This window comes from Vibrio hibernica (assembly GCF_015223435.1).
Lineage (GTDB): Bacteria > Pseudomonadota > Gammaproteobacteria > Enterobacterales > Vibrionaceae > Vibrio > Vibrio hibernica.
The window spans coordinates 1-42,426 of record NZ_VHKO01000023.1; the positions used below are offsets into that span (position 1 = coordinate 1).

General features: G+C 40.8%; 32 protein-coding genes and 2 pseudogenes. 15 read left to right on the plus strand and 19 right to left on the minus strand.

All coding sequences use genetic code 11. From position 1 onward, the window contains the following. A partial coding sequence (locus tag FH976_RS09750; protein ID WP_194090671.1) for a ChaN family lipoprotein occupies positions 1 to 305 on the minus strand: 305 nt, incomplete at its 3' end. 170 nt (positions 306 to 475) lie between these two features. Here FH976_RS09750 and FH976_RS09755 point away from each other — a divergent pair. Then, positions 476 to 730 carry a hypothetical protein gene (locus FH976_RS09755; protein WP_194090672.1) on the plus strand — a complete coding sequence of 85 codons (255 nt, stop codon included), beginning with the start codon at positions 476 to 478 and terminating at the stop codon, positions 728 to 730. Positions 731 to 1,372: 642 nt separating this feature from the next. Continuing rightward, on the plus strand, positions 1,373 to 1,942 hold the full coding sequence (locus FH976_RS09760) for an HNH endonuclease family protein (RefSeq protein ID WP_228767397.1): 570 nt from the start codon (positions 1,373 to 1,375) through the stop codon (positions 1,940 to 1,942). Between the two features lie 370 nt (positions 1,943 to 2,312). Here the strand turns inward: FH976_RS09760 and FH976_RS09765 are convergent, their stop codons facing one another. The 6 genes from FH976_RS09765 to FH976_RS09790 all read right to left on the minus strand — a co-directional run bounded on the left by FH976_RS09765 (position 2,313) and on the right by FH976_RS09790 (position 13,992). Continuing rightward, positions 2,313 to 5,588, minus strand: a complete 3,276-nt coding sequence (locus FH976_RS09765; protein WP_194090674.1) for a type I restriction endonuclease subunit R — start codon at positions 5,586 to 5,588, stop codon at positions 2,313 to 2,315. Positions 5,589 to 5,629: 41 nt separating this feature from the next. Next, complete coding sequence (gene rhuM / locus FH976_RS09770) at positions 5,630 to 6,631, minus strand: RhuM family protein (protein ID WP_194090675.1); 1,002 nt, start codon at positions 6,629 to 6,631, stop codon at positions 5,630 to 5,632. Positions 6,632 to 6,707: 76 nt separating this feature from the next. Next, on the minus strand, positions 6,708 to 8,123 hold the full coding sequence (locus FH976_RS09775) for a tetratricopeptide repeat protein (protein ID WP_194090676.1): 1,416 nt from the start codon (positions 8,121 to 8,123) through the stop codon (positions 6,708 to 6,710). After that, entirely contained in the window at positions 8,113 to 10,854 is a 2,742-nt protein-coding gene (locus FH976_RS09780; protein ID WP_089110806.1) for an NERD domain-containing protein/DEAD/DEAH box helicase, read from the minus strand. Before FH976_RS09780 ends, FH976_RS09775 begins: the two co-directional genes overlap by 11 nt. Positions 10,855 to 11,033: 179 nt before the next feature. Next, the gene (locus FH976_RS09785; RefSeq protein WP_194090677.1) at positions 11,034 to 12,299 is read right to left on the minus strand and encodes a restriction endonuclease subunit S; all 1,266 of its coding nucleotides are present in this window, start codon (positions 12,297 to 12,299) and stop codon (positions 11,034 to 11,036) included. Next, on the minus strand, positions 12,289 to 13,992 hold the full coding sequence (locus FH976_RS09790; protein WP_194090678.1) for a type I restriction-modification system subunit M: 1,704 nt from the start codon (positions 13,990 to 13,992) through the stop codon (positions 12,289 to 12,291). Before FH976_RS09790 ends, FH976_RS09785 begins: the two co-directional genes overlap by 11 nt. 109 nt (positions 13,993 to 14,101) lie before the next feature. Here FH976_RS09790 and FH976_RS09795 point away from each other — a divergent pair. The 4 genes and pseudogenes from FH976_RS09795 to FH976_RS09810 form a co-directional block, all read left to right on the plus strand. Next, a pseudogene (locus tag FH976_RS09795) lies at positions 14,102 to 14,443 on the plus strand (integrase); the annotation flags it as partial. Positions 14,444 to 14,512: 69 nt separating this feature from the next. After that, positions 14,513 to 16,047, plus strand: a protein-coding gene (locus FH976_RS09800) for an IS3 family transposase (protein ID WP_407701640.1) whose coding sequence is annotated in 2 segments (ribosomal slippage) — positions 14,513 to 14,966 and positions 14,966 to 16,047 — 1,536 coding nt in all. Because the reading frame shifts where the segments join, the coding sequence is not laid out codon by codon here. Between the two features lie 37 nt (positions 16,048 to 16,084). Beyond that, positions 16,085 to 16,342 (plus strand): annotated as a pseudogene (locus tag FH976_RS09805) (tyrosine-type recombinase/integrase); the annotation flags it as partial. Positions 16,343 to 16,382: 40 nt separating this feature from the next. Beyond that, positions 16,383 to 17,963: an SIR2 family protein gene (locus FH976_RS09810; protein WP_194090680.1), complete on the plus strand. Its 1,581-nt coding sequence runs from the start codon at positions 16,383 to 16,385 to the stop codon at positions 17,961 to 17,963. A 931-nt stretch (positions 17,964 to 18,894) separates the two neighbouring features. On the opposite strand, the gene FH976_RS09815 is transcribed toward FH976_RS09810, so the two are convergent. The 5 genes from FH976_RS09815 to FH976_RS09830 are packed head-to-tail and all read right to left on the minus strand — an operon-like array spanning position 18,895 to position 23,998. Continuing rightward, positions 18,895 to 19,302: a TetR family transcriptional regulator gene (locus tag FH976_RS09815; RefSeq protein ID WP_194090681.1), complete on the minus strand. Its 408-nt coding sequence runs from the start codon at positions 19,300 to 19,302 to the stop codon at positions 18,895 to 18,897. Next, entirely contained in the window at positions 19,295 to 21,211 is a 1,917-nt protein-coding gene (locus tag FH976_RS15895; RefSeq protein WP_228767398.1) for a site-specific integrase, read from the minus strand. The genes FH976_RS09815 and FH976_RS15895 overlap by 8 nt, the downstream gene beginning before the upstream one ends. After that, entirely contained in the window at positions 21,208 to 22,119 is a 912-nt protein-coding gene (locus FH976_RS15900) for a hypothetical protein (protein ID WP_228767399.1), read from the minus strand. Before FH976_RS15900 ends, FH976_RS15895 begins: the two co-directional genes overlap by 4 nt. A 59-nt stretch (positions 22,120 to 22,178) precedes the next feature. Next, positions 22,179 to 22,859, minus strand: coding sequence for a hypothetical protein (locus FH976_RS15905; RefSeq protein WP_228767400.1), 681 nt, complete (start codon positions 22,857 to 22,859; stop codon positions 22,179 to 22,181). An 8-nt stretch (positions 22,860 to 22,867) separates the two neighbouring features. Continuing rightward, a complete protein-coding gene (locus FH976_RS09830; RefSeq protein WP_194090682.1) occupies positions 22,868 to 23,998 on the minus strand; it encodes a tyrosine-type recombinase/integrase in 1,131 nt (376 codons plus the stop codon). A gap of 93 nt (positions 23,999 to 24,091) precedes the next feature. Here FH976_RS09830 and FH976_RS09835 point away from each other — a divergent pair, with 93 nt between their 5' ends. Beyond that, positions 24,092 to 24,571, plus strand: coding sequence for an endonuclease (locus tag FH976_RS09835; protein ID WP_324187422.1), 480 nt, complete (start codon positions 24,092 to 24,094; stop codon positions 24,569 to 24,571). An 8-nt stretch (positions 24,572 to 24,579) separates the two neighbouring features. Here the strand turns inward: FH976_RS09835 and rlmA are convergent, their stop codons facing one another. The 3 genes from rlmA to gap all read right to left on the minus strand — a co-directional run bounded on the left by rlmA (position 24,580) and on the right by gap (position 27,743). Further along, positions 24,580 to 25,410 carry a 23S rRNA (guanine(745)-N(1))-methyltransferase gene (rlmA, locus tag FH976_RS09840; RefSeq protein WP_194090683.1) on the minus strand — a complete coding sequence of 277 codons (831 nt, stop codon included), beginning with the start codon at positions 25,408 to 25,410 and terminating at the stop codon, positions 24,580 to 24,582. Between the two features lie 265 nt (positions 25,411 to 25,675). Beyond that, the gene (locus FH976_RS09845; protein WP_194090684.1) at positions 25,676 to 26,560 is read right to left on the minus strand and encodes a D-hexose-6-phosphate mutarotase; all 885 of its coding nucleotides are present in this window, start codon (positions 26,558 to 26,560) and stop codon (positions 25,676 to 25,678) included. Between the two features lie 187 nt (positions 26,561 to 26,747). Next, positions 26,748 to 27,743, minus strand: a complete 996-nt coding sequence (gene gap / locus FH976_RS09850; protein ID WP_194090685.1) for a type I glyceraldehyde-3-phosphate dehydrogenase — start codon at positions 27,741 to 27,743, stop codon at positions 26,748 to 26,750. 411 nt (positions 27,744 to 28,154) lie between these two features. On the opposite strand from gap, the gene msrB reads away from it, so the two are divergent. Together msrB and FH976_RS09860 are read left to right on the plus strand one after the other, a co-directional pair. Continuing rightward, entirely contained in the window at positions 28,155 to 28,538 is a 384-nt protein-coding gene (gene msrB, locus FH976_RS09855) for a peptide-methionine (R)-S-oxide reductase MsrB (RefSeq protein WP_194090686.1), read from the plus strand. Between the two features lie 10 nt (positions 28,539 to 28,548). Further along, complete coding sequence (locus tag FH976_RS09860; protein WP_194090687.1) at positions 28,549 to 28,830, plus strand: YeaC family protein; 282 nt, start codon at positions 28,549 to 28,551, stop codon at positions 28,828 to 28,830. Between the two features lie 110 nt (positions 28,831 to 28,940). Here the strand turns inward: FH976_RS09860 and ansA are convergent, their stop codons facing one another. The 3 genes from ansA to murQ all read right to left on the minus strand — a co-directional run bounded on the left by ansA (position 28,941) and on the right by murQ (position 32,777). Beyond that, the gene (gene ansA / locus FH976_RS09865) at positions 28,941 to 29,954 is read right to left on the minus strand and encodes an asparaginase (protein ID WP_194090688.1); all 1,014 of its coding nucleotides are present in this window, start codon (positions 29,952 to 29,954) and stop codon (positions 28,941 to 28,943) included. A gap of 394 nt (positions 29,955 to 30,348) precedes the next feature. Then, on the minus strand, positions 30,349 to 31,812 hold the full coding sequence (gene murP / locus FH976_RS09870) for a PTS N-acetylmuramic acid transporter subunit IIBC (protein ID WP_194090689.1): 1,464 nt from the start codon (positions 31,810 to 31,812) through the stop codon (positions 30,349 to 30,351). A gap of 59 nt (positions 31,813 to 31,871) precedes the next feature. Continuing rightward, complete coding sequence (gene murQ / locus FH976_RS09875; RefSeq protein WP_194090690.1) at positions 31,872 to 32,777, minus strand: N-acetylmuramic acid 6-phosphate etherase; 906 nt, start codon at positions 32,775 to 32,777, stop codon at positions 31,872 to 31,874. A 171-nt stretch (positions 32,778 to 32,948) separates the two neighbouring features. On the opposite strand from murQ, the gene FH976_RS09880 reads away from it, so the two are divergent. Continuing rightward, complete coding sequence (locus FH976_RS09880) at positions 32,949 to 33,806, plus strand: MurR/RpiR family transcriptional regulator (RefSeq protein ID WP_194090691.1); 858 nt, start codon at positions 32,949 to 32,951, stop codon at positions 33,804 to 33,806. 81 nt (positions 33,807 to 33,887) lie between these two features. On the opposite strand, the gene sppA is transcribed toward FH976_RS09880, so the two are convergent. Then, entirely contained in the window at positions 33,888 to 35,750 is a 1,863-nt protein-coding gene (gene sppA / locus FH976_RS09885; protein WP_194090692.1) for a signal peptide peptidase SppA, read from the minus strand. A 305-nt stretch (positions 35,751 to 36,055) separates the two neighbouring features. Here sppA and FH976_RS09890 point away from each other — a divergent pair, with 305 nt between their 5' ends. The 5 genes from FH976_RS09890 (at position 36,056) to FH976_RS09910 (ending at position 42,397) form a co-directional block, all read left to right on the plus strand. Further along, complete coding sequence (locus tag FH976_RS09890; RefSeq protein ID WP_194090693.1) at positions 36,056 to 38,059, plus strand: NADPH-dependent 2,4-dienoyl-CoA reductase; 2,004 nt, start codon at positions 36,056 to 36,058, stop codon at positions 38,057 to 38,059. A gap of 146 nt (positions 38,060 to 38,205) precedes the next feature. Then, positions 38,206 to 38,754: an NAD(P)H nitroreductase gene (locus FH976_RS09895; RefSeq protein WP_194090694.1), complete on the plus strand. Its 549-nt coding sequence runs from the start codon at positions 38,206 to 38,208 to the stop codon at positions 38,752 to 38,754. A gap of 93 nt (positions 38,755 to 38,847) precedes the next feature. Next, on the plus strand, positions 38,848 to 40,803 hold the full coding sequence (locus tag FH976_RS09900; protein ID WP_194090695.1) for a DNA topoisomerase III: 1,956 nt from the start codon (positions 38,848 to 38,850) through the stop codon (positions 40,801 to 40,803). Between the two features lie 146 nt (positions 40,804 to 40,949). Then, on the plus strand, positions 40,950 to 41,939 hold the full coding sequence (locus tag FH976_RS09905) for a glycosyl transferase family protein (RefSeq protein ID WP_194090696.1): 990 nt from the start codon (positions 40,950 to 40,952) through the stop codon (positions 41,937 to 41,939). 161 nt (positions 41,940 to 42,100) lie between these two features. Next, entirely contained in the window at positions 42,101 to 42,397 is a 297-nt protein-coding gene (locus FH976_RS09910; RefSeq protein ID WP_194090697.1) for a hypothetical protein, read from the plus strand. Positions 42,398 to 42,426: the final 29 nt, after the last annotated feature.

Below are 42,426 nucleotides of genomic sequence, written 5' to 3' on the forward strand. Positions count from 1 at the left end.
ACATCATGAGGCTGCTTTATTAAAGCTTGCAATAATTGAGTTTGAAATCGATGTATTCCTGAGTGAGTGTGCCATTCGCCGACTAAAATAACATCTGCCTTTTGAGCCTGATCTGCAAAAAAATCGACACTAATTGCTTGCCCAGTTTTTGAGTATAACTGGAAGTCATAAAAGCTGTTTATTTGAGAGGTTTCAGCCACAGATGATTGATTGCCTGATGAAGGTTGAGGAGCAGCAGAGCAACCGACCAGTAAGCTCAAACTTAATAACCGTAACATGTATTTAGCTGATTTTATTTTACCCACGATGGTATTTCCTTGCGCAGTGGCAGATGTCTAAATCGAGGCCAGAGCTTATCTAATATCTTAATCAATAGCAACGAATGATAATTATTATCAATTGATGCTTTTGATTTTATAAGTATTAGTAAAGCATTAAAAAGTCATTACAATAGGAGGGAAATAAGGATCTAAATATGAAATTATTGCTTTCCGTTGTCGCGCTCACATTTCCAGCGATGGCTTTTGCTTCTCCTAACACAAGTATTGATTCATTTTCTAAAGCTAAGCGCTTATTGATGAGTGAAGTTTATAATCAGAGCTCTGTTCGTCGTACGGTTTATTGTGATATCCCTTTTAATGCTAAAAAGCAAACTCAACTGCCATCAAGTTTTGATTATTCTTTGTATGTAAAGCGATCTCAGCGGATTGAGTTTGAACACGTCTTATAAATACCTTGTTACATGTAACTACAGGTAATGCTTTGTTTTATAAAAATTTATTTACTGTTACACTTTGGGCGCTTTTATTTAAAAAAGTACTCTAAGTTTTTTGCATTATTTTGTATTAGATTTAGTTGGTTACGGTAAATTAACTACGTAATACTTCTATTTTCAACCGAGGCTCCTTTAATGAGTGCAAAGACATACCTATCCTTTCTTTTGATCTCTTTCATAGTTCCCAACTTAAGCTTTTCTAAACGATTCAAAAAATTATAAAAAAACACCTGCTGGATTTACATTAGAAAAGCATAAGAATAGAACCAAGAAGCTGGAATTTGAACACGTTGTTTCACTCATGCGTTCGTGCCGGCATTTCCTGAGTGGAGAGATGGTCATGTTAGACGAAGATAGCGATTACATTAACACTCACTATGAAGCTCTTGCCTCAATTTTACTTATGGCTCCTAATATGTCTCCAGATGGTTGCTATATTAGTAAAGGCGTGTGACTACCCTATGATATGAAAGTAAAGGCTTTTATGGCAGGGTAGAGTTTTATCCACAATATCGTAGGTATTTAATGAATCGTGCATTCCAGTTTTTGATTGTCGCTCTATTTATAAACCCCATTCCAGTACACGCGCTTGTCAAAATGTCCGTCGGTGGCCTTTGTCATGACGAGAACAGCAGCTACTATAGTCGTACTCAGAAATTTACGCCGTATGACACGTTAGAATCATGTTTAAATGCAGGCGGTAAACTACCGGCTGGTCACAGCAGCTCTAATTCTCTTGGTTCTGACTACTCACGCAACCAGTTTGGGCATGGTTGGATGGATCTCGATCAGAATGGACTAGATACGAGGCAAGAGGTGCTTATCGCTCAGAATACCGGTAATCTGACCTATAATGAGCACGGGCGTGTTGTCAGTGGTCGATGGATTTCGATGTATAGCGGTAAAATATATTACAACGCCTCTGAACTTGATATTGACCACATTGTACCTCTGAGTTGGGCGTGGAAACACGGCGCAGACCAGTGGACGGAAGCTACCCGTAAGCATTTTGCAAATGATCCTCGTAATTTGGTAGCGGTAGGTGCATCACTCAACCGTTCAAAAGGAGATAAGGGGCTAGATGAGTGGTTACCACCAGCCAACCAGAAACAATACAAGCTGAGATTCCAGCGGATCGTTAAGATTTACGGACTGCATGAGGAATGAATGTTGGGCATTGACTCGCGTGGAAAGTGGGGTCAATGCAATACGTCACCCTAAGTCCATTACGTACTTTTCCGCCTGATTTATCATATCAAGAAACTTATTCTTATAACGCACATGTTTTCTCGGTCCATAAGATGAAACTGATTGCCATTGAGATAGAATTGCTTGGTGAACATACACAGGAAGTCGACATCAAAAGTAACTTTTGGACAAAAATCATTTAGGGCCGATGCTCGAAATAGCCCTCTATTCATTACTTAATATATTCTGACCGAACCGATTCCCCCACTAAAGTGGAAATAAAATGATAAATAAATATGCAAAAGGCAAAGTTTTCACCCCTTGCCTTTATATTTTTTGCTACAAAAATTCAAGCCGCATACCAACCATCAGCCAACACTTCTGCTTGCTCTAAAATAAGCTTAATCGCTTCATCTGTATCATCTGGCGGGTATTTCCATTTACGTAATAATCGGCGAACTAGGTTACGCATACGAGCACGAACGCTTTCACGTTTCTGCCAATCTACCGTCGCTGATTTACGTAACTGTTGAGTCAATTCAATGGCGAGTTGACGCAAATTTTCATTCCCTAACTCACGAACGGATGACTCGTTTTCTACCAAGGCGCGATAAAAAGCGATTTCATCAACCGACAAATTCAGCTTATTCAACATATCCGCATCTTCTTGCATATCTTTCGCCCACTGGATCAGCTCTTCGATCACTTGAGCGGTTTCAATGCTACGGTTATGATATTTACGTAAGGATTCCATAATGCGCTCAGAGTACTTTTTCTCCTGAACCACATCATTTTTCATCCGCGCTTTCACTTCATCACGTAGCAATTTTTCTAGCAATTCTACCGCAAGATTTTTCTCTTTCATGTTCTTAACATCTTCTAAGAACTCTTCTGAAAGCAAGCCAATATTCGGCTTATCTAACCCAACCATGGTAAAAATATCATCGACACCATCAGCAATCACAGCGTTATCTAAAATCTGTTTTAAAGCAGAATTACGCTCTTCGTCAGTACGCTTTTTATCGACCGTTGAATGCTTCATAAAGGCCGCTTTAATGGCAGAATAAAAGGCAATCTCATTCTTGTAGCCTTGGATTTCATCCATGGTATTACATAAAGAATACGCCTTACTTAAAGCGGCCATCACATCTAAGAAACGGCGCTTACCATCACGTGCTTCATTATCAGAACTTTGTGGCATCGAAGTAGATAAACCAGATATATGGTTCACCGCACCCGGCAATAAACGCAGAGCTTGAGTTTCAAAATCAGGGCGATAGTCAAATACCTTGCCATCAACCGGAGTTGCGAACATGCCACGAACGATGTCGATTTTTTCCATCAACACCGCAAAGGCTTCGGCCGTATCGACTGTAGGCTGACCTTTACCTTGGCTGCTGGTGTAGGTTTTCAGGGCATTTTTTAGCTCATTGGCGATACCAATATAATCCACCACTAAACCACCGGGCTTGTCTTTAAACACTCGATTCACACGCGCAATCGCCTGCATGAGGTTATGCCCTTTCATGGGTTTATCGATATACATGGTATGACAACACGGCGCATCAAAACCGGTCAGCCACATGTCACGGACTATCACCAATTTGAGTTCATCGTCAGTGTCTTTGTAGCGTTTCTCAAAGAGCTTCTTGGTCTTTTTGTCGTGAATATGTGGCTGCATTTTTTCTTTATCAGAAGCGCTGCCCGTCATCACGATTTTAATCACACCTTTATCGGTATCATCGTGATGCCATTCCGGTTTGATCGCCACAATCGCATTGTATAAATCAACACAAATCTCACGGCTCATTGCCACCACCATGGCTTTGCCCGGGAAGGTTTCAGTACGTGTTGTGAAATGTTCAACCAAGTCTTTAGCAATCTGTTGAAGGCGAGGCTCAGCGCCCACCAATTTCTCTAACGCTGCCCATTGTGATTTGATTTTCTCACGGCTTTCGGTTTCTTCGTCTTCGCCAATTTCTTCTTCAACTTCATCGTTCAAGACTTCGATTTTGTCTTGATTGATATCGAGTTTCGCAAGGCGAGATTCATAATAAATCGGCACTGTTGCACCATCATCCACCGCATCTTGAATATCATAAACCGAGACATATTCACCAAAGACACCACGAGTATCTTTATCGTCCATGGCAATTGGCGTACCGGTAAAGCCAATAAAAGACGCATTCGGCAAGGCATCGCGCATGTATTTAGAATAACCGAACACATATTTATGCGACTTCACTTCACCCTTTTCATCTTTGACTTCAACCAGTTTGGATTTATTTCCGTATTGGCTGCGGTGCGCTTCATCAGACACCACCACAATATTGGCGCGAGTCGATAACACCGGATGCGCCGTTTCTTCGGCAATCAAGGCAAATTTTTGAATCGTAGTGAAGATAATGCCACCGGATTGGCGGTTAAGTAATAACTCACGCAGGGCATCACGGTCATCGGCTTGTTGCGGGATTTGTTTTAGTGTCTCTTGCGCCATGCCGAAGGTGTTATACAACTGACCATCGAGATCATTTCGGTCTGTCACAACCACAATGGTTGGGTTATTCATGCTTGGCTGTTGTAGAAGCTTACTGGCATAACACACCATTGAGATACTTTTGCCACTGCCTTGGGTATGCCAAACCACCCCGGCTTTACCACTGCCGGGTTTGATTTTATCTAAGCCTTTGGTTGAAGCAGTTTTATATGGGATCACGTTATCCGCCACCATGCGATCATCTAACAAGGCTTCATCTGCTTGCTTGGCTTTAACCGTGGCTTCAACTGCCGCTCGTACTGCATGGAATTGGTGATAACCGGCGATTTTCTTAATGATTTTGTCGTTATCGTTTTCAAACAATACAAAGTATCGAATGTAATCGAGCAATAAATCCGGCTTAAAGAAACCGCGAACCATAGTTTCTAGTTGGAATTCTAATAACGGTTTGTCATCTTCGTTAGTGACCGTTTTCCATGGTAAGAAACGTTCTTTATTGGCCGTTAATGAACCAACTCGCGCCGTCCAACCATCACTGACAATTAATGCTTCATTGAAAACAAATAAGTCTGAAATTTCATCTTTATAGGTTTGCAGTTGATTATAGGCATTCCAAATATCCGCATGTTCATCGGCTGGGTTTTTCAGCTCAATAACAGAAATCGGCAGACCATTGATAAACGCCACCACATCAGGGCGTCGATTGCCTTTTATGCCTGCAATCGTGAATTGATTCACCACCAAAAATTCATTGTTATCGGGATTGGTAAAATCCATCAACTGGACATGAGTATGTTTGGTTTTGGTTTCACCTGCTTCATAGACCGTATATTCCACCGGTATGCCTTCGATAAGGTATTTATGAAAGCTGCGGTTACTTTTGATTAATACAGGCGTATCAGGCGTTGAAATCGTATTCACCACCTCAACAAGGCATTCTTCCGGTAAATTGGGGTTTAAGATAGCGAGTTGTTTTTGCAGACGTTGCTTTAACACCACTTGATGGTAGTCGTCACGCTCAGGCGAGATACCATCTGGGGCGATATCATAACCATTCAGATAGGTATAATTTTGTTCTTTAAACCAATCGAGGCAAAGCTGTTCTAGTTGGTCTTCCGTGATCTTCATAATTAAAATCAACCTTTATCTTGTAGGGTCATAATATGCTCTCAATCTTTCAGTAGAATAAAGTGCTCAACCAAACGTATCATTAATTCTTTTTGTTCCGGCAAGCTTTCTGCCACCAATAAAGCCAACGCCACTAAGGTATTGTCATTAACCAATTCATTCACCGACTTGGCTAATAAATGCTGGTTTTGCTGTAAATACCATAAGAACAAGAATGAGCCGGTTCGCTTATTCCCATCAGCTAGTGGATGGTTTTTAATCACAAAATACAATAAATGAGCGGCGCGACTGGCGACATTAGGGTAAAACCACTCACCACCGAAGCCTTGTTCAATCGTGCTTAAACTCGAAGCTAAACCATTACCACGTAATTGACCAAACAACTCGGTCGCTTCGCCTTTATCCATCAGGTTTTGTTTTAACTCAGCAATGGCAGCAAGTACCGATTCAAGCTCCAAAGGCAACATTGCATCTTGTTTTTGAGTTACGTCAACCAAGCTTTGTTCATCATAGCCTTGTAATAAAGACCACGAACGTGCGTATTGTGCAATTACATTGACCACCGCAGAGCCATCTGCATTGACTAATGCTTGGTTGGTTAGCGTTTTCGATAGCAGGTTTAACGCTTGGTTAAATTCAATTCCGCGTTCAACAAGACGCTGTTGGTTTAAAGTGTAACCTTCGATCAGATGTTGCTTTAATGTTTTGGTCGCCCAAATACGAAATAATGTGGCACGTTTAGAACTTACTCGATAACCGACCGAAATTATGGCATCAAGGTTATAGTGTTTAAGCTTACGCTTAACTTGTCGTTTCCCTTCTAATCGAACTATCGAGAAATCCTCGATAGTTGAGTTTTCGACCAATTCATCTTCTGCGTAAATATTTTTTAAGTGCAGGCTAATGTTATCTATTGAGGTGTCAAATAACTCTGACATTTGCGCTTGGGTCAGCCAAAGTGTGTCATTAGATCGTTTAATCTCCAGCTGTAACTGCCCATCTTGGGTGATGAAAATCTCATTCTGTGGTTGAACGTCATTCATATTATCAGACCCCAATTTCTATTCAGTCGCCACTGGCTCTAACTCGATTTCGCCGGAAAGCAATTTATTATTAATTTTAGGCTTCATGCTTTAATTTTATTGCCTTCCAACTGTATTTGGATTTAGTTTTGTCCCATGACATTACTCTTGTTACTGTCACAAGAGTATCGTTCTGCATATCTGCGACCAGATTTCTCGGTATGTAGGTATCCTCTACAAACCCAAAGCCTTTAGGGGTGATATTTACTCTCCCTTTGACTTCAGAAATATCTGAAGATGTCTTAGGTCCACAACTAAGTGACGACACTACATCCTTTTGACCATTCTCTTCACGAAGAGTCAATTCTACATAATCACCAACTTTCGGATTCTCTTTGCTTTTATGAAGCCCGAGACGAACAGAAGTCGAGTATGTTCTAGTAACATAAGCATGGAAGCCTTTTCCAGAACGGTGGATGTTTTCAATGATAGCGATAACTTTCTTCGTCGGTCCGTAAATGTAATCTTGAGCATCTCTAGATATAGAATTTAAAAAAGGATTAAGTTGCTTCTCATCAACACTAGAGTCATACCAAGGTTGCAAAGATAGTTGTTCTAGCTCAGGTTTTATCTTCCAGCCATGGGCTTGGTATGCCGAAAGAGCAGTTTTCAGGCACATGGAGGCTTCAACATGCCGTTGATTACCGAGCAACAAAGGAATAATCCCCTGAAAAAGCTTCAGGCTAAAAGTAACGTCATGCGCAGACACGATGCCTTTAGCAAAAAATTTCATTGCCAAGTCACGATTTTGTTTTTGATAAGTCGCGGCCAGAGCCCCCCAAGCCCATGCTTCCTTTTGCTTCTTTCGCAGAATTGGCAAAATAAGTGAACGCGCTTGCTCATACTGACCTGAAACTATGAGACATTTTGCCTGATCATAATCCAACCAAATCATATGTTTGACATCAGATGCTTGTTGGCGCGTTAGGTGGATGAATTCCATCACTTGATTCAAATCTAACTGCCAAGGTTCCCGAGCTCTAAGCCATGCACTAGCAACTTGTCGTGCCGTTGAAAGCATTAAGCTTGGTGCTTCACCCTTTTCAGCTTGAAATGGTTTTTTAGCGTCATCATCGAACAAGGCAGCTTTCTGGCGAAGAACAAGATGAATCAGTGTCGGAAACCACTCAAGGTTCTTTTTAAACTGAACCAGCAACATTTTGTGTTCTAAGCCACCTGCTGGGATCTCAAAATTAACTATTGTTTGCAGTAGGCTTTCTATTTTATCAAACTCAAAATCGCTAGGACGATAGTTGTTTGAAGACGCTCCACGCTTGGCGATCTTCTCTTGCTGTTGCTTGATAAATTCATAGCAGACCCAAAACAAGGCTCCTTTCAAATATGAATCTTGTGGGGATTGTTCTAATGCGGAAAAACCGTAATTCCAAGCCTCTTGGAGTTGGCCTGATTTACGTAGGTTACCGACGATCCGGAAAGGTTGTTCAGTTGACATAATTTAAACCCTCCCTAAATTGGTTTAGAACTATTTCACTGTCCACATGTTCAACTTTGATCGACGATACCAGTCCTTTACCGCTAACATTTAAGTCCAGTTTAATGTGTCCATTAACACCAACGAAAGTCAAAAAAGCTTTGTACTGTGTTTTTTCCTCAACCAAAACAGTGCTCCACCCTTTGCTACTCAGATATTGGATTAATTCGTTTGCAGCAGATTCAATGGATTCGTTTTGATAGTTTGGCTGTGTAGATAACATTGACACTACAGTTTGATAATCAATAGACTCCGGCTTTAACCTCACCGATTGAATGGTGGTTTCATCTTTTTTGTTGTAGCTGAATTGAACGGTAGCGGATGAACCGTCATTTTTCTCAAGCTCATAAACTTGTTGATAGGGGCGACCTTGAATTACATCGCTAATACGCCATTCACTACCTTTAAGTAGTCGACTAATAGTCAGGTAGATCTTTGGGAACAAAGTATTAGAAACATCAAAGCCTACAGGCAATTTATCGCTAGCTGATTGCTCAGGGTCAAAATAGAAGCGAGGCTTGACTACAATTGGACTAATTTTTTTCGGAGTTAGCTGCCAACTTGCATTCGAAATTGGGTTTAAAGTCGGGTAATGCAGTAACCCTATGTTTGCTGTTGAGCAGCAAGTAACTGTATACAGCCAACGAAAATAACTATCTGATGAATGGTTAGCATTATCATGACAACATGAGGCATCAGCGTATACCTGTTCCCACCCTATATAGCCTTGAGCGCGATGCACAGTGAGGGCATATGCAAACCGTAGTCTAGCAGCATTGAAGTAGGGGCTGTTCATGATCGAGTATGCTAGCAGCTTTTGGTACTCCTCCTGTTTCAAGCGATATTCTTGATCTGTGGAGTGATTTTTAGCTTCATCTAGTATTCGTTTCTGATTCTTAAGCTTTGCAGTAGCTTCTTCGCGAGCAAAAATATTAAGGGCGACAAGCTGGTCAGGTGTCAGGTCTGGAGTTTCAGCAGAAAGGTATTCAGGAATGTAACGAACCCTGACATTTCCAGCTCCTTCAAAATGAATAGTTGCTGTTGCAAAATGTAATACAGTCCCTGCTTTTCTTCCTTTTAGTAGGATGGTTTTCGTTTCTATTTCCGGATCAACATTGACAACCTGCCCAAAAGTACCAGAGTTTATCCATGTGGTATCAGTAAAATCATCATTGATACCAGCAGCCCTATTGTGGACATCAACAACATCCCCAACAACTAGAATTGACATATCTTCAGTCATCAAGAACTTTCTGCGAATACCTCTGTTTACCTTAAAGGCATCAACGTTTTTGGCACATAAGAATACAGTCCGTTTTGGCCACGCCACGAGAGCACGACCAATTTCATCAGTATGCTTACCTACAACCACCTCTGCAACATTTTGCCCACTAACATCCGGCAAGCGACTAAATGTGTTATTTGACAGTGCAGAAATGAGTGGTAGTTGGAATCGTGAAAGCTCATCAGAGCTTACTTGTTCATTCAACTCACAAGTTGAAAACATGATGTTCTTGTCTTTAAAAACTTCGCCAATGAGCAAGCTTCGTTGAATACTTCCTCGTGTTAATTGGAATGGGTCACCAACCAATAGCATCTTCGGCAAGGCTGCGTTGTTTTCAATCAATGCTGTCAACATATCTTGTAGTAGGTAACCCGTACCGTACCGTGTTGTTTCTGTTTCAAACTTATCATCACCCAACAAGTGTGCATCTAGAAATATGAGTACTTCCCGAGTTGCATCCGGTATTGTCAAAGAAACATCGTAGCAAGCTTTATCTTTCTCAAGCCTACTTGGTCGGCTTGCGTATAACCAAGAATAAATAGATTGCACATCAGAAAAACCTAGTGCTTTGTATTTATTCGCGATACGAGCATTAGGGCTAAGGAATAGTGGGCTTTTTCCTTGTTCAGAAAGTAAATCTTTAATTATCTTGAGTACTGTCTTCTTACCACTATTTTTCGCTCCAATAATTGACAATACCGTATTTTGAGTGCTAGTAAGCCAAGAGGTAGCGCTATCGATAGCTCGTTGCTGGGTTGGAGTTAATCGTACACGCTTCTCAGTATCTGTTGCACTCTGGGGGATAGCATTAATGATAGGTGTGTTACCATCAGGATTAAACGATGGTATATCTAAACTCGTTATAATTTTCTCTATTTCAGAGCCAGATAAGTCAATTGCGGTGCTAGTGATAGCATCAATGGTTCTTACTACATGGCTCATATCCGAGACATGAAACCAGCGGCTTATACCTGTTGGAATCTGCTTATCATCAAAACGAATATCCTGATGGAACAGGCACAGACCAGCGATATGCCCAAGCTGCGGCTCTGATTGAAATACCACGCTCTCTTGCAGGTAGTTCAGTAGAGTAAACTTGTTGTTGCGAATTTGCTGATAGGGGTTAGTGCTGCCACCACCTTTCACTATCACACCGTTCGCATACCAACTGCCATTTTCACTGAATGAAACATCACCACCGTAATCTTTAAAATCGATAACGACAACAGCATGGGATTTTATGATAAGGGCATCCACCGGACGCCCAGCTACATACACATTACCAATTAGATGCAACGGTTCTTCTCTATCTTCCCATACTGCCTGCAAGAGATCATAGAGCTTATTGAACACTTTGTTCTCATGTGTGAATTCAAAGGGAGTAGCTCTGTAAGCATGAAAACTCATAGTGCAACCTCTAACTTTTCAGTAGTGGGATACTCACTTTTTTTCCCTTGAATACAATTCACCACGTATACTTGTACTTTTAACCAACCAAAATTGTTATTTTCTAATATTGCTCGTATATTCATTGTTATTTTTCCTAAGCAAACTCGACAATGATTCTATGTTTTAATTTTTTCTAGTTAATTTCCGTGTTCCCCTAACTCAATTTCGCCCGAAAGCAATTTAGGGAGGAGGGTGTCGCGTAGCGTGGCTAACTGGTTGCTCTGGAGTCGCAAGTTAAGACCTTGATTGATTAATGGCAATAGAACTTCATCCAGTTTTTCTCTTAATGCTTTTGGAGGGATAACACACAAAGACTCACTTAAATGGCCTCGTTTTATGTGTCCCATAGTTACCGCTTTATCTTTAGCTATTTGCTGAAATTTCGCTAAATGATGCTTTGTCCAGTATAGGTATAACGGTAGGTTATATTCCTCACTAGTAACCTTGAAAAGGTGTTGATTTAACGCAGCATTACCACCAGTCCATAGATCAATCATCAAAGTCCCCGACCATGAGAAGATCATGTCACCATCATATACTCTGCAAGATTCTTTAATATCTGTACGAGCCTTCTCCTTTCCGTCACAGTAACCTTGACGTAATTGAGCAATTTTTAGAACGGGTAGAAAATCATCCCCCTCAGACTCTGGTCGAAATTTTTGCAATGCTAACCCATTTTGAAAATGCGCAACTTTGTCTAGAGGTTTCACCTCCCACCCCTCCGGAATCAAACCCAACTCAGACTCAACGAGCTTTTCTGGAAAAAGCGAGGCAGTGGCTTCATCCATACCTTCGGGTTGTTCACCACGCATTTTGGCTTTGACGGGATCAAAATCAACAAACCATGATTTGAAGATAGCTTGTGCCATTTCTTCTAAGGTCTGGTTGGTTTGAGTGTTTAGCGCCATTTTTGAGGCAATATCAGACAATGATTTCGCAACCATATCCTCATTACTAATTCGAGGAATATTCAAGGCTTTTAATACAGGAATTCGAACATTACTAACTGTGGAACCTGTTCCCTCATTCCAAGCTATCTGCTGCTGGACGTAAGTAGATTGCAAAGCCCAAAATAGATATTGTCCATTTACATCAGATTTTGGACGTAATAATACCTGTCTCTGTCCTAAGCAGCACTTTAAGCCTTCCGGTATCATGCATACTTCACCCATCGGGGCTTCACGCGTAAATACGATATCACCTGCTTTTGGGGCTGCTCGTTTTATTCGTTTTAGATAATCTTCTTCGTTAGTAAAACTAGGAGCGGAAAGATCTAGAACACCATTTTTGATATTCTGATTTCGTAAGACAATAATCCCTTCATCAGTCCATTTCGGTGTTGAATGAGGACAGTCAACTACAAGTTCGCACAATGAATCTAAAGTCGCGGTTTCAAAGTTCATAACCTAACCCCGTTAGATTATTCTTAATCTCAGCTTCAAGCTTGGCTGATTCGGCAAACTGCTCACTTAATTTCGTCGTTAAGGTTGCCATCTTTTCAGCAAATGGAATTCCGTCATCGACTTCATCCGCCGCGCCTACATAACGGCCCGGTGTGAGTACAAAGTCGTGCTTGGTGATTTCTTCTAACTTGGCCGATTTACAGAAACCGGCTTGGTCTTCATAGGTCACGCCATTGACCGCTTCACCGGTTTTCCAAGCGTGGAATAAATCCGCCACTTTTTGAATGTCGTCCATGGTGAAATCACGCAATACGCGGTCTTTCATATAGCCAAGGTTACGCGCATCAATAAACAGCACCTCGCCTTTACGCTCACGCAGTTTGCGGCCTGCTTTGTCATTACGGGCGGCTTTGTTTTTGGTTAAAAACCAGATACAAGCTGGGATTTGGGTGTTGGTGAACAGTTGCCCCGGAAGCGCAACCATACATTCAATCAAATCTTCTTCTATAAGCTTTTGACGAATAGCACCTTCGTTATTGGTGGTTGAACTCATTGAACCATTGGCAAGTAATAGAGCTTGAGAGCCATCTGGTGCAAGGTGATGAAGCATGTGTTGCATCCAAGCAAAGTTGGCATTGCCTGCCGGTGGCATACCGTATTTAAAGCGCTGATCGTTTTCATCAACGCCGGTATTCCACTCTTTCATGTTAAACGGTGGGTTTGCCATGATGAAATCAGCACGTAAATCTGGATGCTGAACATTGGTGTAAGTGCTGGCTGGCTCTTTGCCGAAGTCATAATCCAGACCACGGATCGCCATGTTCATTGCTGCTAACTGCCATGTGGTGTGGTTGTATTCTTGACCGTAAATTGAAATACGTGACTTTTGCGTTAACGGATCAACTTGCTTTTCATGGGCATGACGCTCGATGAATTTTTCCGATTGCACAAAGAAACCGCCTGAACCCATTGCCGGGTCATACACACGACCTTCGAACGGTTCAATCATTTCAACAATTAAGGTGACGATAGACGCTGGCGTATAGAACTGACCGCCTTTTTTGCCTTCTGCTAACGCAAATTGACCCAGCATGTATTCATACACATGGCCTAAGATGTCTTTACTGTTGAGCGAGGCATGATCAAAAGGAATGGTCGCGATCAGGTTGATCAATTCATTCAGTTTGGCTTGGTCGATACGTAGAGCAGAATAGGATTTGTTCAGTACGCCTTTCAGCTTAGGATTATCGCGCTCAATACCTTCTAAAGCGTTATCAATTAAGTGACCGACTGAGGTGATTTTTTTCATTTTGTCGCCAATTTGAAGATCAGCGCCACCAATTACTAATGGGCCGTTATCTTGTAAAAACTGCCAACGTGATTCTTGTGGCAACCAGAACACGTTTTTCTCGGTGTAGTAATCGCGTTGTTCCAGTTCGATTTGAATTTCTTCGGCAAGTTCTTCTGCTGAGTAATCGCTTGGATCTAAGTAGTATTCATTTTCAGGGTTAGCTAGATCCGCTTTGATTTCTTCTTGGCGTAAAGTGAACGCATCCGATACATATTTGACGAAGATAAGCCCAAGCACAGCGTGTTTATATTGCGCGGCATCTAAGGTTGAACGTAGTTTATCAGCGGCATTCCATAGCTTTGATTCAAGCTCTTTTAAAAACTGTTGTTCTGTTTGTTTCATAATGAGTTTTCTTGTTTAGAAAGATTACTTCAATCATATCATTAGATGTCACATTGTCTTTGATTTATGCCTTACTTAAAGGACATTTTTATGACGTAAGGTGCACATTATGGAAGCTTGGAATAAAGGAAAACGTGTAGGTCAGAAGAAAGCATTTAAATTGGAGGATATTTGGCGTATTCGAATTCGCTTGGAGCTTGAGGAACGGTTATTTGAATTGGCGCTGTTTAACCTTGCCATCGATAGCAAACTCAGAGCATGTGACTTGCGTAACCTAAAGGTACAAGACGTTAGCCGTAGTGGTTGTGTGATGTCGAGAACCATTGTTAAACAACAGAAAACCCAGCAAGAAGTACACTTCGAAATCACACCCAAAACACAACAAACCTTGTCACAGTGGATAATTCAAAACGGATTAGCACCAACAGACTATCTATTCCCTAGTCCTCGATTTCCCCCTCTGGCAGGATAGTTGTCACTGTTAAAATTTAACCAGTTAGGGGCGGTAACAGAGTAATTCATGTCTCGTTATCCGCAGGAAAGAAAAGAAGCAATATTGAAAAAGCTATTACCTCCATACTCTCGTTCAGTGACGGAAGTAGCAAAAGAAGAAGGCATCAGTGAAGCAACCCTGTACAATTGGCGTAACGCATTAAGACAGTCAGGAGCCGTTGTGCCAGATAGTAATACTTCCTCCGAGCAGTGGTCAGCCCAAACTAAGTTAGCTGTAGTTGCTGAAACCTTTTCCATGACAGAGCATGAGTTAAGTCAGTATTGTCGTGAAAAGGGGCTTTACCATGAGCAGATCAAAGAGTGGCGCAGCGAATGTATGCACGGTTTCATGACTCAAAAAGAACGAGAAGCGGAAGCCAAGAAACAGGCAAAAGCGGACAAACATGAAATAAAAGAGTTGAAGAAAGAACTCCGTTACAAAGAAAAAGCGCTGGCAGAAACCACTGCTCTTCTGGTGCTGAGAAAAAAGCTCAGAGCCTTTTACGGGGAAGAACCCGAGGACGATTAACCTCAACCGATGAAAGGCAAAGCTTGGTTGCACTCATCCATGAGGCTCGTCAAAACGGCTGTCGCTTAGAGAATGCCTGTCATGAAGCTGAGATCGATTTACGGACTTACCGTCGCTGGTATCAGAGCGGTGAAATACAGGAAGATCAAAGGCCGATAGCGACACGACCAGAGCCAGTAAACAAGCTCTCGAAGCAAGAAAGGCAGTTGATCGTTGAAGTCAGTAACGCACCTGAATACGCGAGTTTACCACCGAGTCAAATCGTCCCAACCTTGCTGGATAAAGGTGAATATATCGCATCAGAATCGAGTTTTTATCGGGTTTTGAAAGCAGAAGGTCAACTCAACCATCGAGGTCGCCAACGTAGTCGGAAAAAATCATCGAGACCAACAAGTTACACCGCTACAGGGCCGAATCAGGTTTTCACTTGGGATATTACGTACATGCCGTCAGGGGTTCGTGGTCAGCATTATTATCTGTACATGATCGAAGATATTTATAGCCGAAAAATCGTTGGGTATGACGTCTATGACCGAGAGTGCGGAGAGTTGGCAGCTCAGTTACTGCAACGAACCTTGATGCGAGAGCAATGCTTCAATCAGTCTCTGGTTCTGCATTCCGATAATGGCGCTCCAATGAAATCATTGACGTTCAAAGCTAAGATGGAAGAACTGGGCATTATCTCGTCCTACAGTCGCCCACGAGTCAGCGATGACAATCCGTATGTGGAATCCTTATTCCGCACATTGAAATATGTGCCGAATTGGCCATCAAAAGGTTTTATTGATCTAGACGTATGTCGAGCTTGGGTAGCTGAATTCGTTGTCTGGTATAACACCGAACACAAACATAGTCGCTTAAATTTTGTCACACCATCAGAGCGCCATAGTGGAAAAGACAAGCAAATCTTGGAACGTCGAGCAAAGGTGTTGATGGAACATCGCCAGAAAAGACCAGAACGCTGGTCAGGGAAAATCAGGAACTGTGAGCCGATCGGAGAAGTTCATCTGAACCCAGAAAAAGAAGCTGCTTGATAATTAAGCAAGTAGTGACAACTACCTTGAAAAACGCCGATTTGAAGGGAAACCTATCTCGTACCATTACTACACCACTATAGTTAACCGTTGGGTGACTGATATCGGTCTAGATAAAACGCAGTACGGCACTCATTCACTGCGCCGGACAAAAGCTTCTTTGATCTATGCCAAAACCAAGAACTTACGAGCTATCCAGTTACTTCTGGGTCATGCTAAATTAGAAAGTACGATTGAATACCTTGGTGTTGAAATTGAAGATGCACTGAGGATTTCGGAGAGTTGTGAGACTTAAATCCTCAGGAAAACGCCGTCGAATTAAAAGGATATTGATATTGAACTTTAAAAATAAGCTAGCCAATCACTTCAATCAGTTTGAAGCTTCTCCTATTTTGTTTGTTGGGTCAGGCCTTTCCAGACGTTACATGGGCGTCAATTGTTGGGAAGGACTACTAAAAGAATTCGCTGAAGCTATTGGAGAAAGTCATGTAAAACTTCGAACACAATCAAATGGTGACTTACCAACATATGCTCAACTTCTTGCTTCAATATACGCAAAAAAATGGTGGGATACTGAGGAAGCGAAACAGTTAATTGATCAGCATGAGAAAGAGTTTTTAGACGAGCAATCTCCTCTAAAAATATCAATTGCTAAGTATATTGAAAAAGCTCACGAAAAAATTACGCAAGATGCAGATTTGCAGGCAGAAATAGAGTTGCTAGCTAAAGCTAACATTGACGGGGTAATAACCACTAATTGGGATATGTTCCTAGAGAATCAATTTCCAAAATTTACGCCATTTGTTGGCCAAGACGGATTGATAGCAGGCCGTAGCCATGGAATTGCTGAAATATACAAAATTCATGGGTGTAGTTCTAGACCGAACTCCTTAGTTCTTACATCAACCGATTACGATAAATATCGTAAAAAGAATCCATATCTATCTTCGAAGCTTCTAACCATGTTCATAGAAAGGCCTGTAATTTTCCTTGGTTATTCACTCACTGATGAACACATTGCAGAAATTCTTGAAGACATCGTCAATTGCTTTCCTGAAGCGAGCCTAGATTTCCTTCAAAACAAGCTCTTATTTGTGGAGTGGAAATCTGATATTGAAGAGCCTGATTTTAGCGATTCTGTGATACATAAAAAAATTCCCGTAAAGTACATTCAAACGCCTTCCTATAAAGAATTATTTGAGGTTTTGAGTGAAACTAAAAAACGCATACCCGCGCATCTTTTTCGAATGATAAAGGATGAATTGTATGAATTAGTTTTAACCGATGACCCAAAAGGTAAGCTTTACGTTCGAGATTCGGAACGCATTGAAGATAACGTAGCCACGGAATTTGTAGTTGGTTATGGTGCAATCTCAATGGTCAAAAAATCAGAATCAATGGCAACGAAAGGACTTGTGGGCCTTCAACGGGTTGACCTGATCCGTGAAGTGGTTTTTGAGAATAAACAATATGATTGGGGACAAGTGGTCAATGAAGTTCTTCCAAATATATGTAAAGGCAATGCTCGCATCCCCATATTTCACTATTTAAATCAAGCAGGTTTGATTACAAATGAAGGCTCACTAATTCCGGAGGTAGAGCTCAAAGGCGGAGTAGCTAACCGATTTGATAGTGATATCAACTCGTTCAGGTCCCAAGGTGGAGACCTCGGTCGCTCACAACGCATCGAAGAAGTTAAGATAGGTGTCAACGAATTATACAATAAGTATGAGTTTGGCTTATTTCTAAGAATGATGCCTTATATGGATGTAGGGTTAATTCGAAGAGATTTAGATGAACTACTAAAGATACTGAAAAAGCACATTGACGATGCACTTAGCCAATCGAGTCTATCAAGTAGCTTCTGTAAAGTTGTTTGCTTGTATGACTATGTAAAAAATAGCAACCATTCTTGATCAGACTCGCCATTCTTAACGTGTGGACAAAAGCTTAAAAGTTAACTCGCTTTTGTCCCAAAGTGACTCAAAATCATCTTCAGCATATCTCTGGGCAACCGATCTCTAACTACTCACCTTTAATGAATAATTGTGCAATCACATATATTTCCCTCACATGAATTTTATTGGGGGAAATTTCTAAACAGGACGACAAGTAATTTAATGAGTGAAAATGACAATGGGGCAGAAGCGAGTTAGAAATTTCCACCTAACAAACGTTACGGATCTGAGAACATTACGTTACCCAACCAGAGAACAACTTATTGACATGGGTAAGGCTGTTGATTTTGAAGAGTTTAATCAAGAGTGTGTAGATCAAATTATTGAACGTTTTCTTTGAGCTGTGTTCGTAGTAGATAAGTGACTAATAATTTTGCCTGTTTTAGTTTTAATTGAAAACGGGGATTTTTTATACTTGAAGTTATTCGTCGTCGACAAATTTAGAAAAATCACCTACAAATTTTTATCCATATTTAGGGGGCCAACACGTATCCGACCGATAAATTGTCCACTTTTAGGGAGGCAACACGTATCCGACCGATAAATTGTCCACTTTTAGGGAGGCAACACGTATCCGACCGATAAATTGTCCACTTTTAAGAGGGCCAACCCATAACTGATCTATAAATTGTTAAGCAATAATCTAACGGAAAATCACTGTCCCTTTCGATTACTCAGTAAAGGAACCCTATACTGATTTTGCGATATTTATAATTATGACAGGACTGTAAGGGTAGACTTAACTAACGACAATTTAGTTCCTTAACTATGAATCCGATCATGGTGCTTACTATGGATAATTTTAAGTTAAATTCGAGCTTCATAAAAATTTCAGATATTTGAAAAATGGTCAAACTACATTATCCAACGACAGATAAACCACAATAAGTTACTTACGGTAAGTTAGTTGCGTAATATTGATATTTTTATCCTGAGAGCTGTTCAACATCGAATTTTTCCGTATTAATGTTGCATTTTGCGACTGAACCTTAGCCAGCATCGCCTTCAATTCAGCTACCTCTTTTCTAAGCTCTCGATTTCGCTCTTTACACTCATTTAATTCAGTATGCTTAGCGTCTCGCTGCTGTCGAACACCCTTGTTGACCCCACCCTTGATGCGCTCTAACAGTTCAGGGTAATCACGATGAATCAATGCTCGACTTACTTCAGCTTCTTCTGCCACTGATGCCACACTCATTTTTCGCTTATCAGAGATAATATTAGGGCGACCTTTTTCTATACGAATAATAGCGAGTCGTATTGATTTATGTGTCGCCTTTTCTTTTTGGTTAGACATTCATACCCCCGATTCTATCTCTCTGATTGATTTCTAGTTTCATTGCTTCTACATCAACACCTAATGCACTCAATACCTTTTCACAGCGCTCCATGCCTTTCTCTACAGCTGATTTACCTGCTTCGCCAATATCATCAAGATGCAAAAGTTTCATCTGCTGGATGAGCATTCCCTCCCAATATGGCAAGTGGCGCTTGTCTACGATTCCACTATCACAAGAATCAGGTTTACCACACTTACATTCATCATCATTAGTACACCAACCAATACCTGTCGAACGTATGGGAATGGAGCTAGAGTACGCTTTAACCATTTCTTCCCGAGAGCCAAAAGTTTTAATGAGTTCGTCATCTTCACGAACTTGTTTAATGCGGGTTGCTATTTTTCCTCCCGTGATCGGCATATCTAAGTCAAAAAGATCTTGTTTGATTTGTTCTTCTTCCAGATATTTTTCTCGGAGCAGTTCTTCAAATAGTTCCGCATCCAAACTCTCGTTAAAGGCATACAAAGCCGTCATAGTAATCGACCAGTGCTTAAAGTGGTCTTTCAATGCCCTTAAATCACCCAGCTCGGAATGTGCCACATAGTTAGCAAAGGTTCTGCGAAACTGGTGTGCTGACAGATTCCAATTGCTATCTATCTGATTACATAAATTAGGTAATCTATCGCCGGAAATAGAATGACAGCTCAGTAGGTTAATCGAATTTTGATTCCCCGGTTCAATTGTCAAAAGAACATGGTTTGAGATTCCCTCTAACCTATGAACTTCCACATAGTTGTTGTTGGCTTTTGCCTTGAATAAATCACTTTCAAGTCGCCCTTGAAGTGGAAAACTATAACGATCAAGAATGTCGATAACTTGAGTGGCTATCTCTGGTGCAATCCACTCCGCTAAGCCTGTTTTTGTTTTCGAAGATACTGTTTCGATATAGTAATAAGTCATATCATTCTTTGCCTCACTACGATACGCTCCACGCTTAATCCCTAGTACTTCATGGATACGCATACCAGTGGTGAGCAGTAGCCAGAATATACAACTGTCTCGTAGTAGCCATAGATCTTTATTGAAATCATGAAGACCTTGATATTGTGGAATAATTGAATGTAAATACTTTCTTTTTTGAGTTAATTGCCAGTTTGCATTATTACTTTCTGCTGTGGGTATAAACGCATCAAGTTTGTCTCGCAAAGCTAATAGTTCATCAGCTCGGTCTAAGTATGATTTTGTAAACTGACACAGAGGGACTAACACTTCATTGGGAATGATGGATGTTTTAGATCTTCTTCTTTCTTGTAGAACCTCACCAATATAGCCAGCTTGTTCATTAGAACTAGACTCAGGCCAGGGGTGCTCTTTCACAAAATCAAACGCCTTACAGTGATGATAAAGTTCTTCTAATGTCTTGAGTCTATGTGCTTTCTGTATCTCAGAAATAGGTTTGATTTTACTATTTTTCACAGTTGTGAGGGCGTTTACGTACTTAACGTAGGCTTTTGCAGTAAAAGTTGTGAGGCTTTGTATACCGCTATTGTCTGAGCTATTAATCCAGCTAAAATACAATTTTAATGAGTTCAAAGTCCTCCTTAACGTGCCGAGTGCTAGTCCCTTCTTCAGCTTGCTCCACATAATCCATTTTGCCATACGCTTCATCTGCGGATCGCTTATGGCTATAAAACTAAGATTTAGTTCGCTTTTTATATTAGATTTAGTGCCCTTGCTGGCAGGAAACACCCATACGTCGTCTTCAAATCGAGAGAGCGTTTGGTAGCACCCCTTATCGATTTTAATATAGGTTACAATACCTACTAGAGTGCCAGCTATAGCTTGCTCAAGCGTACTGTCATTTAGGGAGGGGCATTGCTGAGTCATAAGCTCAGCTTGCGTTAGCATTAATTCAACTGAACTCATAGAGCTACCTTCAACATATCGAGATTTTGCCAGTACGGATGTGGATTCACTCTTGCTCGTTCCTTTTCGGCCTCTACACGCTGTAATTGACCAAGTTTTACAAATTCAGGAACAACTTCTTCATCCACTATTCTTAGTACATTCTTTAAATGTCGCCTCCATTCCTTGCGGCCAAATCGATCACGGTTGCGCACGACTGCCCAATAAAAACTAAAGAGCTTATGTAAATCATCGCCAGTAATAACGAAACTCTTACAGCGGAAACACCCTAAAAAATTGTTGCAAAACGTCCCATCTTTTGGGGCTTTATGTCCATTTATTGTGTCTTTGCAATGACCGATTGGTACACTTGATTCCACATTGGTTAGTTCTTTGACCCGTATCTCACCCATGAGTCCAAGGTTTCGTTTGGTTTGTTCAGGGGCGTGTAGATAATAGTCAAGCGTACTCGTGCCACTGTGCTTAGCTTGCTGCGCTGTAAGTTGCAAATTTTCTCCACTGAGTTCATACATACCATTGATGAAGGTTTTGCGAATACGGCCCAAATTAAGTGTCATAGTGCGTCCATTTTCATCTTTAAGGTCGTGTTCTTTGATGAACTTGGTGATATTTCTCATAAGTGAAATTTGTTCCAGAGAGGTATAGTTGCCTGTTGTTCGCGTTTCTTTACTACCTTGAGCTTTATATACAAACACCCGATCTGAATTAATTATTTGTCGTACTGATGCATTCAACTGAATGATTTTTTCAATCATGTAGGCGACATCCAGTTTTACACCTTGCACTACCTCAAAACCTTGTGAGCTGCGCAAATTGTGTAATTGATTAGTGTGCCCTCGATTTTTAAACACTGTTAATAGCTTTCGGTTATCTTTGAGGGGATGGTCACTTAAAGCGTCAATTTCCATGTTAAGTAGAGGCGAGGTATTGATACCGGTTTGAATAGCAGTAGCGAGTAGGCATAGCGTTAACTCATGCCCGATAATGCTTCAGTCTTGTTATAGATCGGCTTAATCGCTTGCTTGAGCGCAACTACAAGCTGAGTTTTTTCATGCTGAGTTAGTGCCTTTTCACCTTTTTTTTGTCTGTTCGAGTAAGGGAAAGGATTGCTGGGGAAAAAATCATCATTCAACTTTTCACTGTCAATGGAAGTCCAATAGCCTTTTTCTTTCATGCGATGTAAAAGTGATTTGAGGAATGTGTATTTATTTTTTTGGGTGGTAAAAGATAGCTCGCTGGCTTGAAGGTGCAGTAAGTAATTCTCAATTAACGCAGGTGTAATATCTGCTTGCACTAAGCTCTTACCAATCGAGTAACAGTAGATTTCAAGGTATTCAGCAAAGGTTTTAAAGCCGCTGTTGATGTAAGTTCGCTGAGTATGCTCGGAAAAAGCATCAGTGTTTTTTAGTAGTGATTTTGCGGTGTAATAAACTCGATTAGTGATGTCGTCATAGCCCTTACCGTAATATTTCGTAAAGTCGACGTTAGCGCCATTACCTGATTTGGGCCCTATATTTGGATAATTTACCACAGGACTCAAAGGGCGCACAATATTCAGATTTTGAGAAGCATCTACTGTCGCTTCTACCGCCGAAGTTTTCTTGATCTTGTCTTTGTTAATTTTGAGATTTTTTCGTTGTCTTGCCATGCTGCCACCTATGAAATTGCATCAATTTGCTGCTGATATTCAATCGACAGGTCATCTACCAAATCATTAACCAGATGCAAATATTTCATCGTGGTTGTGATGTTTGAGTGCCCAAGGCGACTCTGTAAATACATCAACGGCTCAAACTTGCTGCTTTTGCGCTCCTGAAGCCCTTTGAGCATTTGTGTGGCATAGGTATGCCTTAATATGTGTGGTGTAACATGGAAGGGAAGATTTAGTGCTTTGAGAGCCTTCCCGAAGGCTGCTCCTGTTGGATTCCATTCTTGACCATCAGAGGTTAGAAAGAGGCGGTCTGACTTAATTTCAGACTCTTGTTGCTTCTGAAATCGAGTTTCGTTTACGTAGCGCCACAAATCCTCCATTAGCCTTGACGGGATGTGTATATTACGAGGCTTTTCACCTTTAGTTTTGGTGATATTTACCTCGTAATAAGATTGGTTGCCGTTTGGCTTTCGGATTAAACTTAAAGGGAAAAGTAGTAACTCTTTACGTCTAATTCCTGTCTGTAGACATAGACGGACCATCAGTTTTAAGGTTGGTTTTTTGATAGCGGATAACAGTTCTTGAACTTCATTAGCGGATAAAAACTGAGCATTTTTTGCGTACGTTTTCATCATCAGATTAGGGCTGTATTTCTTCCCCCCGTTTCTTTCAGTATGTGCTAAGAATTGCTGACCTTTTCGCACTGAAACCGACTCCAGAGAATAGGGTAAAGTGTCAAACCATTTACCAACTCCATAGTTATAAAATCGTACTATCGTTCTTAGATGTTGGTTGGTTGAATTGGTGGACATACCGAACTCTCCAACGCAAAGGTCACGATAAGCACTGACTAACATTTCATCTTCAGTGCTTTCAGAAATATCCTTCCAATCTAATTTATTCTGCTCGCAAAAGGTCAGGAATTGACTTAAATGATTAGCATATGCCCACCAGGTATTCTCACTATTTACCCGACCTCGCTTAAGGCATTCATAAATCAGAAATTGCATTGCCTCCACACATAGCATTCCTGACTCAATACCTAAATCACTATCGAGTTCCCAAGTCAACAGGGGGAAATTAGGGTACTTTACGCTGTCGATTTCAAAGTCAGATGTAGATTTCAATATAATCATAGCTGCAACCTAAAAACTGTAGATGTATCCAGTATACATTCCAATCCAACGGCATCAAGTAAGAGTTACATTTTTAGGTATTCATAACATATTGTGCCTGCGGAAAATTTTGGTCGTAGTTTTAAAGAGTGGCGAGAAGGCGATACGCAATGTGTATCAAAAGGAAAGCCGTTTAAAGGTCGTAAATGTGCCACCAAAGTGAGTAAAGATTTTCGTTTGATGCAAGCCGATGGCTACAATTTATATGCTGCGGTAGGCTCAGTTAATGCTTATCGTTCAAACTATAATTTCCAAATGTTATCAGGAACAAAAAGTGATTTTGGTTCGTGTGATTTTCATGTAGACAATCGTAAAGCGCAACCACCGGAGTATGCTCGTGGCTTGATTGCTCGAACTTACCTTTATTTTGATACGACGTATCCAAGTTTTAAGATTAGTAAACAGCAGCGACAACTCTTTACCGCTTGGGATAAGCAATATCCAGTGACAAAGTTTGAATGCGATAAGGCCAAAATTGTTGAAAAGTATCAGCATAATACTAATCCAATTTTGGCCGACCGTTGCTTAAAGTAATAGGGTAGTTAAGCGGTTACTTTTTGATATACTCGTAACATAAAATCCGCTTCGCAATTAAATTGTGTAGCGGTTTTTAACTGAGTCCGTAAGGCTTCACTGGCTTTCCATGCAAAAGGAGTCATTTGTAGTAAATCATCTGTTTGTGCGCCATCTAATATCATTTCATAACTTAATTTAGATTCTTCGATTAACTCAAATCCTTCAATGCGTTCTGCCACTTCATCGTGTAAGCGTACTTCACGATAAACAAGTTCTCTAAGTTGATACAAATGACGTGCCGCGGGCGTAACGGTAATAACTACCCCTGTAGATGTTAATACTCTTTCAAGTTCTTGTGCCTGACATGGGGCGTAAATTTTAACCACAGCATCAAGGCTATTATCAGCGAAAGGCAGGCGATGGCTAGAGGCGACACAAAATTGCATGCTTTGGGAGCTATAGCGTTTAGCAGCATATCGAATAGCAATTTTTGATATATCCAAACCATAGCATGTCGCTTGATCTGATTCTGATGTGATTTGTTCGGCTAAATAAGCGGTGTAATAACCTTCGCCACAACCAATATCCAATACTTGGAAAGATGTATTTTTCGTATATTTCAAGCAAAGTTGAGTCATGGCCTCACGCATCAGATGATAGCTATCTGATGCGAGGAAACGACGACGAGCTTGCATCATATCAACGTTGTCACCGGGTTGCTTTGAGCGTTTATGTTGCACTGGCATCAAATTGACATAGCCTTCTTTGGCATTATCAAACTGGTGATTATTGTCGCATTGAAAACCGCCGGTACGAGCGATAAGTGTGTGGTGGCAAAGTGGACATTGGTAAGACATAGCTATTGATATCGTCGTTTTTGAGTGAAAAGGTATTTTAGTGAGTTTTAAGTGTTTATAAAGAGAAATTTAAGGTAAGCCTAATACTTGAAAAAGTAAGTGCGAGGTCTGAGGTCGATTTGCTACGAAATCTGAAAATGAAATAGCTTTGAAAGTGGATCAGTGGAAATGTTGCTTAGAGAGCCGAAAATCAATCACGGATGATATGTTTTTGATTGTGTATTTTCGACTTTCTAATATTGCCACTCGGTTCTTACTTCTTGCTTTATTCTTTTAACCCAATTTCAGTAATAAGCTCATGGCTTTCACCTGGTTGAAGAGTATTACCTTCTTCAAGATGAGTCGCATGAATCGTCGATTCTACGCATACCATGTTTTGGTACCCATCATCATCCATATCAGCCATGCTAATTGCCAGTTCCCACGGATTCCAAATAACAGCTGAGTTTTCACCTTGATTTTTTACGGTAATTTCTCGTTGATTTTGAGGATCGGAAATGTTGATACAGGCTTCAGGCTGAGTGTAAACACGGTCAACACCGGCTTTGAAACTTAATGCGGTTCCACCTAAGCAAGTTTTACTATTTTGTAAACTATCGGTGTAATTTACTCCCATACCTGTAATCTTGGTTTGATTAATATCCGCGATATTGAAATAGCTGTGAAGTGCACCAGAAAAATTCCACGCTTTGTCATCAGTATTGGTGGTAACCAGAGTCACTGTCAGTGTGTCAGAAACTTCTACGTTCAGTACCAGATCAAATTGATGGGGCCAAACTTCTAACGTATTTTCGTTTGGTAGAAGACCAAGGCTAACGATAACACCGTGTTCACTTTCTTTATGTTCGATTAGTCGCCATTCACTTGACCGCGCAAACCCATGACCAGGATTAGAGATTCGGCCAAACCAAGGCCAGCAAACTGGAATACCACCACGTAATGGTGTCTTACCGTCAAAAATAGCGCTATTACTCATCCAAATAAGATCAGGTTGATTAACTGGCTTAAAAGATAGGACATGGCCACCGAAAAGAGAAATAGCAGCTTCGGCTTTATCATGCTGAACACGAATAACTTTGATGCCTTCTTTTTGTACTATGGTGACACAATTGGATAGGGTGCTGATGATAGGGAGTTCGGTTAAATTCATAGAAATATTCCTCGTCTCGTAACGTGTGGCTCATTATTCGAGTTTATTCCTCAAAGGTGTTTGTTATTCGAGAAACGAATATCGATGTACCGAGTCACGTAAAAACTAAAAAAGGCGACACAATGGTCGCCTTTCATGAACTTGCCTTCAAAAGAAAACCTTTCAAAGAAAGTCTCTATGCTAATGCTTACTTAGAAATGTGAGCGATTAGGTCTAGAACTTTGTTTGAGTAGCCGATTTCGTTGTCGTACCAAGATACAACTTTAACGAATTTGTCGTTAAGTGCGATACCAGCAGCAGCATCAAATACTGAAGTGTTAGTTTCGCCGATGAAATCTTGAGAAACAACTGCATCTTCAGTGTAACCAAGAACGCCAGCTAGTTCATTCTCAGAAGCACGTTTCATTTCAGCACAGATTTCTGCGTAAGTTGCAGCACTTTCTAGGTTAACAGTAAGGTCAACAACAGAAACGTTAGCAGTTGGTACGCGGAAAGCCATACCAGTTAGTTTGCCTTGTACTTCAGGAAGAACAAGGCCTACTGCTTTAGCTGCGCCAGTTGAAGATGGGATGATGTTTTGAGAAGCACCACGGCCACCACGCCAGTCTTTCGCAGAAGGACCATCTACAGTTTTTTGAGTTGCTGTAGTTGCGTGAACTGTCGTCATTAGACCAGAGTTAATACCCCACTTGTCGTTAAGAACTTTAGCAATTGGTGCTAGGCAGTTCGTAGTACAAGAAGCGTTAGAAACGATATCTTGACCAGCGTAAGTGTCGAAGTTAACGCCGTTAACAAACATTGGAGTCGCATCTTTAGAAGGACCAGTAAGAACAACTTTCTTAGCGCCAGCTGTGATGTGTTTACGAGCAGTTTCGTCAGTTAAGAAAAGGCCAGTTGCTTCTGCTACAACATCAACGTTGATAGCATCCCACTTTAGATCTTCAGGATTACGCTCAGCAGTTACACGAACAGTTTTGCCGTTTACTACTAGGTTACCGTCTTTAACTTCAACAGTACCGTTGAAACGACCGTGAGTTGAGTCATATTTAAGCATATATGCCATGTACTCAACGTCGATTAGGTCATTGATGCCTACAACTTCGATGTTGTCACGCTCAACAGATGCACGGAAAACGAAACGTCCAATACGGCCAAAACCGTTAATACCAACTTTGATAGTCATTAGTAGTTGCTCCACAACTTAATTTCAGATTAAAGATAACTGGTAGTAAAATTACAGAACCCAGTTCTTTCCTGCAAGGAATAATCGGCTTTAACTTGTTTAAAGTCAAAAAAAAGAGTTACTTTCTTTCTGAGTTCTTACAAATCGACCAAATTACATCCATTCTTTTATTTACTAAAGCTCAATGCTTTACTACAAGTCTGTACATATTCATGGTGTTGATTTAATCATACATCAATGTGACCCAAGTCACCATATCAGCCAGACAGAAAATATGTGCCACATTGTTGTGAGAGAGCAAGTTTTTGTTTAACGGATTCGATGATAGACTTAGAGTATTACATTTTTATAGGTCTACCTGGCTCTATCCCTATATATGGGTGAGATACTGTGGTCGCGGGAAGGATATTTATGGAAAAAACAAATCAAGAGTGGCAAGCTGAACTTAGCGATGAACAATATCGAGTTTGTCGCGAAGGCGGAACTGAAGCTCCATATTCAGGAACATTACTGCATAATAAAGAAACGGGTATTTACCAATGTACTTGCTGCCAGGCAGATTTGTTTCGTTCAGAAGATAAGTTTGATTCTAGTTGTGGTTGGCCAAGTTTTGATGCAGCTATTAATAAAGATGCAGTGAAGTATTTAAAAGACACGAGTCATGGTATGCACCGTATCGAAATTCGATGCGCTAATTGTGATAGCCATCTTGGGCATGTGTTTCAAGATGGGCCGATTGATACGACTGGTCAGCGTTTTTGCGTCAACTCTGTTTCTTTGAGTTTTAATCAGTAAGGATTTAGATATGAATGTTGAGCAGTTATTAAATACAATGACACCTGAAATATATGACAGACTCAATTATGCAATTGAAACGGGTCGCTGGTTAGATGGTACACCTGTTTCTAAAGAGCAACGTGATTCTTGTATGCAAGCGGTAATGTTATATCAATCAAAGAATAACCATGAACCTCAACATATGAGTGTGGCTGCTGGTGGTGAAGTGACATTTAAGTCAAAAACAGAATTGAAAAAACAGTTTGCTGAAGGACAAGAAGATATTGTTCGAGTAAAAGTTACGCATTAAAATCACGGAATAAAGATAAAGCAGTGAATATGATCATCGCTTTATCTTTCTAGTAGCACTTTTATTTTTATAACAGATAACAGATAACAGTCAGTCTTTTAGCTTGGCATTTATAAACTCATTTCTCCACGCAATACTTGTTTCATCTGCGTTTTTATTTCTTCATAAGTTAAGTTTTTACTTAGCAGATAGTGCAATTTAGCTAATGCTGCTTCGTGTGTCATATCATAACCGCTGATCACGCCGGCTTCCGCTAAAGATACTCCAGGCGCATAACCATCCATATTCACTTTTCCCGCTAAGCACTGGGTTAGATTTACCACAATCACACCACGTTCAGATGCTTCTTTTAAATGCGCTAACATGTCTTTATTCTGTGGTGCGTTACCAACGCCAAAAGTCAGCAAAATCATCGCATTTACTGGCTGGCGAAGTGTATTTCGAATCACTTCATGAGAGATGCCTGGATACATGGTGATCACGCCAATAGGTTGGGGAGTAATAGTATGAACTTTGAATTCACCATTTGGCTTTTTATTGATTAGCTCTGGATTACTGACTTGTATACTGATCCCAGCTTCGAGCAACACCGGTAAATTTGGTGAGCTGAATGCACTAAATCCATCGGCGCGAGATTTAGTACTGCGATTGCCTCTCATCAATTGATTATTAAAAAATAACGTGACTTCATTGATGGGGTAGTTTGCAGCAATGTGTAATGCATTTAAAAGGTTTGCTTGGCCGTCAGATCGTAATTCAGCTAGTGGAATTTGAGAGCCAGTAACAATGATTGGTTTACCTAAATTTTCGAACATAAACGATAATGCTGATGCGGTATACGCCATGGTATCCGTGCCATGCAGAATCACAAAACCGTCATATTTATCGTAGTTAGCATGAATATTATCAGCGATATGCTGCCAATCATTTGGCGTCATATCCGATGAGTCCATTAAAGGCGAATATTCATGCACTGTGAATAATGGCATTTCTTCACGGTGGAATTCAGGCATGGCTTCAAGTTGCTGGGTCATAAAACCATCGGCAGGAATATAGCCATGTGATGATCGTTTCATGCCAATTGTGCCGCCAGTGTAGGCCACGTAAATATGTTTTCTTGTCATAGTTAAAACTCTTGCCATCGCGACGCTGGAAACGTTAGCGATATAGTGTGGATAGAAACAGGCGGCAAGTATAACCCTTCTTACTTAAAGTTGCAGTCCTTCGAAATGTGGGTTTTGGCATACAGAAAAAGAAAATCCCCTGCCACATCACAAAGTGGCAGGGGAAGCTATTGCAAGCAAGTTCGGGGGGAACCTTTTTGAATTAAAGAACGAGCTTTAATGCAAAAGAGCATGTCGGTTTATATTCGATCGAATTATAGTTTTTCAGTTTTTATACCTGTCTTACTTGAAGCTGCAATTTTGTTCTTTATAAACAATAGTTGGCCAGGTTCACTTACTGCCTCGCTGCGACTTCAATTACTTTAGGTATATAATAGTTTCCAAGTCCTAAGGATTAACTTAAATCAATATTTTTAGTACCAAAGAAGTAAGTCACAATAAAGCCAACACCATAACTTATTAATAGGCCAGATCCATAAACCATCATGGCTGGGAATATGCCACTATCTGACGTCATGAGTGGTAATGACACAATGCCGGATGGGCCAAAGACAGTATTTAAACCCACAGGCAAACCTAAATAAGACACTAGTCCGATAAAAAAGCCACCCGCAGCACCGCCAATACAAGCCGTCACAAATGGTTTAACGCGAGGTAGAGTTACGCCGTAAATTAATGGCTCACCAATACCTAAAATACCCGGAATAATAGAACCCTTAATTTGAACTCGCAGTAAAGAATCCTTCTTCGCTTTGACATAAAGTGCAGCAGCAGCACCAACTTGACCACCACCGGCCATCGCTAGAATTGGAAATAATGAGTTAAAGCCTTGAGTCTCCATCAACGCAAAATAAACGGGTACAAAGCCTTGGTGGATACCAAACATCACGGAGATTAAGAACAAACCCGCTAAAATGGCAGAACCAATAGGATTTCCGTTAAGGTTTAAGAACAACCATGACATACCTTGGAATAAATAGCCGCCTAAAGGCATGATGACAATGAAAGTGACTGCGCCCATAAATAATAGCGTCAAGCTAGACGTTAGAATCATATCAAGATCATCAGGCATATATCTTCGGATAAAGCGTTCAACCGATGCACCTAAAATTGAGGCTATTAACACGCCAATAATGTTGCCGCGAGGATCAATGGTGTGGCCGAAGAAATCCGTCATCCCAGAATAAATACCAGAAGTGGCGTCTGGGTTATAACCTAGTACAAATAATGAGGCGATGATTGCCCCATTGACGCCTGAACCACCAAAGGCTTTTTGGGCGTTATAGCCAATTAAAATACTTAAGAAACTAAATAACCCTTTGCCAAAGACCTTAAAATATCCAACAAGATCGACGAGAAACAGGTTTGGATTGGTTTGTCCGGTTAGGTAAACCTGTTCTAAAACGGTTGCGATACCAAGTAGCATGCCAGCGGCAATAAACCCAGGAATAAGAGGCGTAAAAATGGTAGCAAACTTACTGAGAAAACGTTGGATGCCGCTGGTTTGCTTTGCCTTCATTTGCTTCTTTTGATCAGAGGCAATGTCTTTTAAATTGGGGTTATTTTTTTGATTATTCTGTTGAGAAGAAGAACCCTCACTTTCTTGCGATAAACTGATATTCATCATTTCTGCGGCCGTTTGCGCTTTTCCTGGCCCCAGAACTATTTGCAATTGTTCGTCACTTTCGACCAGCCCCATGACTCCGCCAACACGTTTTAAGTCATCGACTTGTACCAAACTGTTATTTTTTAGCGTTAAACGTAAACGTGTCATGCAGTTACCTGCAAGCGCTATGTTTGATTTACCACCGACCAATTCAATTATTGAATCAATCATAGGTTGGGTGATTTTAGCCATGTTTGTACCTATAAATTTGATGAGATATCCAGCTTAAGTGATGTGTATCATTACTCAATTTATGCGTTATCTTGGATCGCATGACGAGTAAAGCCATTTGACTTAGACAATAATTGTGTCGCTTGCTGAGCATCCGATTGTGTGAGGATCATGACAATGGCCGTTTTACAGTGGCCGTTGCATTGTTGTAGCGCAGCTTCTGCTGTATCACGGTCGCACTCTGTTGCCGCGATCACGATATTTTTTTGACGCTCAACTAATTTTGCATTGGTAGCCTCAACATCAACCATCAAGTTTCCATAGACTTTGCCTGTTTTAATCATGGCGCCAGTGGTTAACATATTTAAGACAAGTTTTTGAGCTGTGCCCGCTTTCATGCGAGAGGAGCCTGTCACGATTTCTGCACCAACAATTGGAGTGATGGCAATATCTGCTGCTTGAGTCATTGGGCTAACCGGGTTACAGCTGACCGAAATAACCGCGCCACCTTGGCTGCGAGCATATTCCATCGCGCCTAAAACATAAGGTGTACGTCCGCTAGCAGCGATGCCAACTAAAACATCATTTTTATCAAAATCAATATCTTTTAAATCTTGTGTACCGAGTTCGCGATTATCTTCAGCATTCTCGACCGCTTTTAAAATAGCCGTTTTACCTCCCGCGATTAGACCAACGACTTTTGATGGATCTGAACCGTAAGTCGGAGGACATTCGCTGGCATCTAAAATACCAAGGCGACCAGATGTCCCAGCGCCAATGTAAATAAGGCGACCGCCATGATTAAACGCATGTGCAATAAGATCGACCGTTTTTGCAATCTCAGGCAGTGTTTTTTCGACGGCTAGAGGGACTTTTTTATCTTCATTGTTGATCACGGTTAGCATTTCTAAAGTACTAAGTGCATCAATGTTTGCGCTGACAGGGTTACGGCTTTCGGTGACAAGTTGAGTTAAGTCGATTTTCATAATGATTCTCTGCTAATATCGGTTTGGAATAGAATAATGAATAAATTATTCCAATGTGGTGATCGATGTCTCATAATAAATTATTCCAATGTAGGAATAATGCGAATAGAATAGAAGGCAACTTGATTTACGGGTAGCAATCAATGCCCAGATATTTATGCGAGATTTGTCATGCCGTTATTAACGCAATTACGCTATAACCTGACTCGATTTTCTATTAATGAACAGAAAATCGCACATCAACTTTTATCCGACCCATTTAATGTGATTTCGTTATCGTCTCAACAATTAGCGGATGAATGCCAAGTTAGCCAATCGAGCATCGTTAAATTCACGCAAAAATTAGGCTGCAAAGGGTTTACTGAATTTAAAGTGAAGATGAGTGAAGAAATAGGCCGAGAGCATGCCATTGTTCAAGGTTCGACAACGCTGCATAATCAAATTTCAGCCAGAGATAGTTTGCAGGATGTTGCTCAAAAACTAGCAGAAGAAAAATCAGCAGCCATTTTACAGACGACAAATAGCATCAACATAGATGAGTTTAAGAAAGTTGTAGAGTGGCTTGATTTAGCAGGGAAAGTACAGATCGCAGGGATTGGTGGTTCGGCTCTGGTTGCCAAAGATCTCAGCTATAAATTGATGAAAATTGGTATTCCAACCTTGAATGAGTTTGATAGCCATGTCCAAATAACCATCGCGAATACTTTGCAACCTCAAGATGTATTTTTAGCTTTTTCTTATTCGGGTCAGCGTAAAGATATTTTATTTGCAGCTGAAACGGCTAAAAAGAAAGGGGCTTATATCGTTGCTATCACCTCATTGCGTCATAGTTTATTGCATGATATGGCTGATTGTGTGTTAACCACAATCGCAGAAGAAGGGGATCTCCGTAGTTCTTCTATTTCTTCTCGTACCGCGCAACATACTATTGGGGATTTATTATTTCTATCATTAGTGCAAAAGCGTGAAACTCAAGCAACCGCTTTGATTCGAGATATGAAAGGTGTAGTCGATGATCTGTCGCGCTGACTTAGTCAGTATTTAGGGCTGGGCATAGATATAAAAAAAGGACGCTGATTGGCGTCCTTTTTGTTATTAGCTAGTTATATGTTATTGCGCTTGGCAGGTTAAACAAAATGTATAATAGCCTTGCGGATCATTTAAGTTATTGAGTAGCTCAGTACTCGCACTGATTTGTTTTGCAGCAGGTTGTAATGAGGCAGGGATCATAGCTTCAATTTTGCTGTTAATAGAAATATCACTAGATTGAAGTATGTCTCTCATGATCTGTTGAGCTGGGCTTAATGGCTTTTCAACCCAATAGAGTTGATAGTCTGTGATTTTCGCTAATTCAGCTGCTGCTTGAATTGCGTCATCAAAGTCACCCATTTTATCAACAAGACCGCGTTTCATGGCATCTTGACCTGTCCAGACTCGGCCTTGCGCAATCTTGTCTACCGCATCTGTTGTCATATCTCGATTTTCACCCACTAAAGAAATGAAGCGATGATAACCATGTTCAATTCCCATTTGCATCGCTTGCGCTGCGCCTTCAGATAAACCATTGGTTAACCCCACACCAGAGAATGGGCTGGTTCCGATTCCATCGGCATGCACACCAATTTTATTTAAGCCTTTCTCGAAGGTAGTAATCACACCAAAGATGCCAATTGAGCCTGTTAGGGTTGTTGGCTGAGCAATGATTTTATCTGCACTCATTGAAATCCAATAACCACCAGATGCTGCCAAGCTAGACATAGATACGACTACTGGTTTACCTGATTGTTTCAAGGCTTCGACTTCATTACGAATAACTTCCGATGCATAGGCGCTACCTCCAGGGCTATCAACGCGCAAAATAACGGCTTTAACGTTGTCATCTAATCGAGCTTGGCGAAGTAGCGTTGCAGTGGAATCTCCACCCACACGGCCTTGAGGTTGATCACCATCTAAAATTGCACCACTGGCAACGATAACCGCAATTTTATCGTGGCTCGCTGTTACAGGAGTTTTAACTTTGGATAAATATTGGTAATAACTAATACCGTTATAACCTGATTTTTTATCGCCACCAAACGCTTGACGTAGATACTCATTAGCTTGCTGGCGGGTGGTTAATTGATCCACTAAGCCTAGCTTTAAAGAGAGGGCAGCAAAGTCGCCTTTAACCGATTTCAGCTGAGCTAAAAAATCATTCATGTTTGGATTAAGAGTGCTACTTTTGATTTTACGGTTATGGGAAACATCATCGACATACGCGCCCCAAATTTGGGTTAGCCACGCCGTTGCGGATTCTTTTGCCGCTGGTGACATATCGTTACGGATGAAAGGCTCTACAGCCGATTTATACGTTCCGACTCGGAAAATATGAGTCGTAATATCAAGTTTTTCGAGTAAATCTTTATAATATAAAGTGTAAGCACTGTAGCCTTTTAACAAAACTGCGCCATCAGGAGAAAGCATGATTTTATTGGCGTAACTGGCAAGGTAATATTGACTTTGATTGTAGAAATCACCGTAGGCATAAACTGGTTTTCCACTTTGCTTAAACTCTTCAATGGCTTTTGCTACGTATCTGAGTTTAGTTAAGCTCGTCTCTGGCATTTCTTTTAGGTTTAAGACTAAGCCTAAAATTGAGTCATCGGTTGCCGCATATCGAATCGTTTTTACTAGATCAAAGAGAACATTTTCTTTTGGCACATCTTGGTCTAGTAAACTGCCAGAAATAGAATCAAATGAGCTAACAGAAGTGCGTTGCTCAACAATAGGCCCAGATAGATTTAGCACCAATGCTGATTTTTTATCAGTATCTTGTTTGCCGCTTGATGAATCATCTTGTTGCGAAGTAAAGGCGAAGTAAACGCCAACCAAAATAGCAATAAAAAGGAGGTTGAGTAACGCCGTGCGTAAAAAAGAAATGAACTTCCAAATTCCTTTAAAAATTGCACCAATAAAGCAAAACAGTTTCTTCATATTTGTATCCAATTAAACTCAAAATGACTAAAAATACCTTTCGCTTTGAAGTTATTGCTTTGTTAGCCATGGCTTCAACTCGTCTCATTCATTCTAAAAATGTGCTTAGCGACAAAAGCTTACTATAATTTTCCGTTGTATGTGTATTCGTTTTATCTTCTTATTGGATTAATAATTGGTTTGGCTTTTATTTTTGAATGTAAGTTGAGCTAGGTTGCAAAAATGTAAACGCTTGTTTGGTTTTTTGTATTGCCAGCGATAGACTGGTCAGACCAAATAAAAATAAAAGTAATGCAGGTGAGAATATGTACCCACATTTGTTAGCGCCATTGGATCTTGGATTTACTGAGCTTCGTAACCGAGTTTTAATGGGATCGATGCATACCGGTTTAGAAGAGCAACGAGGCGAATTAACCAAACTAGCTGCATTTTATGAAGAACGCGCTAAAGGTGGTGTGGGGCTTATCGTTACGGGCGGATTTGCACCAAATTTTCGTGGACGATTGCATCCATTCAGCTCTCAATTTAGTTCATCAGCTCATGCGAAGAAGCATAAAGTGGTGACTGAAGCTGTCCATAAACATGGCAGTAAAATCGCATTACAAATTCTGCATGCAGGTCGTTATGCCATGCATCCTCTTTCTCAAAGTGCTAGTGCGACACGATCCCCGATTTCTAAATTTACTCCATTCAAGATGTGTGAGAGACAGATCCTTAGCACGATTAAAGATTTTGCTAATAGCGCTAAGTTGGCGCAATCGGCTGGTTATGATGGCGTAGAAGTCATGGGTTCAGAAGGGTATTTGATCAATCAATTTATCTGCCAACGAACCAATACTCGTCACGATAAATGGGGTGGAAGTTATCAAAACCGCATTCGGTTACCTCTAGAGATTGTGAAAGCGATTCGTCAAAAAGTGGGTGAGGAATTTATTATTATCTTCCGTTTATCCATGCTCGATCTCGTTGAACAAGGCAGTACCTTTGATGAAGTCGTTGAGCTGGCAAAAGGGTTAGAGCAAGCAGGCGTTACTTTAATAAATACAGGAATTGGATGGCATGAAGCGCGAATTCCAACGATTGCAACTCAAGTGCCACGTGGGGCATTTAGCTGGGTGACTGAGAAGATAAAACCACACCTTTCTATTCCGGTCATTACCTGTAACCGGATTAACACGCCAGAAGTCGCTGAAGATATTTTATCGCAAGGGCATGCGGATATGGTGTCGATGGCGCGTCCATTATTAGCCGATGCCGACTTTGTTAATAAAGCCGCGGCTGAGCAATCTAAACTTATCAATACATGCATTGGATGCAATCAAGCGTGTTTAGATAACGTGTTTAAAGGTAAGCAAGCATCGTGTTTGGTTAACCCTCGTGCATGTAATGAAACTCAAATGATAATAACGACCACACCTAAGAAAAAACGTGTGGCGGTGATTGGTGCTGGTCCTGCCGGATTAGCCTGCGCCACTATTGCTGCAGAACGTGGTCATCAAGTTGATTTGATAGAAAAAAGCGATCGGATTGGCGGGCAATTTAGACTGGCAATGCAAATACCGGGCAAAGAGGAATTTAGAGAAACTATCCGTTATTTCGCGAATCGTATCGAGCAAACGGGAGTGAATTTAATGTTGGATACTCAAGCCACTTTTGAGCTTATCCAAGACTACGATGAAGTAGTCATGGCAACAGGCGTGACACCTCGAAAATTAACTTTAGAGGGTATTGATACAGCAGATAAAGTGATCGATTACCAAACGCTTATTCGAGATAAAGTCGCATTAGGTAACAATATAGCGATTATTGGTGCTGGTGGCATTGGTGTTGATGTCGCGAGTATGATCACGGAACCTGAAACGCATACACTTTCAGATTGGTTAGAAGATTGGGGTATTGATCAAGAAATGTCTCACGCAGGTGGTTTGCAACCAATGCCGGAAACCATAACCGATAAGCAAGTATGGCTATTTCAACGTAGACCTGGCTCAGTTGGCAAAGGGCCAGGAAAAACAACGGGTTGGATCCATCGTGCAACCTTACAAAAGCGTGGTGTGAATCTATGTGGTGGTGTGAGTTACCAGAAAATCACGGCTGATGGGCTTCATATCAAGCGAGACGAGAAAGATGAGTTGATTAAAGCCGATAATATTATTATTTGTGCGGGTCAAGAATCAGTACGTCCGTTTGAAGCACAATGGCAGCAGCTTGGTGATAAATTACATATTATTGGTGGTGCAGATGTTGCCGGTGAGCTTGATGCTGTTAGAGCGATCCGCCAAGGTACTGAAGTGGCTATGAGCATTTAGTGTTACATTCACTGGGTTTAAATTAAGGGCAGCGTAGCGTTAAAATTGGAATGAGGGCCATAGCCAAATGAATAAGATTTGATTATGATTCTCATTCCTTTTTTGTATTCATCTGTATATTTACCGTAAATAAAGGTAGGGACGTTATGCAAGCATTAGATTTATTACTTCAACGCCGTTCGATGGCGAATTTAACCGAACCTGCCCCTGAAGGCAAAGTACTTGAAAATATTATTAAAGCTGGCTTAAGAGTGCCTGATCACGGCAATTTAACACCGTGGCGTTTTGTGATCGCTCAAGGTGAAGGATTACGTAAATTATCTACTATTTTAGTATCAGCAGCGTTGGCAAATAACAGCGAACAAGCGGTTATAGATAAACTGAAAAAAGCACCATTTCGAGCTCCAATGGTGATCACGGTTATTGCTAAAGTGACTCAGCATCCGAAAGTACCAGCATTAGAACAATATCTATCTGCAGGATGCGCAGCGCAAGCAATGCAAATGGCCGCAGTTGCACAAGGTTTCCAAGGCTTTTGGCGTTCAGGTGAGTGGATGTTTGATTCTTCTGTCCATCAAGCTTTCGGTTTACAAGGCGAGGACCAAATCGTTGGCTTTCTGTATTTAGGCACGCCAGGTTGCGAGCCGATGAAAACCCCAGAACGCGCGTTAGGCGATTTTATCGAATACTTATAATTAAAACTGTATAAATAAACAGTTTTCCTTGATTTTTAAGAGCCACGTTCGATAATGTGGCTCTTTTATTTTAATTATTGTTAGAGCTTGCTTGTGCGTTTATTTATTGCAGAAAAACCCAGTTTAGGACGCGCGATTGCGGCAGCTTTACCTAAGCCTCAAAAAAATGAGCAAGGTTATATTCGTTGTGGTAATGGCGATATCGTTACTTGGTGTATTGGTCACCTCCTAGAGCAAGTCGAACCAGATTTTTATGATGAACGTTATAAAAAATGGAATATAGCCGATTTGCCGATTATTCCTGAACAATGGAAATTACGCCCGCGCTCTGCTGCGAGCAAGCAACTTTCAGTTATTCGCCAATTATTCAAACAAAAGCCAGATCTTATTAATGCTGGAGACCCTGATCGGGAAGGTCAACTTCTGGTTGATGAAGTGATTGATTACCTCAAAGCGACAAAGACTCAAAAGCAAGCCACGCAACGTTTGTTAATTAATGATTTAAACTTACCCGCCGTTAAGCGAGCGTTATCTCAGATGCGTTCTAATCAGGATTTCATTCCTTTATCGGTGTCCGCTTTAGCTCGTTCTCGTGCAGATTGGCTTTATGGCATGAATATGTCACGAGCTTACACCTTACTTGGGCAAAAAGCGGGTTATCAAGGGGTATTGTCGGTTGGGCGAGTACAAACACCAGTCCTTGGGTTAGTGGTGCGCCGTGATGAAGAAATTGAAAACTTTATTTCGAAAGATTATTTCACATTATATGCACTTATCCCTTATCAAGATGAACAGCATCAATTTGATATTCGAGCACGTTGGAAGCCAAGTGAAGCGATAAAACCTTGGCAAGATGAAGAGGGTCGAGTGCTCTCGCGTAAGCTGGTTGAAAATGTTGCCAATAGAATTAAAGGCCAATTGGCAAAAGTGGTGGATTCGGAGCAAAAACAAACTAAACAAGCACCGCCGTTACCTTATTCTCTTTCCGCTTTGCAAATTGATGCCGCGCGTCGTTTTCAAATGAGTGCGCAAGATGTTTTGAATATCTGCCAATCTTTATATGAGAAACATAAACTTATTACCTATCCTCGCTCTGATAGTCGCTATTTACCTAAAGAGCATTTGTTACAAGCAAATTTGGTATGTCAGGCTATTTCCCACAATGCCCATGAATTAAAATTGGCAGTTGAAAACGCGGATCTTTCCTTGAAATCGAAAGCGTGGAATGACAGTAAAGTCGATGCCCACCACGCCATTATTCCAACGCCCAAACAATCTTCTAGCCGATCTCTCTCGGGACAAGAAGAAAAAATCTATCAAATGATTGCTCGGCAATATGTAATGCAATTTTATCCATCAGCAGTGTACGCAGAGTCTAAACTTGAATTCGATATCGCTGGTGGTTGCTTTGTCGCAAAAGGGAGAGTACTTATTATTGAAGGTTGGAAAGCCTTATTTAGTAATAATAAATCCTCGGCTCAACGGCAAGATTCAGATGAAAGTGATCCTGTTCCAGCGCTACAAAATGGACAGACGTTAATTTGCCGTGAGGGCGAAATAAAAGATCGAAAAACAGAGCCGCCGCAACATTTTACTGAAGCGACAATTTTAAAAGCCATGACCGGTATTGCTCGTTTTGTTGCAGATAAAGAATTGAAAAAAATATTACGGGATACTGATGGATTAGGAACAGAAGCCACCCGAGCGGGAATATTAGATACCTTATTTAAGCGGCAATTATTACTCAGGCAAGGGAAAAGTATTCTAAGTAGCCCCGCAGGAAGAGGTTTGATCCACGCACTTCCTGTTGAGTCGACGTACCCTGATATGACAGCGCACTGGGAACATCAGTTACAAGCGATGGCAGAGAAGCAACAGCCATATCGACCGTTTATGAATGATTTAGAGCAAAAAATTGATGGATTGATGCAACAAATTAAAACATCTGGAATACCAGACTCTTTACGTTCGTTACCTAAAGTGGATAAACCTGCTTTTCGTCGTAAAGGTAAGAGCAATAAAAAATATACGAAAGCTAATAAAGCCTAAAAGTTAAGCATTAAAATATTTGAACCACCATTATTTTCACATTTGTGATAGTTAGTGGTGGTTTTTCATTATGGGATTGGCATTATTATACTAATAAGATTTATAGCGGTTAGATAACGGCAGAGCGCAAGGATGGTAATAGAACGATGAGTATTATTTTAGAGTGTATCCGTACTGTGGGGCGTGGAGAGCGTGGTCGCAAGCCTTTATCCAAAGATCAAGCGTTTTCGGTGATGGATGCTTATTTATCAGGTCAAGAAAGTCAACATATAGACGCTATTGGTGATGACCAAATGGCGATGCTAATGATGCTTATTCGTGTGCAAAATGAGACCAATGCAGAAATTGCTGGCTTTGTTAAAGCATTTCAATCTCGAGTGCCGAATTTAGGTGCGGATATTGATTGGCCTTGCTACGCCGGTAAGCGTGTTAGTGATAATGGCAGCGATCAGCCGTGGCATGGGCTGGCGGCTAAAATATTATCGAATAACGGTTATAAAGTCCTGCTGCATGGCTATAAAGATGTGGCGAGTGGGCGAGTACACATCGAAGATTATCTTGAACAGTTGTCTATTCCATTAGCTCAAAGTCCCGAGCATGCTAAGAATTTGATGGATGAATATAATATCGCTTATTTACCACTTTCTAATTTTGCACCGATTGCTCAAACCATGATTGGCTGGAAAAATCGTTACGGTTTGAGAACGCCAATTAATACCGTTGTAAGAGCATTAAATCCTGGTGGAGCTCGTTTGGGGTTGAGAGGTAGTTTTCATCCTGGCTTTCAGCAGTTGCACGCTGAGGTAGATCACGAGATTGACAGCAAGAGCTTATCTGTTATTTCTTTTAAAGGTCAAAATGGTGAATCAGAATATAACCCGAAAGTAAGCCAAACAGTCTGGTTAAGCTCAGAAAAAGGGGTTGAATCTTTTTATTGGGCTGAGCGATTATTAACGGAGGTTTCTTTACCTAAACTATCTTTATTAGGAGGAGAGACACTTGAAGGTGATGTCAAAATTCAAATGGCAAATAGTGTCATTTCAAGCATGGCGGCCATATTATTTGCAGAAACACACGATCAAGAAAAAGCTTACCAACGAGCAGTTGAATATTGGGATAAAGCCACATACTCATAATTAAAATTGAAAGAAGCGAGGTTGATATACTTCCATTAGATCATAAAAAGCCCTCTAAATAAGGTTGATCCTTTCGAAGGGCTTTGTTGCGTAATTTGATGGAACTAAAAATATGGAAGTGACGATCAGATCATTTATATCCCATTAAACCGTCGATATTCATGCCAAAATCTCGCTATAAGATCAAAACTGGAAGCAATATAACTAATCACTCATTAAACGTGGATCACCCACCTTTTGGATTGATTAAGTGGCTATTCAAGAATGGGAAGAAGCGAAACAAGGGAAGAGAGGAAGACCTCGGATTTGGTGTAAGTTTACATCTTACCATTGATGCCGATACTCATGAGATTATTGCGGCAGGATTAACTTTCTTGAATATCAGTAATGGAGAAGCTTACGCAGTGATCAAAGCATTAAATAAACTAACAGGGTTAGATACGCCTAAAATTTATTGAGTTGATTAATATAACAGCATACAGCTGTT

Excerpts from the sequence above, each read along its gene's own strand:
- murQ (WP_194090690.1), bottom strand. The coding sequence starts at position 32,777 with ATGAAAATCGACTTAACTCAACTTGTCACCGAAAGCCGTAACCCTGTC.
- FH976_RS09860 (WP_194090687.1), top strand. The coding sequence starts at position 28,549 with ATGAATGTTGAGCAGTTATTAAATACAATGACACCTGAAATATATGAC.
- FH976_RS09880 (WP_194090691.1), top strand. The coding sequence starts at position 32,949 with ATGCCGTTATTAACGCAATTACGCTATAACCTGACTCGATTTTCTATT.
- FH976_RS15895 (WP_228767398.1), bottom strand. The coding sequence starts at position 21,211 with ATGAGTTCAGTTGAATTAATGCTAACGCAAGCTGAGCTTATGACTCAG.
- FH976_RS09910 (WP_194090697.1), top strand. The coding sequence starts at position 42,101 with ATGCCAAAATCTCGCTATAAGATCAAAACTGGAAGCAATATAACTAAT.
- ansA (WP_194090688.1), bottom strand. The coding sequence starts at position 29,954 with ATGACAAGAAAACATATTTACGTGGCCTACACTGGCGGCACAATTGGC.
- FH976_RS09790 (WP_194090678.1), bottom strand. The coding sequence starts at position 13,992 with ATGAAACAAACAGAACAACAGTTTTTAAAAGAGCTTGAATCAAAGCTA.
- FH976_RS09815 (WP_194090681.1), bottom strand. The coding sequence starts at position 19,302 with ATGTCTAACCAAAAAGAAAAGGCGACACATAAATCAATACGACTCGCT.
- FH976_RS09895 (WP_194090694.1), top strand. The coding sequence starts at position 38,206 with ATGCAAGCATTAGATTTATTACTTCAACGCCGTTCGATGGCGAATTTA.
- rlmA (WP_194090683.1), bottom strand. The coding sequence starts at position 25,410 with ATGTCTTACCAATGTCCACTTTGCCACCACACACTTATCGCTCGTACC.
- FH976_RS09780 (WP_089110806.1), bottom strand. The coding sequence starts at position 10,854 with ATGAGTTTTCATGCTTACAGAGCTACTCCCTTTGAATTCACACATGAG.
- sppA (WP_194090692.1), bottom strand. The coding sequence starts at position 35,750 with ATGAAGAAACTGTTTTGCTTTATTGGTGCAATTTTTAAAGGAATTTGG.
- FH976_RS09830 (WP_194090682.1), bottom strand. The coding sequence starts at position 23,998 with ATGATTATATTGAAATCTACATCTGACTTTGAAATCGACAGCGTAAAG.
- gap (WP_194090685.1), bottom strand. The coding sequence starts at position 27,743 with ATGACTATCAAAGTTGGTATTAACGGTTTTGGCCGTATTGGACGTTTC.
- murP (WP_194090689.1), bottom strand. The coding sequence starts at position 31,812 with ATGGCTAAAATCACCCAACCTATGATTGATTCAATAATTGAATTGGTC.
- FH976_RS09785 (WP_194090677.1), bottom strand. The coding sequence starts at position 12,299 with ATGAACTTTGAAACCGCGACTTTAGATTCATTGTGCGAACTTGTAGTT.
- FH976_RS09905 (WP_194090696.1), top strand. The coding sequence starts at position 40,950 with ATGAGTATTATTTTAGAGTGTATCCGTACTGTGGGGCGTGGAGAGCGT.
- FH976_RS09755 (WP_194090672.1), top strand. The coding sequence starts at position 476 with ATGAAATTATTGCTTTCCGTTGTCGCGCTCACATTTCCAGCGATGGCT.
- FH976_RS09760 (WP_228767397.1), top strand. The coding sequence starts at position 1,373 with ATGTCCGTCGGTGGCCTTTGTCATGACGAGAACAGCAGCTACTATAGT.
- FH976_RS15905 (WP_228767400.1), bottom strand. The coding sequence starts at position 22,859 with ATGGCAAGACAACGAAAAAATCTCAAAATTAACAAAGACAAGATCAAG.
- FH976_RS09845 (WP_194090684.1), bottom strand. The coding sequence starts at position 26,560 with ATGAATTTAACCGAACTCCCTATCATCAGCACCCTATCCAATTGTGTC.
- FH976_RS09775 (WP_194090676.1), bottom strand. The coding sequence starts at position 8,123 with ATGTCAACTGAACAACCTTTCCGGATCGTCGGTAACCTACGTAAATCA.
- FH976_RS15900 (WP_228767399.1), bottom strand. The coding sequence starts at position 22,119 with ATGGAAATTGACGCTTTAAGTGACCATCCCCTCAAAGATAACCGAAAG.
- rhuM (WP_194090675.1), bottom strand. The coding sequence starts at position 6,631 with ATGAATGACGTTCAACCACAGAATGAGATTTTCATCACCCAAGATGGG.
- FH976_RS09890 (WP_194090693.1), top strand. The coding sequence starts at position 36,056 with ATGTACCCACATTTGTTAGCGCCATTGGATCTTGGATTTACTGAGCTT.
- FH976_RS09765 (WP_194090674.1), bottom strand. The coding sequence starts at position 5,588 with ATGAAGATCACGGAAGACCAACTAGAACAGCTTTGCCTCGATTGGTTT.
- msrB (WP_194090686.1), top strand. The coding sequence starts at position 28,155 with ATGGAAAAAACAAATCAAGAGTGGCAAGCTGAACTTAGCGATGAACAA.